General features: G+C 52.9%; 44 protein-coding genes, 6 tRNA genes, 3 rRNA genes, 1 other RNA gene and 1 riboswitch (2 of these 55 only partly in view). Of the genes, 19 read left to right on the plus strand and 35 right to left on the minus strand.

The features are described 5' to 3' along the window. A protein-coding gene (locus tag LF929_RS19565; RefSeq protein ID WP_226093696.1) for a cytochrome b/b6 domain-containing protein crosses the window boundary here: on the plus strand, positions 1-14 show its 3' end. 589 nt of this gene lie to the left of the window's left edge; 14 of the gene's 603 nt are visible here — the last part of the coding sequence; its start codon lies off the left edge, out of view; the stop codon is at positions 12-14. Further along, the gene (locus LF929_RS19570) at positions 7-774 is read left to right on the plus strand and encodes a molybdopterin-dependent oxidoreductase (RefSeq protein WP_012882970.1); all 768 of its coding nucleotides are present in this window, start codon (positions 7-9) and stop codon (positions 772-774) included. Before LF929_RS19565 ends, LF929_RS19570 begins: the two co-directional genes overlap by 8 nt. 11 nt (positions 775-785) lie before the next feature. Here LF929_RS19570 and LF929_RS19575 read toward each other — a convergent pair whose 3' ends face one another. Further along, positions 786-2,222, minus strand: a complete 1,437-nt coding sequence (locus tag LF929_RS19575) for a PLP-dependent aminotransferase family protein (protein ID WP_038906749.1) — start codon at positions 2,220-2,222, stop codon at positions 786-788. A 174-nt stretch (positions 2,223-2,396) separates the two neighbouring features. On the opposite strand from LF929_RS19575, the gene LF929_RS19580 reads away from it, so the two are divergent. Beyond that, positions 2,397-2,555, plus strand: coding sequence for a DUF1127 domain-containing protein (locus LF929_RS19580; protein WP_080649042.1), 159 nt, complete (start codon positions 2,397-2,399; stop codon positions 2,553-2,555). Between the two features lie 236 nt (positions 2,556-2,791). After that, the gene (locus tag LF929_RS19585) at positions 2,792-2,974 is read left to right on the plus strand and encodes a DUF1127 domain-containing protein (protein WP_071602825.1); all 183 of its coding nucleotides are present in this window, start codon (positions 2,792-2,794) and stop codon (positions 2,972-2,974) included. 267 nt (positions 2,975-3,241) lie between these two features. Here the strand turns inward: LF929_RS19585 and LF929_RS19590 are convergent, their stop codons facing one another. From LF929_RS19590 to LF929_RS19670, 17 genes are all read right to left on the minus strand, one after another. Beyond that, positions 3,242-4,348 carry a DUF1176 domain-containing protein gene (locus tag LF929_RS19590; protein ID WP_368678952.1) on the minus strand — a complete coding sequence of 369 codons (1,107 nt, stop codon included), beginning with the start codon at positions 4,346-4,348 and terminating at the stop codon, positions 3,242-3,244. A 120-nt stretch (positions 4,349-4,468) separates the two neighbouring features. Beyond that, entirely contained in the window at positions 4,469-5,593 is a 1,125-nt protein-coding gene (locus LF929_RS19595) for a DUF1176 domain-containing protein (RefSeq protein WP_038906748.1), read from the minus strand. A 122-nt stretch (positions 5,594-5,715) separates the two neighbouring features. Next, a complete protein-coding gene (locus tag LF929_RS19600; RefSeq protein ID WP_038906747.1) occupies positions 5,716-6,813 on the minus strand; it encodes a DUF1176 domain-containing protein in 1,098 nt (365 codons plus the stop codon). Positions 6,814-7,288: 475 nt separating this feature from the next. Then, on the minus strand, positions 7,289-11,512 hold the full coding sequence (gene rpoC, locus LF929_RS19605; protein ID WP_038903029.1) for a DNA-directed RNA polymerase subunit beta': 4,224 nt from the start codon (positions 11,510-11,512) through the stop codon (positions 7,289-7,291). A gap of 107 nt (positions 11,513-11,619) precedes the next feature. After that, entirely contained in the window at positions 11,620-15,648 is a 4,029-nt protein-coding gene (rpoB, locus tag LF929_RS19610) for a DNA-directed RNA polymerase subunit beta (protein ID WP_038903028.1), read from the minus strand. A gap of 324 nt (positions 15,649-15,972) precedes the next feature. Beyond that, positions 15,973-16,341, minus strand: a complete 369-nt coding sequence (gene rplL / locus LF929_RS19615) for a 50S ribosomal protein L7/L12 (protein ID WP_016943873.1) — start codon at positions 16,339-16,341, stop codon at positions 15,973-15,975. 66 nt (positions 16,342-16,407) lie between these two features. Next, a complete protein-coding gene (gene rplJ / locus LF929_RS19620; protein ID WP_012882962.1) occupies positions 16,408-16,905 on the minus strand; it encodes a 50S ribosomal protein L10 in 498 nt (165 codons plus the stop codon). 315 nt (positions 16,906-17,220) lie between these two features. Beyond that, positions 17,221-17,925: a 50S ribosomal protein L1 gene (gene rplA, locus LF929_RS19625; protein ID WP_016943874.1), complete on the minus strand. Its 705-nt coding sequence runs from the start codon at positions 17,923-17,925 to the stop codon at positions 17,221-17,223. A gap of 3 nt (positions 17,926-17,928) precedes the next feature. After that, positions 17,929-18,357, minus strand: a complete 429-nt coding sequence (rplK, locus tag LF929_RS19630) for a 50S ribosomal protein L11 (RefSeq protein ID WP_016943875.1) — start codon at positions 18,355-18,357, stop codon at positions 17,929-17,931. Positions 18,358-18,505: 148 nt separating this feature from the next. Beyond that, a complete protein-coding gene (nusG, locus tag LF929_RS19635; RefSeq protein ID WP_012882959.1) occupies positions 18,506-19,051 on the minus strand; it encodes a transcription termination/antitermination protein NusG in 546 nt (181 codons plus the stop codon). Between the two features lies 1 nt (position 19,052). Continuing rightward, entirely contained in the window at positions 19,053-19,436 is a 384-nt protein-coding gene (gene secE, locus LF929_RS19640; RefSeq protein WP_013315920.1) for a preprotein translocase subunit SecE, read from the minus strand. 233 nt (positions 19,437-19,669) lie between these two features. Beyond that, positions 19,670-20,854 (minus strand): elongation factor Tu, encoded by a 1,185-nt coding sequence (gene tuf / locus LF929_RS19645; RefSeq protein ID WP_012882957.1) that lies wholly within the window; start codon positions 20,852-20,854, stop codon positions 19,670-19,672. A gap of 106 nt (positions 20,855-20,960) precedes the next feature. Next, a tRNA-Thr gene (locus tag LF929_RS19650) sits at positions 20,961-21,036 on the minus strand. A 9-nt stretch (positions 21,037-21,045) separates the two neighbouring features. Further along, a tRNA-Gly gene (locus LF929_RS19655) sits at positions 21,046-21,120 on the minus strand. A 134-nt stretch (positions 21,121-21,254) separates the two neighbouring features. Further along, positions 21,255-21,379: non-coding RNA, RtT sRNA (locus LF929_RS19660), on the minus strand. Between the two features lie 41 nt (positions 21,380-21,420). After that, positions 21,421-21,505, minus strand: a tRNA-Tyr gene (locus LF929_RS19665). Between the two features lie 17 nt (positions 21,506-21,522). Further along, positions 21,523-21,598 (minus strand) — tRNA-Thr (locus LF929_RS19670). Positions 21,599-22,212: 614 nt separating this feature from the next. Between LF929_RS19670 and coaA the strand changes: the two genes are divergently transcribed. Continuing rightward, on the plus strand, positions 22,213-23,163 hold the full coding sequence (gene coaA / locus LF929_RS19675) for a type I pantothenate kinase (RefSeq protein ID WP_038906745.1): 951 nt from the start codon (positions 22,213-22,215) through the stop codon (positions 23,161-23,163). Between the two features lie 29 nt (positions 23,164-23,192). Here coaA and birA read toward each other — a convergent pair whose 3' ends face one another. The 9 genes from birA to btuB form a co-directional block, all read right to left on the minus strand. After that, the gene (gene birA / locus LF929_RS19680) at positions 23,193-24,152 is read right to left on the minus strand and encodes a bifunctional biotin--[acetyl-CoA-carboxylase] ligase/biotin operon repressor BirA (protein ID WP_226093678.1); all 960 of its coding nucleotides are present in this window, start codon (positions 24,150-24,152) and stop codon (positions 23,193-23,195) included. Continuing rightward, positions 24,149-25,186, minus strand: a complete 1,038-nt coding sequence (gene murB / locus LF929_RS19685; protein WP_226093677.1) for a UDP-N-acetylmuramate dehydrogenase — start codon at positions 25,184-25,186, stop codon at positions 24,149-24,151. Before murB ends, birA begins: the two co-directional genes overlap by 4 nt. Before the next feature lie 188 nt (positions 25,187-25,374). Next, positions 25,375-25,490, minus strand: a 5S ribosomal RNA gene (rrf, locus tag LF929_RS19690). Between the two features lie 131 nt (positions 25,491-25,621). Continuing rightward, a 23S ribosomal RNA gene (locus tag LF929_RS19695) occupies positions 25,622-28,528 on the minus strand. Positions 28,529-28,695: 167 nt separating this feature from the next. Continuing rightward, positions 28,696-28,771: transfer RNA gene (locus LF929_RS19700), tRNA-Ala, on the minus strand. A gap of 117 nt (positions 28,772-28,888) precedes the next feature. Beyond that, positions 28,889-28,965, minus strand: a tRNA-Ile gene (locus LF929_RS19705). A gap of 69 nt (positions 28,966-29,034) precedes the next feature. After that, a 16S ribosomal RNA gene (locus tag LF929_RS19710) occupies positions 29,035-30,576 on the minus strand. The 16S, 23S and 5S rRNA genes sit together here with 2 tRNA genes alongside, the layout of an rRNA operon. Positions 30,577-30,922: 346 nt before the next feature. Next, the gene (murI, locus tag LF929_RS19715; protein ID WP_038905957.1) at positions 30,923-31,795 is read right to left on the minus strand and encodes a glutamate racemase; all 873 of its coding nucleotides are present in this window, start codon (positions 31,793-31,795) and stop codon (positions 30,923-30,925) included. Continuing rightward, on the minus strand, positions 31,740-33,626 hold the full coding sequence (gene btuB / locus LF929_RS19720; RefSeq protein ID WP_210175825.1) for a TonB-dependent vitamin B12 receptor BtuB: 1,887 nt from the start codon (positions 33,624-33,626) through the stop codon (positions 31,740-31,742). The genes murI and btuB overlap by 56 nt, the downstream gene beginning before the upstream one ends. A gap of 70 nt (positions 33,627-33,696) precedes the next feature. Further along, positions 33,697-33,895, minus strand: a riboswitch (cobalamin riboswitch). A 151-nt stretch (positions 33,896-34,046) separates the two neighbouring features. Here btuB and trmA point away from each other — a divergent pair. Next, complete coding sequence (trmA, locus tag LF929_RS19725) at positions 34,047-35,150, plus strand: tRNA (uridine(54)-C5)-methyltransferase TrmA (protein ID WP_210175824.1); 1,104 nt, start codon at positions 34,047-34,049, stop codon at positions 35,148-35,150. A 39-nt stretch (positions 35,151-35,189) separates the two neighbouring features. Here the strand turns inward: trmA and LF929_RS19730 are convergent, their stop codons facing one another. Both LF929_RS19730 and fabR read right to left on the minus strand, forming a co-directional pair. Continuing rightward, the gene (locus LF929_RS19730) at positions 35,190-35,564 is read right to left on the minus strand and encodes a YijD family membrane protein (protein WP_019846450.1); all 375 of its coding nucleotides are present in this window, start codon (positions 35,562-35,564) and stop codon (positions 35,190-35,192) included. A gap of 21 nt (positions 35,565-35,585) precedes the next feature. After that, positions 35,586-36,218: an HTH-type transcriptional repressor FabR gene (fabR, locus tag LF929_RS19735; RefSeq protein WP_016942852.1), complete on the minus strand. Its 633-nt coding sequence runs from the start codon at positions 36,216-36,218 to the stop codon at positions 35,586-35,588. Positions 36,219-36,423: 205 nt separating this feature from the next. Between fabR and sthA the strand changes: the two genes are divergently transcribed. Beyond that, a complete protein-coding gene (sthA, locus tag LF929_RS19740) occupies positions 36,424-37,824 on the plus strand; it encodes a Si-specific NAD(P)(+) transhydrogenase (protein WP_152490428.1) in 1,401 nt (466 codons plus the stop codon). A gap of 49 nt (positions 37,825-37,873) precedes the next feature. On the opposite strand, the gene oxyR is transcribed toward sthA, so the two are convergent. Then, a complete protein-coding gene (gene oxyR, locus LF929_RS19745; RefSeq protein ID WP_019846448.1) occupies positions 37,874-38,791 on the minus strand; it encodes a DNA-binding transcriptional regulator OxyR in 918 nt (305 codons plus the stop codon). 162 nt (positions 38,792-38,953) lie between these two features. Between oxyR and LF929_RS19750 the strand changes: the two genes are divergently transcribed. Continuing rightward, a complete protein-coding gene (locus tag LF929_RS19750) occupies positions 38,954-39,685 on the plus strand; it encodes a glutathione peroxidase (RefSeq protein ID WP_038905959.1) in 732 nt (243 codons plus the stop codon). A 150-nt stretch (positions 39,686-39,835) separates the two neighbouring features. Here the strand turns inward: LF929_RS19750 and metF are convergent, their stop codons facing one another. The 3 genes from metF to metB form a co-directional block, all read right to left on the minus strand. Then, positions 39,836-40,732, minus strand: coding sequence for a methylenetetrahydrofolate reductase (gene metF, locus LF929_RS19755; RefSeq protein ID WP_016942849.1), 897 nt, complete (start codon positions 40,730-40,732; stop codon positions 39,836-39,838). Positions 40,733-41,097: 365 nt separating this feature from the next. Continuing rightward, positions 41,098-43,533: a bifunctional aspartate kinase/homoserine dehydrogenase II gene (locus tag LF929_RS19760; protein WP_038905961.1), complete on the minus strand. Its 2,436-nt coding sequence runs from the start codon at positions 43,531-43,533 to the stop codon at positions 41,098-41,100. A 2-nt stretch (positions 43,534-43,535) separates the two neighbouring features. Continuing rightward, a complete protein-coding gene (gene metB / locus LF929_RS19765) occupies positions 43,536-44,696 on the minus strand; it encodes a cystathionine gamma-synthase (protein ID WP_038905962.1) in 1,161 nt (386 codons plus the stop codon). Between the two features lie 193 nt (positions 44,697-44,889). Here metB and metJ point away from each other — a divergent pair, with 193 nt between their 5' ends. Then, positions 44,890-45,207, plus strand: coding sequence for a met regulon transcriptional regulator MetJ (gene metJ / locus LF929_RS19770; protein WP_012767902.1), 318 nt, complete (start codon positions 44,890-44,892; stop codon positions 45,205-45,207). Positions 45,208-45,321: 114 nt separating this feature from the next. On the opposite strand, the gene rpmE is transcribed toward metJ, so the two are convergent. Then, a complete protein-coding gene (gene rpmE, locus LF929_RS19775; protein WP_016942846.1) occupies positions 45,322-45,537 on the minus strand; it encodes a 50S ribosomal protein L31 in 216 nt (71 codons plus the stop codon). Positions 45,538-45,787: 250 nt separating this feature from the next. On the opposite strand from rpmE, the gene priA reads away from it, so the two are divergent. The 7 genes from priA to rraA all read left to right on the plus strand — a co-directional run bounded on the left by priA (position 45,788) and on the right by rraA (position 54,102). After that, on the plus strand, positions 45,788-48,010 hold the full coding sequence (gene priA / locus LF929_RS19780) for a primosomal protein N' (RefSeq protein ID WP_210177676.1): 2,223 nt from the start codon (positions 45,788-45,790) through the stop codon (positions 48,008-48,010). Positions 48,011-48,314: 304 nt separating this feature from the next. Further along, on the plus strand, positions 48,315-49,385 hold the full coding sequence (gene cytR, locus LF929_RS19785; RefSeq protein ID WP_038905964.1) for a DNA-binding transcriptional regulator CytR: 1,071 nt from the start codon (positions 48,315-48,317) through the stop codon (positions 49,383-49,385). A gap of 51 nt (positions 49,386-49,436) precedes the next feature. Beyond that, positions 49,437-50,405 carry a cell division protein FtsN gene (ftsN, locus tag LF929_RS19790; RefSeq protein WP_226093622.1) on the plus strand — a complete coding sequence of 323 codons (969 nt, stop codon included), beginning with the start codon at positions 49,437-49,439 and terminating at the stop codon, positions 50,403-50,405. Between the two features lie 85 nt (positions 50,406-50,490). Beyond that, on the plus strand, positions 50,491-51,021 hold the full coding sequence (hslV, locus tag LF929_RS19795) for an ATP-dependent protease subunit HslV (protein WP_012767897.1): 531 nt from the start codon (positions 50,491-50,493) through the stop codon (positions 51,019-51,021). A 9-nt stretch (positions 51,022-51,030) separates the two neighbouring features. Further along, entirely contained in the window at positions 51,031-52,362 is a 1,332-nt protein-coding gene (gene hslU, locus LF929_RS19800; RefSeq protein WP_038905966.1) for an HslU--HslV peptidase ATPase subunit, read from the plus strand. A gap of 172 nt (positions 52,363-52,534) precedes the next feature. Beyond that, on the plus strand, positions 52,535-53,452 hold the full coding sequence (locus tag LF929_RS19805) for a 1,4-dihydroxy-2-naphthoate polyprenyltransferase (protein ID WP_226093621.1): 918 nt from the start codon (positions 52,535-52,537) through the stop codon (positions 53,450-53,452). A 164-nt stretch (positions 53,453-53,616) separates the two neighbouring features. After that, on the plus strand, positions 53,617-54,102 hold the full coding sequence (rraA, locus tag LF929_RS19810) for a ribonuclease E activity regulator RraA (RefSeq protein ID WP_012886540.1): 486 nt from the start codon (positions 53,617-53,619) through the stop codon (positions 54,100-54,102). A 64-nt stretch (positions 54,103-54,166) separates the two neighbouring features. On the opposite strand, the gene zapB is transcribed toward rraA, so the two are convergent. Beyond that, positions 54,167-54,409, minus strand: a complete 243-nt coding sequence (zapB, locus tag LF929_RS19815; protein WP_226093620.1) for a cell division protein ZapB — start codon at positions 54,407-54,409, stop codon at positions 54,167-54,169. Between the two features lie 602 nt (positions 54,410-55,011). On the opposite strand from zapB, the gene LF929_RS19820 reads away from it, so the two are divergent. The 3 genes from LF929_RS19820 to glpX all read left to right on the plus strand — a co-directional run. Then, positions 55,012-55,863, plus strand: coding sequence for an MIP/aquaporin family protein (locus tag LF929_RS19820; RefSeq protein WP_038905968.1), 852 nt, complete (start codon positions 55,012-55,014; stop codon positions 55,861-55,863). 27 nt (positions 55,864-55,890) lie between these two features. Beyond that, the gene (gene glpK / locus LF929_RS19825) at positions 55,891-57,402 is read left to right on the plus strand and encodes a glycerol kinase GlpK (protein WP_038905970.1); all 1,512 of its coding nucleotides are present in this window, start codon (positions 55,891-55,893) and stop codon (positions 57,400-57,402) included. A gap of 144 nt (positions 57,403-57,546) precedes the next feature. Continuing rightward, a protein-coding gene (gene glpX / locus LF929_RS19830) for a class II fructose-bisphosphatase (RefSeq protein WP_016942836.1) crosses the window boundary here: on the plus strand, positions 57,547-57,671 show its 5' end (the start). The gene runs 886 nt beyond the window's last position; 125 of the gene's 1,011 nt are visible here — the first part of the coding sequence; the start codon lies at positions 57,547-57,549; the stop codon falls past the right edge of the window.

Genomic DNA, 57,671 nt, shown 5'->3' on the forward strand with positions numbered 1-57,671 from the left:
GCAAACATGAGTGACAAACCACAGCGCCGCGCTACGCTGATGCTGGAGCCGAGCCAGAAAAAGCAGTTGGTCAATCTCGAACGCCGCCTGATGCTGCGCTCCGGGCTGACGCTCGGCGCAGTCGCGATGCTGACTGGCTGTAATATGCAAGATGGTGACAACATCGATAAAGTCCTGTGGGCGATGTCGCGCTGGAACGATCGGGTACAAGCCTGGTTATTCAGTGGGCAGCGTCTGGCTCCCAGCTACCGACCCGATCAGGTCACCCAGCCGTTTCCCTTCAACGCGTTCTACCCGGAATACAACGTGCCGGATATCGATCTCGACAGCTATCGCCTTGAGGTCAGCGGTAAGGTCGAAAAAAAGGGCGTCTGGACGCTGGAACAATTGCGCCAGCTACCGCAGGAAACGCAGATTACGCGACTTATCTGTATTGAAGGCTGGAGCGCCATCGGCCAGTGGCGTGGCATCCCACTACGTCTGTTTCTGCAACATATCGGGGCTGATCTGAACGCCCGTTACGTCGGCTTTAAATGCGCTGACCGCTACTATTCCAGCATCGATATGGCCACAGCCCTGCACCCGCAAACCATTCTGGCGCTGGAATTCGGCGATCAGACACTGCCGCCAGATTACGGCTACCCACTACGTTTACGCGTTCCCACTAAACTGGGCTTCAAAAACGCCAAACACATCGCCGCACTATTCGTCAGCGATACCAACCCCGGCGGCTACTGGGAAGATCAGGGGTATAACTGGTTTAGCGGCATTTGAATCACAGCCCACTACACCGTCGCCTCGCCTTCGCCCTTGACCAGCGTCTGTTCGACCGCCGCTCCGATCGTCGCTATCGTCTGCTCTATGTGGGGTGTCATCGGCATCGCGAAGCTCAAGCGTAAGCCATGACGGTATTTACCGGATGCGGAAAACAACGCACCGCCAGCAACATGGATCTTGTCTTTGCGCAGAGCCTGACTGAGCTGTACGCCATCAAATGACTCGGGCATTTCCACCCATAAGACGAAGCCGCCCTGTGGCCGACTGACGCAAATGGTATCGGGGAAATAGCGACGCACCCAGCAGGTGAACCGCTCCAGATTACGCTGGTAAATACCGCGCATACGCCTTATATGCGGCTGATAATGCCCCTGCCGGATAAACTCCGCTACCGCCAGTTGTGTACAAACCGCAGAAGAACCGGTGCTGGTGTATTTCATATGCAAAGCCCGGTCGAGATAGCGCCCCGGTGCCAGCCAACCCACACGTAATCCCGGCGCCAGCGTCTTGGAAAAAGAACTGCACAGCAATACCCGCCCCTCAGTATCCATCGACTTCAGCGTTGCCGGACGTGGGTATTCGTAAGCCAACTCGCCATACACATCATCCTCGATAATGGCGATATCGTAGCGCTGCGCCAGTGTCAGCAACGCGCGTTTGCGGTGTAACGGCATGATGAATCCAAGCGGATTATTGCAATGCGGTACCGTGATCACGGCCTTGATTGGCCACTGGTCCAACGCCAGCTCCAGCGCTTCCAGATTGATACCAGACGTGAAATCGGTTGGGATCTCAATCACCTTGATATCCAACCCGCACAAGATCTGCAAAATGCCATGAAACACCGGGGATTCCACGGCGATGATATCCCCCGGATGCGCCAGTGCCCTCACCGCCACCGCCAGCGCCTCAGTGCATCCTGTGGTCACCACAATATCGTCAGCTGATAGCTGACAACCACTATCCACCATGAGTCGGGCGATTTGCTCCCGCAGCACCGGTACCCCGGCCAGATTATCGTAGGTAAAGGAGGAGACCAGTTGTTTCTGCCCGATACGTTGCAATTGCTTCCACAGCGGTTTGAGTGTGCTCTGGGTAAGATCGGGTACGCTACTGCCTAAAGAGATTGTCTCCGGGTCCAGTCTGGCGTTAACCAGTTCCAGTACCGCGCCCCATTTTTTTACCTCAACCGGACGCTGCACCGGTTTACTCATCGCCGGTATCGGCGGCTGGGTTTTCCCGGCACGAACGAAATACCCGGAACGGGGCAGCGGTACAATTAACTGCTGTTGCTCCAGCAGATAATAAGCCTGCTGCACGGTACTGATGCTGACGCCATGCTCCTGGCTCAGCGCCCGGACGGATGGCAAGCGCTCGCCACTCTGATACAGCCCTTGCTCAATGCGCTGTGTCAGTAACGTCGCCAAAAGTTGATATCGCGTCATCGCCCGTTCCCCTTATTCATACCGTACCCACCATCGCCATACAGACAATCATCAAAACCGCCATTCAGATCGTCTTTGACGCCATCTGTATTAAAAACAAACCCGAGCTCTGTCTATAAAACCATACAGATGCACTTGCCATAATGATGTTCCCATCGCTTACGGAGAACAACCATGACACAGCATCTGACGCCTCGCTCTCTATTGCAGCGCCTGTATCGCCTGATACAAAGCCAGTACCAGCGACACCAAACCCGCAAAATACTCAATGCGCTGGATGATCGTCGCCTGCGGGATATCGGCCTGACACGACACGATATTCGCCATCTCTAGTGCCAGTAGTCTGCGAGTCAAACGCCAATACGCCTCTTCATCAAATACGCTATCTGTATCTGTCTTCTTTAAACCACGAAGTGGAAAAGAGGAACAGGTACAGATCGCCATAAAAAAGGTCATTCAGATCACGTAATCGCGCTTCTGTATCTTCAGAATAGTCATTTCCTGCATCTGTATCCTAATACTCCCCAGCGGCACACTGATTTCCGACACAGCTCATCGGAGATTGCTCTATGGCACAGCCACCACGCCGCCCACATACCCGTCTCAGCCTGCATGTTCTTCTTCACCATACCCGCCAGCGCTGGCACGCCTGGCGGCAGCGGCGACGAGCAAGAAAAGCACTGCGCCGTTTAGATAACAATCAACTGGAAGACATCGGGCTAACTCGCCGGGATGTAGACAATTTTTGGTAGCCAAAAATAAACGATAGTGAATGGAGCAACGCAGCAATAAGGCAGACGATGCGAGACAACGCGCAGAAAAAGGTAATGGATACAAAGAGAGAACGATAGCTTGCGTACCACCACGCACATCACCAGACAGCCCGTCGCCAGGCCAGGCGGATGGTTGCTACAGTGCACGGGCTGATACAGCCGGAACCGGAGTCAACCACCGGTTCCGCCGCCTCCAGGCCAGCGAGGGGGAGAGAAAACCACGCTGGCTGTCAACATCGTGTCGGGCTACTCGGTTGGGTAGCCCGGCATCGCCCACACGGACGGCCAGTCTTTTCTCCTGGCACAAACACTGGAAAAACTGTAGCTCACCAATTGGAAAGCCTTGCCGTCAAACGCCCACGAGGCACCTTCGCCAGACCCGCATATGCTGCTTACCAACACGGTATGAGACAACAAACCGGTTTGCGGCTCATACTTAACACCCATCGGCCCTTCTTCCATTTCAACCAGTGCTGCATTGCTGATACTCAAGGCCAACAGTTTCACCGGTTTTGCCGCCTGTGGATTATTACGAGGGGTGATAAAAAGATCGCTGGCACCCTGATAGGCACCAGGGGAACATTTTCGCATAACCAACGCCAGCTTACCGCTCAGTGGAAACGCCTCCAGCTTTTCAGAAGACTTTTCACCTTCATCTGGCTCGCACAACACGCTCTGGTGTGCCTTACTGACCGCCGCAGCCAGTACATCCCCATTACTAAGCGGTTCAGGTTGATGATAGGTAATATCAACCCGCTGCCCGGTAGGCACTGGCGGAACCTGCGAAACATCTCCTTCGCCGATGTTTAACAATGCGCTGCGGTTCTTCAATCGGCCTTGCCGCTCATCCGCCAGTAGCAGCGCCGCACTCAGGCCATTTAGCGACACCACATCTCCATCCTCAACTTCCCGAGTAGCAGGCTGTTCAACCAACGCCAATTGCTGCGCGTTTCTCGCCGCCTGAATAAACCGTTGAATTACCTCTAACCTGGTGGTGTAACGATAGAACTTGCCATCGCCATCAGATTCGTTATCAATCTGCCAGTCGGCGGCATCAAGCGGAAACGGCGTACCGTCCAGATAGACGGCCTGCTGATCGGGTTTTAACAGGATGGACAGGGAAATCTTTCCCGAAGCACCTGCATCACGCTTGAGGATCACATATTGATAACTGTATCTCTCAGCGTAATTATTGAGCTGACAGGTGTTCAGGTTATTACAGGTTACCTGCCAGTTTTTAAACTCTTTCTGTATGGGTGCCGGATATCCCAGAATTGTGGCTCCCGCCGCCAACGCACCACTGGACAGTAGCGCCAGCGCCCCCCCCAAAAACAGTTTCTTCGAAAATTGCATAGCCATATCCTTTCAAATCACGTCTCTGCTAGTCGCCAAACGTGATTATCCTTTAAGAGGTAGATAACAATAGGAAAAAAAGGCTACATAAAAAATAGCCCACAACAACATCGTGTCGGGCTACTCGGTTGGGTAGCCCGGCATCGCCCACACGGACGGCCAGTCTTTTCTCCTGGCACAGATATTGGAAAATCGATAGTCCACTAGCTGGAAAGTGCTGCCGTCAAACATCCATCTCGTACTTTCACCAAGATTACAGACCGTGTTCCCTTGAACTGTATGAGACAATATGCCGGTTTTCTCGTCATACTCAACATTCATAAGTGTCATAGCCGTGTCCGCCATGCTAACTAACGCTTTTTTGTCCCAGTCAAAAATGAGTAGCGCTAATAACCTTGCTGCCTGTGGGTGACGTTGTGAGATAATGAAGAGCTGATTACTGGTCTGGATTGACCCAGGAGGACATGTAAAGATCACTAACGCTAACTCGTGGGTTAATGCGATAGCTCTTGGATTTGCAGTTCTGTTTTTATCGCGTTGATCACAATCTGCATTTTCTAGTTTATCCTTCTGCGCCTCGCCGACCACAGCCGCCAATGCGACCGCATCACTCAGCGGTGATGGCTGATGATAGGTAATATCAACCTGCTGCCCGGTAGGCACTGGCGGGACCTGCGAAACCTCGCCTTCACCGACGTTCAGCAACGCACTGCGGTTCTTTAACCGGCCTTGCCGCTCATCCGCCAGTAGCAGCGCCGCACTCAGGCCATTTAGCGACACCACATCTCCATCCTCAACTTCCTGAGTAGCAGGCTGTTCAACCAACGCCAATTGCTGCGCGTTTCTCGCCGCCTGAATAAACCGCTGAATCACCTCCAGCCGGGTGGTGTAGCGATAAAACTTGCCATCGCTATCAGATTCGTTATCAATCTGCCAGTCGGCGGCATCAAGCGGAAACGGCGTACCGTCCAGATAGACGGCCTGCTGATCGGGTTTTAACAGGATGGACAGGGAAATCTTTCCCGAAGCACCTGCATCACGCTTTAGGATCACATATTGATAACTGTATCTCTCAGCGTAATTATTGAGCTGACAGGTGTTCAGGTTGTTACACGTCACTTGCCAATCTTTAAATTCTTTCTGTACCGGAACAGGATACCCTAGAATTTTAGCCTCTGCTGCGCATGCGCTGCCAGACAGCAACGACAGCACCACCCCCCAAAACAGGCTTTTCAAAAATTGCATATCCATATCCCTTCAAATCACGTCTCTGCTTACTCGCAAAACGTGATGATCCTTTAAGAGGTAGATAACGATAGGAAAAAAGGGGCTACATAAAAAATAGCCCACAATAACATCGTGTCGGGCTACTCGGTTGGGTAGCCCGGCATCGCCCACACGGACGGCCAGTCTCCCGGCTGCCCACCGTTACATTCAGGCTGATAGTTGTAAGCCACAAGCTGGAACGTTTTACCGTCAAACACCCACTGCGCGCTTTCACCGCAGTCGGCGATACCACGCCCTTTCGCTGAGTGATACAACATACCGCTTTCCGGGTCATAGTCCACTTCGGTAAACCAGCGAATTTTTTCTTCCCGGCTTTCCACCGTACGTATAGGCCGGGGCAACTCCAGCAACTGTGCTGCTTGCGGGTTATTGCGTGGCGTAACAAACAGCATGCTGGAGGACTGATAGGCCCCCATACCACAATTGAGCATCACCAGCGCCAGTTCGTTGGTCAGCGGTTCCGCCTCGCTGAGCTGGCGGGCCTCTTTACTGAGCCCACAGTCTTCCTCTTCCAGTAGCGTCTTTTTGGCGTTAATGACTGCATTTATCAACACCTTGGCATTAGCCAGTGGCGGAGGTTGGGTATAGGCTGGACTAATTTCCTGCCCTACCGGTATCGGGGGAACCAGCGAGACATCACCCGTACCGACCTGTAATAAGGCACTGCGATTATTCAAACGCCCTTGTCGTTCATCAGCCAGTAATAACGCCGCATTCAAACCGTTAAGCGAGATAGATTCTTCCTGATTATTACTCTGACTGCCGACATGTTCAGACAACGACAACCGCTTAGCGTTTTTAGCGGCCAGAACAAACTGCTGAATCACATCCAGTTGTTCGGTATGGACATAGTACGCGCCCTCTTCCTCATCAGTCTGCCAGGCAGGCTGCGTCAGCGGGAAACGGACGCCATCCAGATACAGGGCCTGACGCTTGTCAGCCAGATCGAAGTCCAATGAGATTTTGCCCTGAGCGCCAGCTTCACGCTTTAACGTCACGCGAAGATACGGGTCATTATTCCTGATATCGCAATCATTCAGGTTGTTGCACGTTATCTGCCAGTGCCGGAATACCTTCTGCACCGGGGTCGGATAACCGGAAGGCATCTCGCCTGCGCTAAATGCACTGCTGGACAACAAAACCAGAATGATGCCTGAAAGCGCTGTGTTAAATCGCATCGGACATTCCTTATGAAACTGCCATGCTGATGTTATAACGCAATTATGTCTTTTCCCCGCATCCAAAAAAACGCTGAAAGCGTTTTTTAACGTCGCCCGCGACGGCCCGTAGGGTGAGTTCCACCATCGGGTGGAACGAATCACAAAACGCTGAAAGCGTTTTTTAACGTCACCTGTGACGGCCCGTAGGGTGAGTTCCGCCATCAGGTGGAACGAATCATAAAACGCTGAAAGCGTTTTTTAACGTCGCCTGTGACGGCCCGTAGGGTGAGTTCCGCCGTCAGGTGGAACGAATCACACAACGCTGAAAGCGTTTTTTAACGTCACCTGTGACGGCCCGTAGGGTGAATGTCACATCAGGCTATTGTTAAACAATCACGGGCATGAATAAAAGCTTCCCGTGTGAAATAAGAATATAAAAAAAACCGCACCTTATCGCTAAGGTACGGTTTTTTATTATCGGGGGAAGTGACGATTATTCGTCGTCACTACCACCCAGACCAGCGTTCAGCAACTCAGCCAGGTTGGCAGAGGCTTCTTCAGCACTCACCTGCGGTGTAACCGGCTGCTCGCCTGCCTGACGGCGACGCATACGATCCTGATGGTATGCATAACCGGTACCGGCCGGGATCAGTCGACCCACGATGACGTTTTCTTTCAGGCCACGCAGTTCATCACGTTTACCCGCAACCGCCGCTTCCGTCAGTACGCGAGTCGTTTCCTGGAACGATGCCGCGGAGATGAAGGACTCGGTAGCCAGAGACGCCTTGGTGATACCCAGCAGGTCACGGCTATACGTTGCCGCAATCTTGCCGTCCGCTTCCAACTGACGATTGGCGATCTTGATGCGCGACATTTCCACCTGCTCGCCTTCCAGGAACTCAGAGCTACCCGGATTGACGATGGTGCCTTTACGCAGCATCTGACGAACGATAACTTCGATGTGTTTATCGTTAATCTTAACGCCCTGCAGTCGGTAAACTTCCTGCACTTCGTTGGTGATGTAACGGGTTACCGCATGTACGCCACGCAGACGCAGGATATCGTGCGGAGACTCAGGACCATCGGAGATCACGTCACCACGTTCCACACGTTCACCTTCGAACACGTTGAGCTGACGCCACTTCGGAATCATCTCTTCGTACGGCTCGCTGCCATCAACCGGCGTAATCACCAGACGACGTTTGCCTTTGGTTTCTTTACCGAAGGATACCACACCGCTGACTTCCGCCAGGATTGCAGGCTCTTTCGGACGACGTGCTTCAAACAAGTCAGCAACGCGCGGCAGACCACCGGTAATATCCTTGGTACCGCCGGATTCCTGCGGAATACGCGCCAGGGTATCACCCGCGCCGATCTGTGTACCATCTTCCAACTGGACAATCGCTTTACCCGGCAGGAAGTACTGTGCTGGCATGTCGGTGCCCGGAATCAGTACGTCATTACCGTTAGCGTCAACGATTCTCAGTGCCGGACGCAGATCTTTACCACCACCGGTACGTTCTGCACTGTCCAGAACCACGATAGAAGACAGACCGGTCAGTTCGTCGGTCTGACGAGTAATCGTCTGGCCGTCGATCATGTCGGTAAAGCGAATGCTACCGCCCACTTCGGTAATAACCGGCATGGTATGCGGATCCCAGTTCGCGACAGTTTCACCGCCCGCGACATCGTCACCGTTCCCTTTCGCCATGACCGCACCGTAAGGCACTTTATAGCTTTCTTTGGTACGGCCGAATTCGTCGATCAGCTTCAGTTCGGTGTTACGCGACGTAATCACCAACTTACCGGCGTTGTTCATAACGAACTTGGCGTTGCTCAGTTTCAGGCTACCTTTGTTTTTCACCTGAATGCTGGATTCGGCTGCCGCACGCGATGCCGCACCACCGATGTGGAAGGTACGCATCGTCAGCTGGGTACCCGGTTCACCGATGGACTGTGCCGCGATAACCCCGATAGCCTCACCCTTGTTGATGATATGACCACGTGCCAGGTCGCGACCATAACACTTAGCACACACACCGAAGTCGGTTTCACAACCTACAACAGAGCGTACTTTCAACGCATCAACAGAGTTTTCTTCCAGCAGGTCACACCATTTCTCGTTCAGCAGCGTATTGCGCGGAACCAGAATGTCTGCGGTGCCCGGTTTCAGCACGTCTTCTGCCGTCACACGGCCCAGTACGCGCTCACGCAGCGGCTCTTTCACGTCGCCGCCTTCGATAACCGGCGTCATCATGATGCCTTCGTGGGTACCGCAATCATCCTCGGTCACCACCAGGTCCTGAGCTACGTCAACCAGACGACGCGTCAGGTAACCGGAGTTCGCCGTTTTCAGTGCGGTATCCGCCAGACCTTTACGTGCACCGTGCGTGGAGATGAAGTACTGGAGTACGTTCAGACCTTCACGGAAGTTCGCGGTGATTGGCGTTTCGATGATGGAGCCATCCGGCTTCGCCATCAGACCACGCATCCCCGCCAGCTGACGAATCTGTGCCGCAGAACCACGCGCACCGGAGTCGGCCATCATAAAGATGCTGTTGAAAGACACCTGTTTCTCTTCTTCGCCGTTACGGTTGATAACGGTTTCAGTAGAGAGGTTTTCCATCATCGCTTTGGCCACGCGCTCGTTCGCCGCAGCCCAAATGTCGATAACTTTGTTGTAGCGTTCGCCTGCGGTAACCAGACCGGACTGGAACTGCTCCTGAATCTCGGCAACTTCGGCTTCCGCTTCGCTGATGATTTCCACTTTCTTCGCTGGGATCACCATATCGTCGATACCAACGGAAGAACCGGAACGCGCCGCGTAGGCAAAACCGGTGTACATGATCTGGTCAGCGAAAATAACCGTCGGCTTCAGACCCAACACTCGGTAGCAGGTGTTCAGCATCTTGGAGATTGCTTTCTTACCCAACGCCTGGTTGACGATGGAATAAGGCAGACCTTTCGGCACGATCATCCACAGAATCGCACGACCTACGGTGGTGTCGATCAGGCTGGTTTTCTGCGTCCACTCGCCCTGTGCATTCTTCTGATGCTCAGTAATACGCACTTTTACACGCGCATGCAGCGAAGCCAGACCTGCACGATAAATGCGTTCTGCTTCTTTCGGGCCGGTCAGCACCATGCCTTCGCCTTTGGCGTTAACACAGTCACGGGTCATGTAGTACAGACCCAATACCACGTCCTGAGACGGAACGATGATCGGCTCGCCGTTCGCTGGCGACAGAATGTTGTTGGTGGACATCATCAGCGCACGCGCTTCGAGCTGGGCTTCCAGCGTCAGCGGTACGTGAACAGCCATCTGGTCACCGTCGAAGTCGGCGTTATAGGCCGCACACACCAATGGGTGCAACTGAATCGCTTTACCTTCGATCAGAACCGGTTCGAACGCCTGAATACCCAAACGGTGCAGAGTTGGCGCACGGTTCAGCAGTACCGGGTGTTCGCGGATAACTTCATCCAGGATATCCCAGACTACCGCTTCTTCGCGTTCTACCATCTTCTTGGCAGCTTTGATGGTGGTAGCAAGACCACGCAGTTCCAGCTTGCCGTAGATGAACGGTTTGAACAGTTCCAACGCCATTTTCTTCGGCAGACCGCACTGATGCAGACGCAGGTACGGACCTACGGTGATAACAGAACGACCGGAGTAGTCCACACGCTTACCGAGCAGGTTCTGACGGAAACGACCCTGCTTACCTTTGATCATATCGGCCAAAGATTTCAGCGGACGTTTGTTAGAACCGGTGATGGCACGACCGCGGCGGCCGTTATCCAGCAGCGCATCCACCGCTTCCTGCAACATACGTTTTTCGTTACGTACGATGATGTCGGGAGCAGCCAGATCCAACAGACGTTTCAAACGGTTGTTACGGTTGATCACGCGGCGATACAGATCGTTCAGATCGGAAGTCGCGAAACGACCGCCATCCAGCGGTACCAGCGGACGCAGATCCGGCGGCAGTACCGGCAGCACAGTCAGGATCATCCACTCCGGCTTGTTGCCAGACTGTACGAACGCTTCCAGCAGCTTGATGCGTTTGGTCAGTTTCTTACGTTTGGTCTCGGAGTTGGTTTCGTTCAGCTCTTCACGCAGCTGTTCGCATTCCTGCTCCAGATCCATGTTTTTCAGCAGAGCCTGGATAGCCTCGGCACCCATCTTGGCGTCGAACTCGTCACCAAACTCTTCCAGCGCATCCAGATACTGTTCTTCGGTCAGGATCTGACGGCGTTCCAGATTGGTCATCCCGCCTTCGATCACCACGTAAGATTCGAAGTAAAGGACACGTTCGATATCACGCAGCGGCATATCCAGCAGCAGACCGATACGGGACGGCAGCGATTTCAAAAACCAGATGTGAGCGGTCGGAGACGCCAGCTCGATGTGGCCCATGCGCTCACGACGCACTTTAGTCTGGGTCACTTCAACGCCGCACTTCTCACAAATCACGCCACGGTGTTTCAGGCGCTTGTACTTACCGCACAGGCACTCATAGTCTTTTACCGGCCCAAAGATACGGGCGCAGAACAGACCGTCACGTTCTGGTTTGAACGTACGGTAGTTAATGGTTTCTGGCTTTTTTACTTCACCAAAAGACCAGGAACGGATCATGTCTGGCGAGGCCAGAGCAATTTTGATCGCATCAAACTCTTCGGTTTTAGTTTGCGCTTTCAGAAACTTTAATAAGTCTTTCACGGATTGGCTCCTGTCGGAGTTAGACCTGTCAGGCACCTAAACCTTGTTGTTAACAACATGGTTCAGGTGCCCCTGTAACGAATGCTCGCAGCGCTATCGGGCTGGGATTACTCTTCTTCCAGCTCGATGTTGATACCCAGGGAGCGGATTTCTTTCAACAATACGTTGAAGGACTCCGGCATACCCGGTTCCATCCGGTGATCGCCATCCACGATGTTTTTGTACATCTTGGTACGGCCGTTCACGTCATCGGATTTCACCGTCAGCATTTCCTGCAGGGTATAGGCTGCGCCGTAAGCTTCCAGCGCCCACACTTCCATCTCACCGAAGCGCTGACCACCGAACTGCGCCTTACCACCCAACGGCTGCTGGGTAACCAGGCTGTAAGAGCCGGTTGAACGGGCATGCATCTTGTCATCAACCAAGTGGTTCAGTTTCAGCATATACATGTAGCCCACGGTAACCGGACGCTCAAACTGCTCGCCAGTACGGCCGTCGAACAACGTAATCTGACCGGAAGTCGGCAGATCACCGAGTTTCAGCAACTCTTTGATCTCGTTTTCCTTGGCACCGTCGAACACCGGCGTGGCGATCGGCATACCTTTCTTCAGATTCTCCGCCAGACGCAGAACCTCTTCATCGCTGAAGGTGTTCAGGTCGACTTTCTGGCGTACATCGTTGCCCAGGTCATAAGCGCGCTGGATGAACTCACGCAGTTTGGCCACTTCCTGATGCTGCTTGAGCATGGCGTTGATCTTGTCACCGATGCCTTTCGCTGCCATACCCAGGTGGGTTTCCAGAATCTGACCGATGTTCATACGTGATGGTACGCCCAGCGGGTTCAGTACGATGTCGACCGGCGTGCCGTTCTCGTCGTAAGGCATATCTTCGATCGGGTTGATCTTGGAGATAACACCCTTGTTACCGTGACGACCTGCCATCTTGTCACCCGGCTGGATCTGACGTTTAACCGCCAGATACACCTTAACGATCTTCAGCACGCCCGGTGCCAGATCATCACCCTGGGTGATTTTGCGACGTTTGGCTTCGAGTTTCTTCTCGAATTCGTGTTTCAGCTCGTCGTACTGCTCAGCCAACTGCTCCAGCTGATTCTGCTTCTCTTCGTCGGTCAGACCCAGTTCCAGCCAACGCTCGCGCGGCAGCTTGTCCAGTTTGTCGGCTTCAACGCCACCGGCAACCAGCACATCATGGATACGGGCAAACAGACCGGCTTCCAGAATCTGCAGTTCTTCAGTCAGGTCTTTCTTGGCCTGCTTGAGCTGCATTTCTTCGATTTCCAGCGCACGTTTGTCTTTTTCCACGCCATCGCGGGTAAAGACTTGTACGTCGATAACCGTACCGGAAACACCGTTCGGCACACGCAGAGAAGAGTCTTTCACGTCAGACGCCTTCTCACCGAAGATCGCGCGCAGCAGTTTCTCTTCCGGCGTCAGCTGCGTTTCGCCTTTCGGCGTCACTTTACCGACCAGGATATCGCCGCCGGTAACTTCCGCACCGATGTAAACGATACCGGATTCATCCAGCTTGGAGAGTGCCGCTTCACCCACGTTCGGGATATCAGCCGTGATCTCTTCTGGCCCCAGCTTGGTGTCACGGGACACACACGCCAGTTCCTGAATGTGGATAGTGGTAAAACGGTCTTCCTGTACTACACGCTCGGAAACGAGGATGGAGTCTTCGAAGTTGTAACCGTTCCACGGCATGAACGCGACGCGCATGTTCTGACCCAGCGCCAGTTCACCGAGGTCGGTAGACGGGCCATCAGCCAACACGTCGCCGCGCTCAACCGGCTCACCCAGTGACACACATGGCATCTGGTTGATACAGGTGTTCTGGTTGGAACGGGTGTATTTGGTCAGGTTGTAGATATCGATACCTGCTTCGCCCGGATACATCTCTTCTTCGTTAACTTTGATAACGATACGAGAAGCATCGACGTACTGCACGGTACCACCGCGTTTAGCAACCGCAGTTACACCGGAGTCAACGGCAACAGCACGTTCCATACCGGTACCAACCAGCGGCTTATCAGCACGCAGGGTCGGAACCGCCTGACGTTGCATGTTCGCACCCATCAGGGCGCGGTTGGCGTCATCGTGTTCCAGGAACGGGATCAGTGAAGCACCCACGGAGACCACCTGTTGGGTGGAAACGTCCATGTAGTCAACCTGATCACGGCTGAACAAGCTGGATTCGCCTTTGCTACGGCAGGTAACCAGTTCATCGATGAAGTGGCCTTCGTCATCCAGGTTGGTGTTCGCCTGAGCAATAACGTAGTTGCCTTCTTCGATCGCCGACAGGTAATGAATTTCGTCAGTGACCACGCCATCGCGTACACGGCGGTACGGGGTTTCCAGGAAACCATACTCGTTAGTCTGTGCATACACGGACAGCGAGTTGATAAGACCGATGTTCGGACCTTCCGGCGTTTCGATAGGACATACACGACCGTAGTGAGTCGGGTGTACGTCACGCACTTCGAAGCCAGCACGTTCACGGGTCAAACCGCCAGGGCCGAGAGCGGAGATACGGCGTTTATGCGTAATCTCAGACAACGGGTTGTTCTGGTCCATAAACTGAGACAGCTGGCTGGAACCGAAGAACTCTTTCACCGCCGCAGAAATCGGTTTGGCATTGATCATGTCCTGCGGCATCAGCGTATCCAGGTCACCCAAGGACAGACGCTCTTTCACTGCACGCTCAACACGCACCAGACCAACGCGGAATTGGTTTTCCGCCATCTCACCGACAGAACGGATACGACGGTTGCCCAGATGGTCGATATCGTCGACTTCGCCTTTACCGTTACGAATATCGATGAGCTTTTTCATCACATCGATAATGTCTTCTTTGCTCAGGATACCGGAACCTTCGATTTCCTCACGCAGCAAAGAACGGTTGAACTTCATGCGGCCAACCGCTGACAGATCGTAGCGATCTTCAGAGAAGAATAGATTTTCGAACAGCGTTTCGGCAGCTTCACGTGTCGGCGGCTCACCAGGACGCATCATGCGGTAGATCTCAACCAGCGCGCTCAGGCGATCGTTGGTTGGGTCAACACGCACGGTCTCGGACATGTACGGGCCGTGATCCAGATCGTTGGTGAACAGCGTTTCAATACGCTTGTGACCGGACTGACTCAGTTTAGCCAGCAGATCCAGCGACAGCTCCATGTTCGCCATAGCGATCACTTCACCGGTGCTTTCGTCCACATAGTCTTTCGCCAGCACTTTGCCTGCGATGTATTCAACCGGTACTTCGATACGTTCGATACCGTCTTTTTCCAACTGACGGATATGGCGCGCGGTGATACGGCGGCCTTTCTCAACGTAGACTTTACCGTCGGCTTCGATGTCGAACGAGGCGGTTTCGCCACGCAGACGTTCCGGCACCAGTTCCATCTGCAACTTGTTGTTGTGGATTTCATACACCACTTTATCGAAGAACAGGTCCAGAATTTCTTCGGTGGAGTAATTCAATGCGCGCAGAATGATGGTAGCCGGCAGTTTACGGCGACGGTCGATACGGACAAACAGGTTGTCTTTCGGGTCGAATTCAAAGTCCAGCCAGGAACCACGGTAAGGAATAATACGTGCGTTATACAGCACCTTACCGGAAGAATGGGTTTTACCCTTATCGCTGTCAAAGAAGACGCCAGGACTACGATGTAACTGAGAAACGATAACGCGCTCAGTACCATTGATAACAAAGGTACCGTTGTCGGTCATGAGCGGGATTTCGCCCATGTACACTTCTTGTTCTTTAATGTCTTTAACGGTGCCTTCTGGCGCTTCGCGCTCGTAGATCACCAGACGCAGTTTCACGCGTAGCGGCGCAGAGTAGGTAACGCCACGGATTTGACATTCCTGAACGTCAAAAACCGGCTCACCCAGACGGTAGCTGACATATTGCAGTTCAGAGCTGCCGCTGTAACTTGAGATAGGGAATACGGAACGGAATGCAGCTTCCAGACCATACTGACCTTCCGGATCTTGCTCGATGAACTTCTGGAACGAGTCAAGCTGGATAGAAAGGAGATATGGGATATCCAAAACTTGTGGACGTTTCCCAAAATCCTTACGAATACGTTTTTTCTCGGTATAGGAGTAAACCATAGGGTTCCTCAGCTCGCTGACAAGTCGACCCACTTTGTCCGCCCTGATAAGGACGGTTCATGCAACACCATTTATGTCGATCGGAATATGGAACACATTCCGCAATACCTGTTTCTATCACTCTTAAACCATTTCATTGCGCTTTACGCAGGACAGACTGCTCTGGCGCAGTATATTAAGTCGTCGATAGAAACAAGCATTGATGGGAAACCGGCAGTCAAACAGTGTGAAACGCTACCGGCACCCTACAGCGCAAAAAGGCTGGTGACCAAAAAGTCACCAGCCATCAGCCTGATGACTCAGGCTGCAACCGGAAGGGTTGGCTTATTTAACTTCAACTTCAGCGCCAGCTTCTTCCAGAGATTTTTTCAGAGCTTCAGCGTCATCTTTGCTCACGCCTTCTTTCAGGGCAGCCGGAGCAGATTCAACCAGGTCTTTCGCTTCTTTCAGACCCAGGCCAGTTGCGCCACGTACTGCTTTGATAACAGCAACTTTGTTAGCGCCAACAGCTTTCAGGATAACGTCGAACTCAGTTTTCTCTTCAGCAGCTTCAGCCGGGCCAGAAGCAGCTACAGCAACAGCGGCAGCAGCAGAAACGCCGAATTTTTCTTCCATTGCAGAGATCAGCTCAACAACGTCCATTACAGACATAGCGGCTACTGCTTCAATGATTTGATCTTTAGTGATAGACATAACAATTGTTCCTAACAATCAGAAAAAGTTTATACGTTAGCAAATGCGATAACAGGAAAAGCGCGATTACGCGGCTTCTTTCTGATCGCGAACAGCAGCCAGAGTGCGGACCAGTTTGCCTGCAGAGGCTTCTTTCATGGTCGCCATCAGGCGTGCAATTGCTTCTTCGTAAGTCGGCAGAGTAGCCAGACGGTCAATTTGAGCCGCCGGAATCAACTCACCTTCAAAGGCTGCCGCTTTGACCTCAAATTTTGCATTCGCTTTCGCGAACTCTTTGAACAGACGAGCAGCTGCGCCCGGGTGTTCCATCGAGTATGCAATCAGGGTCGGACCAACAAACGTGTCTTTCAGGCATTCGAATTGAGTGCCTTCAACGACGCGGCGCAGCAGGGTGTTACGAACAACACGCATGTATACGCCAGCTTCACGACCTGCTTTACGCAGTTCAGTCATTTTATCTACGGTAACGCCGCGGGAATCCGCAACTACCGCAGACAGCGCGCCTTTGGCAACTTCGCTGACTTCAGCAACAATCGCTTGTTTGTCTTGAAGATTTAATGCCATTAGCTTTTGCTCCTGGATTTAGCCGGAAAAAATTTCCGGAACTCACTTCACCCGCCACCAACTTAGTAGACAGGCGTTAAAACACGGTGAGCAGAATCCAGCAGGACTATTCTTTAAAAAAGAATAAAAATGTTCTTTAGGCTCTGTCACCGTCTACGCAGGAAAATTAAGTTTCTAACGAAACACCTGCGGTCTTGGACGGAGGCCTGGATAGGCCAGGCTCCAACCGAAAAAATCGTCTCTTGTTCATTTACAGAACAACGGGCGTAAGATTATAAAGAAATCCCTCGCCCGGGTAAAGAGGAACAAAAGCTATCAGTTAGCGACTGCGTTCAGACCGCTCTGATCGATGGCAACACCAGCACCCATGGTGGTGGAGATGCTAACTTTCTTGATGTACACGCCTTTAGCCTGAGCCGGTTTCGCTTTTTTCAGCGCAATCAGCAGAGATTCCAGGTTTTCTTTCAGTTTGTCCGCGTCGAAATCAACCTTACCGATGGTGGTGTGGATGATACCGTTCTTGTCGTTACGGTAACGAACCTGACCTGCTTTGGCGTTTTTCACTGCTTCAGCAACGTTCGGTGTTACGGTACCGACTTTCGGGTTCGGCATCAGGCCACGCGGCCCCAGGATCTGGCCCAGTTGACCAACAACGCGCATTGCATCTGGAGAAGCAATAACAACGTCGAAGTTCATCTCGCCTTTCTTGATCTGATCAGCCAGGTCGTCCATACCAACCAGGTCTGCGCCAGCAGCTTTTGCCGCTTCAGCGTTAGCACCCTGGGTAAATACGGCAACGCGAACAGTACGGCCAGTACCGTGCGGCAGTACAGTTGCACCACGAACGTTCTGGTCAGATTTACGTGCATCGATGCCCAGGTTTACGGCAACGTCAACACTTTCAACAAATTTAGCAGTGGCCAGCTCTTTGAGCAGGGCAACGGCTTCGTTGATGTCATACTGTTTGGTTACATCAACTTTTTCACGGATCACGCGCATGCGCTTGGTCAGCTTAGCCATTTCTTAGTCCTCCACTACCAGGCCCATGGAACGAGCAGTACCTTCGATGGAACGCGCCATGGCTTCCACGCTGGCACCCGTCATGTCCGCTGCTTTAGTCTGGGCAATTTCCAGAACCTGAGCACGGGTCACTTTACCTACTTTGTCTTTGTTCGGCTTACCGGAACCAGACTTAATGCCAGCTGCTTTTTTCAGCAGTACAGATGCCGGCGGAGTTTTGGTAACGAAAGTGAAGGAACGGTCGGCGTAAACAGTGATAACAACCGGAATCGGCAGACCCTTTTCCAGGCTTTCTGTCTTGGCGTTGAATGCCTTACAGAATTCCATGATGTTAACACCCTGCTGACCCAGAGCCGGACCAACTGGCGGGCTCGGGTTAGCCATACCAGCTGCAACCTGCAGCTTGACATAGGCTTGTACTTTCTTGGCCATTTAACTTTCCTCTAATGGGTAATAGCGCTTCGTAAAGAAGCTCCCCGCGTTTTATAAACATGTTACACGTCTTAATGACGCATAAAACAAAGGCGCGAAATTGTAGGTCAATTTCGCGCCGGATACAAGTATCGAATTCAGGCAATAATTAGCCTTTTTCCACCTGGCTGAAATCCAGCTCAACAGGGGTTGCTCGACCAAAGATAGATACAGAAACCTTCAGGCGGCTCTTCTCGTAATCGACTTCTTCCACCACACCGTTGAAATCGGCAAACGGGCCATCGTTGACACGTACCATTTCGCCCGGCTCGAACAACGTCTTCGGCCGTGGTTTGTCGCCCACCTGTTGCAGACGATTCATGATAGCGTCGACTTCTTTATCGCTGATCGGTGCTGGGCGATCGGAGGTCCCCCCGATGAATCCCATGACACGAGGCACACTGCGGACTAAATGCCAGCTGGCATCGTCCATCACCATCTGCACCAGTACATAGCCCGGGAAGAATTTACGTTCGCTCTTACGACGCTGGCCACCACGAATCTCAACCACTTCCTCAGTCGGTACCATGACTTCGCCAAAGTGATCTTCCATGCTATGGAGTTTGATATGCTCACGCAAAGACTGCGCTACGCGACCTTCAAAGCCAGAAAACGCCTGAACGACGTACCAACGTTTCTTTGGAGCTTCAGACATCTTAGAACCTCAGGCCAGTAATGAACGATACCAGACGCACCAGAATGCCATCCAGTCCCCATAAAATCAGCGACATAACGGCAGTTACAGCAGCAACGATCAGAGTGGTATGCAACGTTTCCTGTCGGGTCGGCCAGATCACCTTGCGAACTTCGGTCCGGGCTTCACGTGCAAACAACACCGTTGCTTTGCCTTTTGTCGTCAGCAATGCCACGCCGCCTGCAGCAGCAATTAAAACAACGACAGCCAACGCACGCAAAGGCAAACTGAATTCACGGTAGTAATAGTTACCTACAATTGCCGCGATCAGTAATACTGCAACGACCAGCCATTTCAGCGCCTCAAGACCACGCCCGCTCTCCTGAGCTTCGGTATTCGCACTCATAAACCAACCTGTCACTAGATTCAGACAAATAATTTTGCCCTGCCGTAAGGGCAAACCAGACCGGATGCGTTCTAACCTCAAGCTATCCGGGACTCACACCGCTTACACAGAGCCCATCTCACCAATGATTATACTGCACAATCGCTGATGAGATAGGTTCTACGACGACAGCGTAGAAAAAGGGCATCAAATGATGCCCTTTTACCGCATGTTGCGTCAAATTTTATCAGCAATTAAGCGATAACTTTGGCAACCACGCCGGCGCCTACAGTACGACCACCTTCACGGATAGCGAAACGCAGACCGTCGTCCATCGCGATCGGAGCAATCAGGTTTACAACCATCTTGATGTTGTCGCCAGGCATAACCATTTCCACGCCTTCCGGCAGTTCGATGGTGCCAGTCACATCAGTAGTACGGAAGTAGAACTGCGGACGGTAGCCTTTGAAGAACGGCGTGTGACGGCCACCTTCGTCTTTGCTCAGGATGTACACTTCAGATTCGAACTGAGTGTGCGGCTTGATTGAGCCCGGTTTAGCCAGTACCTGACCACGCTCAACTTCATCACGTTTGGTACCACGCAGCAGAACACCTACGTTCTCGCCCGCACGGCCTTCGTCCAGCAGTTTACGGAACATTTCAACGCCGGTACAGGTGGTTTTCGTGGTGTCTTTGATACCCACGATTTCCACTTCTTCACCCACTTTGATGATGCCGCGCTCTACACGACCGGTCACTACAGTACCACGGCCAGAGATAGAGAATACGTCTTCGATCGGCAGCAGGAACGGCTTGTCAATCGCACGCTCAGGTTCCGGAATGTAGCTGTCCAGTGCTTCAGCCAGTTCGATGATTTTCGCTTCCCACTCGGCATCGCCTTCCAGCGCTTTCAGCGCAGAACCGCGGATTACCGGCGTGTCGTCGCCCGGGAAGTCGTACTGAGACAGCAGCTCACGCACTTCCATCTCAACCAGTTCCAGCAGCTCTTCGTCATCAACCATGTCACATTTGTTCAGGAACACGATGATGTACGGAACGCCTACCTGACGACCCAGCAGGATGTGCTCACGAGTCTGCGGCATCGGGCCGTCAGTCGCAGCAACTACCAGGATCGCGCCGTCCATCTGGGCAGCACCGGTGATCATGTTTTTCACGTAGTCGGCGTGTCCCGGGCAGTCAACGTGCGCGTAGTGACGAGTCGGGGTATCGTATTCAACGTGAGAGGTGTTGATGGTGATACCACGCGCTTTTTCTTCCGGCGCGTTGTCGATCTGGTCGAATGCACGAGCCTGGCCACCGTAGGTTTTTGCCAGAACGGTAGTGATGGCAGCGGTCAGCGTTGTTTTACCATGGTCAACGTGGCCGATAGTACCGACGTTAACGTGCGGTTTTGTACGTTCAAATTTTTCTTTAGACATCGATTGTCCCTCTAAGACACGGATAAATCGGTGGTATCACCACATCAACCAAGCAATTACTTGCTGAGCTTTTAACAGAAAGAAAATCAGGAGGAAAATAAAGAAGTGGTGCTGATAGGCAGATTCGAACTGCCGACCTCACCCTTACCAAGGGTGCGCTCTACCAACTGAGCTATATCAGCACATCTAATTGGAGCGGGCAGTGGGAATCGAACCCACATCATCAGCTTGGAAGGCTGAGGTAATAGCCATTATACGATGCCCGCATCCTGGAACTCGGCTACCTGATTTCTCTGTATAACATCAAAGCAAGGTACAATTTATATTGTTACCTTGCTTTTCTCGATTCGGTTTTCTTATCACTACCGCATCGATTGCATCCTGTTACCAGGATTGAATTTGGTGGTGGGGGAAGGATTATTCGTCGCTTCGCTTCTCACCCTTCGGGCCGCGCTACGCACGTTGTCTCGCGTTGCTCGACTCGAACCTTCTTGAAGGTTCTCACCTTCCCCAACGTGACTTATTTGGCTTATCACATTGGTTCAGTCGCTTTTACGACTTGAATTTGGTGGTGGGGGAAGGATTCGAACCTTCGAAGTCTGTGACGGCAGATTTACAGTCTGCTCCCTTTGGCCGCTCGGGAACCCCACCTGATTGTATGTACTTGATGGTGCCGGCTGCCGGAATCGAACTGGCGACCTACTGATTACAAGTCAGTTGCTCTACCTACTGAGCTAAGCCGGCATCAAGTGCTGCGCATTCTAGGCAGAGGGGCCGGTCTATGCAACAAAAAAATTGCCAAAAATGCGCTATCGCTTAGATTTTGCACAAAATCGAATACTGTTTCACATTACTGTCAGTTATTCGTGCAAATAAACATCAGGATACACACCGAAAGCCGCTTGAACAGGTGGTTTTCCGGACACTCGCTCAATGATATGCCGCTTGTTATTGTTGGCTCTTTGCGCATCGTAACTCATCCCCGAAAGCAACATTAATCCTCTTTAGGCACTCCGGAGTACGAGATTAGGTATTTAGTCACTTTTATACGCCTTACGCCTGCATCACGACTGCAGACCGATAGCCATTGCATGAGAATATCTTCCGGTCTTGCACCGTATAGCACATATGCTTCTATATTGTTCATCCTGATGCCTTTATCACAGGTATCAGGGCCGATGCAGATTTTTGCTTCTTTTCCTGACCCCCATGGTGGTAACCTGCCTGCTGGACGATAAATTATTATCAGGAAAGGACGCTGTGGCTGTTACCTGTCCAGCTTTCCGGTGTCTCAGTTTCATGCACTGAAACCTGGCTGTTTCCCTTCCTTACCGGTAGCGTCAAGCAGAAACACATTTATGACTAATAAAGCGCAATCTTTCGCCACGCCTTATCTTCAATTCAATCGCCAGCAGTGGGCCAACTTACGAGATTCGGTACCATTGACCCTGACTGAAGAAGAAATTATCAAACTTAAGGGCATTAACGAAGATCTGTCTTTAGATGAGGTTGCAGAGATTTATCTGCCGTTGTCTCGTCTGCTGAATTTCTACATCAGCTCCAACTTACGGCGCCAGGCAGTACTGGAACAGTTTCTGGGAACCAACGGGCAGAAAATTCCCTATATCATCGGTATTGCTGGCAGTGTTGCCGTAGGGAAAAGTACAACGGCGCGTGTGCTACAGGCATTACTCAGCCGCTGGCCAGAACATCGTAAAGTTGAGCTGATTACTACCGATGGCTTTCTTCATCCGAATAAAGTGTTGCAACAAAAGAATCTGATGAAGAAAAAGGGATTCCCTCAGTCGTACGACATGCATAGTCTGGTGAAATTCGTCTCTGAAATAAAATCGGGCGTTCCTTGGGTAACGGCACCAACATATTCACATTTGACCTACGATATTGTTCCTGACTGCAATAAAGTTATAGAGCAGCCAGATATTTTGATCCTTGAAGGACTAAACGTATTACAAAGCGGAATGGACTATCCTCACGATCCTCATCGTGTTTTTGTATCCGACTTTGTGGATTTCTCAATTTATGTCGATGCACCGGAAGACCTTCTGAAGAGTTGGTATATCAACCGTTTTCTGAGATTCAGGGAAGGAGCTTTTACTAATCCAGATTCTTACTTCCACAATTATGCAAAGCTGACAAAAGAAGAAGCCATTAACATCGCCTCACAGTTGTGGTTAGAGATTAATGGACTGAATTTAAAGCAAAATATATTACCAACGCGTGAACGAGCCAGCCTGATTATGACAAAAAGTGCTAATCATGCCGTCGAGTGTGTTCGTTTAAGAAAATAAAATAGAGGGGGATATTACCCCTCTATTATTTACCATCCACGCAAGGAAATTTCACCACCGATATAGGAACGAATTTCACCATCCTGCTCCAGTAGCAGAGCACCCTGGTTATCAATGCCCTTATCAACTCCAACTATTTCACGGTTGCCGACAATTAACTTCACTGTACGGTTATAAAAATTATCCAGTGAACTCCAGCGAGAAATAAAGGGGGCCAATCCTTGTTGTTCATAAACCGCCAATGCTGTACGCAGTTCTGTGATAAGTTTTACAGCAAGACTATTACGGTTAATATCGATCCCGGCCTCTTGTAAATTAATCCATTCTTGATTGATCACATTTGAACCCGATGAATTCATTCGCAGGTTAATGCCCGCACCAATTACCAGATGTGCTGCATCACCTGTTCGGCCATTTAACTCTACGAGGATGCCAGCCAGCTTCCTGTCATTCAGATACAGATCATTAGGCCATTTTACTCGTACCCCTTCAGCTCCCAACTGGTGCAGAACCTCGGCCATAACGATACCGATCACCAGACTGACACCAACTGCAGCGGCTGGTCCTTGTTCCAGGCGCCAATATAGAGATAAATAGAGGTTACTGCCAAAAGGAGAAAACCATTGCCGTCCACGCCGCCCTCGCCCAGCCTGCTGATACTCGGCAATGCACGCATCACCTGATGATATTGAGTCAAGGCGATCCAAAAGATATTGGTTGGTAGAATCAATAACAGGTAAAACAGCAATATTACCGTCGGGTATTTTTGAGCAGATCTCATCTGCATCAAGCAACTGAATCGCAGAGGAAAATGAGTAACCTTTCCCAGTTACCGTATATACATCCAGCCCCCACTCTCTAATGGTCTGGATATGTTTATTGATAGCGGCACGACTCATCCCCATCAGTTCACCGAGGTATTCTCCCGAGTAGAACTCCCCATCAGAAAGAATAGAGATTAGCTTTAACGGGACGGTATAATCTTTCATGACAATGCCCCCACCGCATCGACTTCACCTCGTGCAGCAATAAAACGCACTTCAGGCTCAAGCCACACATCAAATTTTGCGGCAACTTGATTCCTGACATAGCGTGCCAGCGCAATCAACTCATCACTGCTTGCACCACCTTTATTCACCAGCACAAGCGCTTGCTTATCATGCACAGCAGCCTGACCTATCTGATACCCTTTTAACCCACATTGATCGATCAACCAGCCTGCCGCTAGTTTTACATCACCCGTTGGTTGGGGGTAATGAGGTGCATTCAGATAATGTGTCAAAATATGCTCAGCAATTACTGAAGGAACAACCGGGTTTTTGAAGAAACTTCCAGCATTCCCCATTACTTTAGGGTCGGGCAATTTACTTCGCCTCATCTGACAGACAGCATCAAACACATCTCTTGACGTCACGGTCGTTGGATCAAGCCGGGTCAGATCACCATATTCCAGAATAGGCTTCCAATTCTTGGATAGACACAACCCTACAGCAATAATGGCAAACCCATCCTGATATTCATGTTTAAAAATACTATCGCGGTACCCAAATCGGCACTCCTGCGCATTAAGTCGGTTCACCTCACCGGTATTAAGATTCAGTACATCGACATAGGCACAGACATGTTTTAAATCCACCCCGTAAGCACCGATATTCTGAATAGGAGCAGACCCAACACATCCCGGAATTAAGGCTAGATTCTCTAAACCAGCAATCTGATGTGCTAACGTATATTCCACTAACTGATGCCAGTTCTCACCAGCCCCTACATGGAGCATCCATTCAGATTCGGTCTCATCGACCTCAATGCCCTTGAGCCGATTGATAAGGACGATACCGTGAAAATCCCCAAGGAAGAGTATATTGCTCCCTTCTCCCAATATCAGCGTTGGTAACCCATGCTGACGAGCGCGCTGCCACTCAGACAACAGTTCTGTTGTATTTTCGATAATGACAACGTCTGTCGCAAAAGCCGATAGGGAGAAAGAATTGAATGCTTGGAGAGATATGGCAGAACTCGTCATGGCGCTAAATACCCAGTAAACAGTTAGTCATAGTCTAACTGATCCTGAGTCATTATTGAGGGATGTTTTATTCGCAAATCGCGCCGAAAATGTTAGATACCGGAAGTGATTACCCGGAGGATCAACGCGGCCGCCGGGTTGCAGGCATAAAAAAACCCCCGGCGCTAACCGGGGGTTCTCTGTTTGATGCCTGGCAGTTCCCTACTCTCGCATGGGGAGACCCCACACTACCATCGGCGCTACGGCGTTTCACTTCTGAGTTCGGCATGGGGTCAGGTGGGACCACCGCGCTCTCGCCGCCAGGCAAATTCTTTTGACGTCTGTTCAACGTCCTGATTCTTCATGTCGCCGTGTATCGCTACACCACGCCATCCAATCCTCGAACAAGCTAAAATCTCGTCTCTGTCTCTCTCACCAAAACACCTTCGGTGTTGTAAGGTTAAGCCTCTCGGGTCATTAGTACTGGTTAGCTCAACGTATCGCTACGCTTACACACCCAGCCTATCAACGTCCTCGTCTCGAACGTCCCTTCAGGGGAATCTAGTTCCCAGGGAAGACTCATCTCGGGGCAAGTTTCCCGCTTAGATGCTTTCAGCGGTTATCTCTTCCGCACGTAGCTACCGGGCAGTGCCATTGGCATGACAACCCGAACACCAGCGGTGCGTTCACTCCGGTCCTCTCGTACTAGGAGCAACCCCCCTCAATCTTCCAACGCCCACGGCAGATAGGGACCGAACTGTCTCACGACGTTCTAAACCCAGCTCGCGTACCACTTTAAATGGCGAACAGCCATACCCTTGGGACCTACTTCAGCCCCAGGATGTGATGAGCCGACATCGAGGTGCCAAACACCGCCGTCGATATGAACTCTTGGGCGGTATCAGCCTGTTATCCCCGGAGTACCTTTTATCCGTTGAGCGATGGCCCTTCCATTCAGAACCACCGGATCACTAAGACCTGCTTTCGCACCTGCTCGAGCCGTCACTCTCGCAGTCAAGCTAGCTTATGCCTTTGCACTAACCTCCTGATGTCCGACCAGGATTAGCTAACCTTCGTGCTCCTCCGTTACTCTTTGGGAGGAGACCGCCCCAGTCAAACTACCCACCAGACACTGTCCCCAGCCCGGATTACGGGCCCAGGTTAGAACATCAAACATTAAAGGGTGGTATTTCAAGGTTGGCTCCATGCAGACTGGCGTCCACACTTCAAAGCCTCCCACCTATCCTACACATCAAGGCTCAAGGTTCAGTGTCAAGCTATAGTAAAGGTTCACGGGGTCTTTCCGTCTTGCCGCGGGTACACTGCATCTTCACAGCGAGTTCAATTTCACTGAGTCTCGGGTGGAGACAGCCTGGCCATCATTACGCCATTCGTGCAGGTCGGAACTTACCCGACAAGGAATTTCGCTACCTTAGGACCGTTATAGTTACGGCCGCCGTTTACCGGGGCTTCGATCAAGAGCTTCTCCTTACGGATAACCCCATCAATTAACCTTCCGGCACCGGGCAGGCGTCACACCGTATACGTCCACTTTCGTGTTTGCACAGTGCTGTGTTTTTATTAAACAGTTGCAGCCAGCTGGTATCTGCGACTCCCCTCAGCTCCATCCGCAAGGGACTTCACCAACAGGAGCGTGCCTTCTCCCGAAGTTACGGCACCATTTTGCCTAGTTCCTTCACCCGAGTTCTCTCAAGCGCCTGAGTATTCTCTACCTGACCACCTGTGTCGGTTTGGGGTACGATTCAATGTTACCTGATGCTTAGAGGCTTTTCCTGGAAGCCGGGCATCTGTCACTTCAGCACCGTAGTGCCTCGTCATCACGCCTCAGTGTTAACAGCAGACCGGATTTACCTGGTCCACCCACCTGCACGCTTAAACCGGGACAACCGTCGCCCGGATGACATAGCCTTCTCCGTCCCCCCTTCGCAGTAACACCAAGTACAGGAATATTAACCTGTTTCCCATCGACTACGCTTTTCAGCCTCGCCTTAGGGGTCGACTCACCCTGCCCCGATTAACGTTGGACAGGAACCCTTGGTCTTCCGGCGTGCGGGTTTTTCACCCGCATTATCGTTACTTATGTCAGCATTCGCACTTCTGATACCTCCAGCAGCCCTCACAGGCCACCTTCACAGGCTTACAGAACGCTCCCCTACCCAACAACACCTAAGTGTCGCTGCCGCAGCTTCGGTGCATGGTTTTAGCCCCGTTACATCTTCCGCGCAGGCCGACTCGACCAGTGAGCTATTACGCTTTCTTTAAATGATGGCTGCTTCTAAGCCAACATCCTGGCTGTCTGGGCCTTCCCACATCGTTTCCCACTTAACCATGACTTTGGGACCTTAGCTGGCGGTCTGGGTTGTTTCCCTCTTCACGACGGACGTTAGCACCCGCCGTGTGTCTCCCGTGATAACATTCTTCGGTATTCGCAGTTTGCATCGGGTTGGTAAGCCGGGATGGCCCCCTAGCCGAAACAGTGCTCTACCCCCGAAGATGAATTCACGAGGCGCTACCTAAATAGCTTTCGGGGAGAACCAGCTATCTCCCGGTTTGATTGGCCTTTCACCCCCAGCCACAAGTCATCCGCTAATTTTTCAACATTAGTCGGTTCGGTCCTCCAGTTAGTGTTACCCAACCTTCAACCTGCCCATGGCTAGATCACCGGGTTTCGGGTCTATACCCTGCAACTAGACGCCCAGTTAAGACTCGGTTTCCCTGCGGCTCCCCTATTCGGTTAACCTTGCTACAGAATATAAGTCGCTGACCCATTATACAAAAGGTACGCAGTCACACCCTAAAGGTGCTCCCACTGCTTGTACGTACACGGTTTCAGGTTCTATTTCACTCCCCTCGCCGGGGTTCTTTTCGCCTTTCCCTCACGGTACTGGTTCACTATCGGTCAGTCAGGAGTATTTAGCCTTGGAGGATGGTCCCCCCATGTTCAGACAGGATACCACGTGTCCCGCCCTACTCATCGAACTCACAACCTGTGCATCTTCGTGTACGGGACTGTCACCCTGTATCGTGCGCCTTTCCAGACGCTTCCACTGACACACAAGCCGATTCAGGTTCTGGGCTCCTCCCCGTTCGCTCGCCGCTACTGGGGGAATCTCGGTTGATTTCTTTTCCTCGGGGTACTGAGATGTTTCAGTTCCCCCGGTTCGCCTCATTAACCTATGGATTCAGTTAATGATAGTGTGACGAGTCACACTGGGTTTCCCCATTCGGGTATCGTCGGGTATAACGGTTCATATCACCTTGCCGACGCTTTTCGCAGATTAGCACGCCCTTCATCGCCTCTGACTGCCTAGGCATCCACCGTGTACGCTTAGTCGCTTAACCTCACAACCCGAAAGTGTCTCGGGATATGAGTATTTTGAGAGACTCGAACAACACATGAATTCTCACTCACATGCTGTCGTTTCAATTTTTCAGCTTGTTCCGGATTGTTAAAGAGCAGAATACTTCGCAGCATACTGTTGCCAGTACACTCTGAAGTCATTCGTAAATGGTGGAGCTATGCGGGATCGAACCGCAGACCTCCTGCGTGCAAAGCAGGCGCTCTCCCAGCTGAGCTATAGCCCCATAGATGCATCAACCTTTTCAACCCGCTTAGCCACAGAAACACTCCATACCCTGTCGTGCTCCGTGCAAAAGCACATCGCCAACGCAGTTCGTGAACGTTTCAAGGACAAGTAGAGTTGGTAGGCCTGAGTGGACTTGAACCACCGACCTCACCCTTATCAGGGGTGCGCTCTAACCACCTGAGCTACAAGCCTATAAGGTTTTACTGCTCATCTTCTTCATCAGACAATCTGTGTGGACACCACGCAGGCACTTCTACTCGGTAAGGAGGTGATCCAACCGCAGGTTCCCCTACGGTTACCTTGTTACGACTTCACCCCAGTCATGAATCACAAAGTGGTAAGCGCCCTCCCGAAGGTTAAGCTACCTACTTCTTTTGCAACCCACTCCCATGGTGTGACGGGCGGTGTGTACAAGGCCCGGGAACGTATTCACCGTAGCATTCTGATCTACGATTACTAGCGATTCCGACTTCATGGAGTCGAGTTGCAGACTCCAATCCGGACTACGACGTACTTTATGAGGTCCGCTTGCTCTCGCGAGGTCGCTTCTCTTTGTATACGCCATTGTAGCACGTGTGTAGCCCTACTCGTAAGGGCCATGATGACTTGACGTCATCCCCACCTTCCTCCGGTTTATCACCGGCAGTCTCCCTTGAGTTCCCACCCGAAGTGCTGGCAACAAAGGATAAGGGTTGCGCTCGTTGCGGGACTTAACCCAACATTTCACAACACGAGCTGACGACAGCCATGCAGCACCTGTCTCAGCGCTCCCGAAGGCACCCTCGTATCTCTACAAGGTTCGCTGGATGTCAAGAGTAGGTAAGGTTCTTCGCGTTGCATCGAATTAAACCACATGCTCCACCGCTTGTGCGGGCCCCCGTCAATTCATTTGAGTTTTAACCTTGCGGCCGTACTCCCCAGGCGGTCGATTTAACGCGTTAGCTCCGGAAGCCACGGTTCAAGACCACAACCTCCAAATCGACATCGTTTACAGCGTGGACTACCAGGGTATCTAATCCTGTTTGCTCCCCACGCTTTCGCACCTGAGCGTCAGTCTTCGTCCAGGGGGCCGCCTTCGCCACCGGTATTCCTCCAGATCTCTACGCATTTCACCGCTACACCTGGAATTCTACCCCCCTCTACGAGACTCTAGCCTGTCAGTTTTGAATGCAGTTCCCAGGTTAAGCCCGGGGATTTCACATCCAACTTAACAGACCGCCTGCGTGCGCTTTACGCCCAGTCATTCCGATTAACGCTTGCACCCTCCGTATTACCGCGGCTGCTGGCACGGAGTTAGCCGGTGCTTCTTCTGCGGGTAACGTCAATGAACAGACGTATTAAGTCTGCTCCCTTCCTCCCCGCTGAAAGTGCTTTACAACCCGAAGGCCTTCTTCACACACGCGGCATGGCTGCATCAGGCTTGCGCCCATTGTGCAATATTCCCCACTGCTGCCTCCCGTAGGAGTCTGGACCGTGTCTCAGTTCCAGTGTGGCTGGTCATCCTCTCAGACCAGCTAGGGATCGTCGCCTAGGTGAGCCTTTACCTCACCTACTAGCTAATCCCATCTGGGCACATCCGATGGCAAGAGGCCCTAAGGTCCCCCTCTTTGGTCTTGCGACGTTATGCGGTATTAGCTACCGTTTCCAGTAGTTATCCCCCTCCATCAGGCAGTTTCCCAGACATTACTCACCCGTCCGCCGCTCGTCACCCAAGGAGCAAGCTCCTTTGTGCTACCGCCCGACTTGCATGTGTTAGGCCTGCCGCCAGCGTTCAATCTGAGCCATGATCAAACTCTTCAATTTAAAGTTTGATGTGTTTTCCGAAGAAAACGGTGCTCAAAGAATTTACTGTTTATTCGTAATGAATTAACTGTTGTCACTCTTCAAGACTTTCACTAATTTTTTAGTGAAGTGTCCTGCGAGTGCCCACACAGATTGTCTGATTGATTGTTAAAGAGCAGCGCCACTTACCGTGGCCGCGGGTCGCATATATTATGCTTTCCCGACAAGAAGTCAAGCGATATGCGCCTGATTTCTTACTGAAACTGCGCTGGCGTTTCGCCGTTGCCGTGTCAGTGGAGGCGCATTATAGGGAGTTATTCCGGCCTGACAAGCACTAATTTCAAAAATAATCTCGACCGCTCAATATTCACTCACCCACTGTGTTTAATGGCAATTTTTCGAGTGAATGAAAGCCATAACGGCGTAAAACTGGCCAAAGCGCCGCCACTTTAGGCGTGATCGACAAACAATAAGCCAGGTTTTTCTCCGTTGAACATTTAGGGTTATCTAAATGCTCTATCAGCCATGCGGTTCTACGCGCAATTGCCGAGCCAGAGTCAACCAACCGTGTACCATCAGGTAGTACCTGCTGTAGCTCTTCGGTCAACAACGGGAAATGCGTGCACCCTAATACAACCGTATCCGGCGGCTCTGGCAATTTCAGCCACGGACGCAGAATTTTGCGCAGTGCATCCTCAGATACCGATTCACCTTGTAATTTCGCCTCGGCAAACTCAACCAACTCAGCAGAACCCAATAGCAGAATCTGGCAGTCATGGGCAAAACGTGAAATCAGTTCATGAGTATAAGAGCGCTGAACCGTCGCCCGGGTTGCCAATAGGCCTACCACACCGTTTCGGGTGAGTTTTGCCGCAGGTTTAACCGCAGGGACCACCCCAACGACCGGGAAATCAAAACGTGTGCGCAATGCGGGCAGTGAAATCGTGCTGGCAGTATTACAGGCAATAATCACCAGAGATAATGGATGCTGCTTCTCTACTGCTTCGACAATAGAGAGCACACGCTCGATAATGAATTGCTCAGGCTTTTCCCCATAGGGAAAAGCCTCATTATCGAATGCATAAATATAATGTAAGTCCGGCAGCAATTTGCGAACTTCATCATAAACAGACAAACCGCCCACCCCGGAATCAAACACCAGGACCGTCGGGCGGTTGGGTAAATCAGAAACTATAGCTTCCGGTGAGATAGTATTCTCGCCCTGCAGTTCGGTAGCCATATACCGTCTCATAATTCTTATCAAACAGGTTGGCTATTCTAGCACGAACTGTCAGATGTGAGGTGACAGGATATGATGCAGCGATATCCCACAAACTCACCCCAGCCAGCTTCACTCTCTCTGCCGGCGTGGTATTGAAGTTCTGGTCATAACGTTCACCCAGATAGTGATAAGTTACCGTCCAGTCCAGATCGTTGAATTGCCAGTCCAAATCATATTTAAATTGCTGTCTGGCGCGTCGGGTCAATATTTGATTGGTATCGAGATCACGCGGATCCAAATAATCGTACGACAATTTGTGTGACACAAACCCGGTATCAAATGATGCTGTCGCTTCAACGCCCTGTAGGCGGGCACGACCTACATTCACATTCGCGAAAGTTGGCGCACTGCCGCTCTGGATTAAATTATCCACATCATTACGATATGCTGACACATGCCAGTTCACCGGCCCCGTCAAGCCTTCAATACCGCCTTCCCACTGCTTGCTTTCTTCTGGCTTAAGGCTCGCATTTCCAGAGAATGACCCGTAAAGCTGGCCGATGGTTGGTGCTTTGTAGCCCGTTCCATAAGATGCCAGCAAACGATAACCATTAACGAATTCCCATGCGGCACTGCTTTGCCAGGTGGTATGTTGACCAAACTGGGAACTGTCATCGCTGCGCAGTGCCCCTTCAAGGGTGACCGGGCCGAATGCCTGTAACGCGGTGGTATAAATACCGGTATTACGGAGCTCATAACCATTAGCGATAAAGTTTGTGCCAGGTTCAGTGGTTTGTTTCTGCCAGTCAACGCCCGCACCGACATTGCCCTTTCCTACCTGAACACTGTTGCTCCACTGAACGTTGTACTGTTGGATATCATCCAGAGTGGCAGAAATATCAGAAATACCAAAACGCGGGTCATAGTTATAGTCTTTGCTATGGCTATAACTGGTAATCAGTTGAGATGACCAAATATCCTTGTGGTAACGAAGTCCGCCATCCCAGGATTGGCTATAGAGCTGCCGGGTATCAGGAAAGGCCTCCGACCGATTGAGACTGGCTGTCCCATCGTACGCCGTCCGGTTATCAAAGCCGTATCCACGAACAAACCCGCTGACATTCTCACTGAACTGATGTTCGACATTTCCGTATACCGTTTTGCTCATGAAACCATCGCGATCAGGCTGGGCGGGGTCTCCAAACGAATCGGGCAGGTTGGCGACAACATCAAACCCTCTGGTATAGGTGTAATTCCCGGCAAAGGTTGCCAGTGTATTCGCGCCCAATTGCTGTTGGGTGGAGGCGTCATAAGACTGATAACCATTGGAGCCGATCCCCGTGGACAGGGTTGTGCCTTTTTTCTCTCGGGTCGTAATGATATTCACCACGCCGCCAATCGCATCCGAGCCATAAACGGCTGAGCGCGGCCCACGGATATATTCCACTTTCTGAACCAGGGAAATCGGGATTTGGCTGATATCAGAAGAACCGCTGACACCAGCCTGATTCAGCCGTACACCATCAATCAATACCAATACATGGCTTGATGACGCACCACGGATAAATAACCCACTCAGTTGCCCTAAGCCACCGCTCTGGTAGAGATCCACCCCCGGCAACCGTCGCATAACGTCGGTCAGGCTTTTTGACTGCCAACGGTCAATATCATCACGCGTCACTACCGTCGTGGGGGCCAACACGGTGGAAATAGGTTGGGGGAAACGATTGGCGGTCACCACCATTGCATCACTATTGCTGTCTTGTTGTGTGTTGTCGCTACCCTGCGCCCATCCGGAAAAAGCCGTGGCTACCGTCGCCGCCAGCATCGTTATTTTTTTATTAAGCATGTTAAGAAGCATCCAAACTGAATTGGCAGGATGCCGCATCCTCACGATCGATAGCACGCGATGACCATGAAATAGTGCGACGTACTCCGGCAGGTCTTCGGGCTTGGGTGCAGCCATTAACTGGCGCGGCAACGATGACTTCCCATCCGTCAGGACAGTGTCTATACCTATTATCGTTGCCCATTCCCCTTACCGCTGCGCGTCAGCTCCAGATTCACACTGGATTCCCTTTTCACTTGCGAGGCAAGACCGGATGCTCATGCTACGATCGAGGCGGGTAGATGTCTAGACTTCCATTTTTAGATAAGCGAATCCGTACAGCAAGACTGGACATCCCCTCTGGATTCCCTACAATCGCGCCCTGACTGCTATCTGTCACGTAGCAACATTATTCCAGCCGCTTTTTCAGATGAGACCATCATGACGCCAGAGATTCTGCCCATCGACCAATATGACGCCCAGCTTGAAGAAAAAACCGGGCGTCTTGGTGCCATGATGGCACCATTCGATGCGCCGACACCGGTTGTATTCCGTTCGCCGGTCAGCCACTACCGGATGCGAGCAGAATTTCGGATCTGGCATGATGGCGATGATCTCTACCACATTATGTTTGATCAGCAGACCAAACAACGGATCAGGGTCGATCAGTTTCCGGCTGCCAGCGAGCTGATTAACCGCCTGATGCCAGTGCTGCTTAACGCACTACGCGCCGAACCGGTGCTACGGCGCAAACTATTCCAGATTGACTATCTCTCCACGCTAAGTGGCGAGATAGCCGTATCCTTGCTGTACCACAAAGCACTGGATGCCGAGTGGCAACAACAAGCTCGTCTCTTGTGCGATGGACTACGCGCACAGGGTTTTGCTCTACAGTTGATTGGTCGCGCAACGAAAACCAAAATTTGTCTGGACCGGGATTACGTGGATGAATGTCTGCCGGTCGCAGGCCGACAGATGATTTATCGTCAGGTGGAAAACAGCTTCACCCAGCCTAACGCCATGATGAATATTCAAATGCTGGAATGGGCGTTATCCGTCACGCAAGGCGCGACAGGCGATTTGTTAGAGTTGTATTGTGGCAACGGCAATTTCTCACTGGCGCTGGCACGCAATTTCGAACGGGTGCTGGCAACGGAGATAGCCAAACCGTCAGTCGCGGCAGCGCAATATAATATTGCCGCTAACCAGATTGATAACGTGCAGATTATTCGCATGGCGGCAGAAGAATTCACCCAGGCCATGACGGGGGTGCGACAGTTCAACCGTCTGCAAGGCATTGACCTGACGAGCTATCGTTGTGAAACGATTTTTGTCGACCCACCACGCAGCGGTCTGGATAACGAGACTGTGAAACTGGTACAGGCATACCCACGCATTCTCTACATTTCCTGCAACCCGGAAACCCTGTGTGCCAATCTGGAAACACTGAGTCAAACGCACCAGATAAGCCAGTTGGCGCTGTTTGACCAGTTCCCTTATACCCATCACATGGAATGTGGCGTGTTATTGGAAAAACGCCAGTAACACGACCTGTAGTAGGCAAAACTCAGCAGGTAAAGCGACTTAAGGCGTATTGATGTCATTACTGTCGGGCTTGCGAGCCCGCAGTTTGACGACCAGCCACAGCGCCAGTACGACGCAAAGGATAGACGGCACAAAATTGGAACCTATCTGCGGGTACTCGGCTCGTACAATCGCACTATAAAGCAACAAACCGAACAGGAAACAGCTCGCCGCCAGAAGTGGCGTGCCTTTTGGCATAGCATGATGCATATAACGCTGATGCAGGCAGTAAACCGACAGCACCAGCGCTATCAACGGAAAAATGGAAAACGGCACGATAGAACTGAACACGGCGATAAAGGAACCGTTCGCGGACAAACCAGCGACCACCGCCAGCACCAACGTACTTTTCTCTGAATTTATCTGCTCTGTCATGACATGTCCTCTGATTATCCCTCAGGGTAGGTAAACACCTTTACCCTGCTCTTTGCGATACCAGTAATAGGCGCCTTTGGCAATCATGCGCAACTGCAATACTAACCGCTCTTCCAGTTGACGCCGTTGTTCAAGATCCACATCCAGCGCTTCGGCACCCGCGCTGAATACGATAGTCACCATCGCTTCTGACTGTGCTTCGGCGAAGCTACGTGGAATATGATTTTCGACTTCAAGATAGTCGGCCAGTTCAGCGATAAAATGTTGAATTTCGCGTGCCACGGCAGCACGGAACGCGGCTGACGTACCGGAGCGTTCCCGCAGGAGCAGCCGGAACGCATTGGGATTGTCGCCAATGAACTCCATAAATGTGGAAACAGACGTTCTGATCACGCTGCCGCCGCTTCTGACAATGCGTTGACGAGCCTGCCGCATCAGTTGACGTAGCATCAGCCCGCTTTCATCCACCATGGTCAACCCCAATTCATCAACATCGCGAAAATGGCGATAAAACGACGTCGGGGCAATACCTGCTTCACGAGCAACCTCGCGCAAACTCAGGCTGGCAAAACTGCGTTCAGCGCTTAACTGGCTAAAGGCAGCCTCAATCAGGGAACGGCGAGTTCGTTCTTTTTGTTGTGCTCTGACACCCATTATCCTGCCTGCAGTCATCGGCTCTCCTTACGTCAAGGACAGCACTATAACAACTTTACTTACTACATACTGCGCCAAAGTTTGTCATAGTAAAAATGTGATCCTGGGTTTCCATACAAATATCAGGGATGATTGGGTTATCATTCCGACGATGTTACAATAGCGTTAGTAACTTGTATAAAAACAGGTGGTTCCTACCATGTCCATACAACAGCAATACGATTACGATGCCATCGTGATTGGTTCAGGTCCGGGTGGTGAGGGGGCGGCCATGGGGCTCGCCAAACAAGGGGCGAAAGTTGCCGTGATAGAACGGCATTACAACGTCGGTGGTGGCTGTACCCATTGGGGCACCATCCCGTCTAAATCCCTGCGACATGCCGTCAGCCGTATCATCGAATTCAATCAAAACCCTCTGTATAGCGACAACGCCCGCGTCATCAGTTCCTCATTCTCCGACATCTTGCGCCATGCTGACAGCGTCATTGGCCAGCAAACCCGTATGCGTCAGGGCTTCTACGAGCGCAATCACTGCGAAATATTTTCCGGCGAAGCCAGGTTTATCGATGCGCATACCATCGCGGTGTATTATCCAGATGACACTCACGACACGCTGAGCGCCGCGAATATCATTATCGCCACCGGTTCACGGCCTTATCATCCCGCCGGTGTGGACTTCGATCATCCCCACATCTACGACAGCGATTCCATTCTCGATCTGGATTATGAACCCAAGCATGTAATCATCTATGGTGCAGGGGTCATCGGCTGTGAATACGCATCGATATTCCGGGGATTAAACGTCAAAGTTGACCTGGTCAATACCCGTGACCGTCTGCTGGCATTTCTCGATCAGGAGATGTCCGATGCCCTGTCCTACCATTTCTGGAATAGCGGCATCGTCATTCGTCATAACGAGGAATTCGAGCGTATTGAAGGGCTGGATGATGGCGTCATCATTCACCTGAAATCCGGCAAAAAAATGAAAGCAGACTGCCTGCTTTATGCCAACGGGCGTACCGGCAATACCGAAAACCTGGGGCTGGACACTATCGGGCTGGAAACCGACAGTCGTGGTCAGTTGAAGGTCAACAGTATGTACCAGACGGCTCAGGCTCATATCTACGCCGTGGGTGACGTGATTGGTTACCCCAGTCTGGCATCCGCCGCCTATGATCAGGGCCGCATCGCGGCGCAAGCCATCACCAAAGGCGAGGCTATCGCTCATCTGATCGAGGACATTCCTACCGGTATTTATACCATTCCAGAGATCAGCTCCGTCGGTAAAACCGAGCAGGAACTGACGGCGATGAAAGTGCCGTATGAAGTGGGTCGCGCGCAGTTCAAACACCTGGCGCGGGCACAAATTGTGGGCATGAATGTCGGCAGTCTGAAAATTCTGTTCCACCGCGATACCAAGCAGATTCTCGGCATCCACTGCTTTGGCGAGCGGGCGGCCGAAATTATTCACATCGGTCAGGCGATTATGGAACAGAAGGGGGAAGGCAACACGATCGAGTACTTCGTGAATACTACCTTTAACTACCCGACGATGGCGGAAGCCTATCGGGTCGCAGCGTTAAACGGCTTAAACCGGTTATTTTGATAACCGGTTTTTACTCAGGCCGGAAACGCTGAGCCAGACCACTGGCTGATTAGGCCGACTGTTGCGCCAGTTGCTCCATGTGGAGTTGCATGTGCTCACGTACCGACTCAGCCAGTTGTTCATAACGGCCGCGCAGCGGCGAGCCCGGACGGTACACCAGCGCGATGGTGCGTTTGGGCTCCGGCTTGTAGCAAGGCAGGTAGCATACGCCATCGCGTATCCGTTCCTGCGGCACCGCCAGCGAGGGCAGTAACGTAATACCGCTGCCCGCCGCTACCATGTTACGCAGTGTCTCCAGACTGGTTGCCCGGAAATGGGTGTCTTCATCCGCTCCAGCCTGAAAACAGAAACCCATCGCCTGATCGCGCAGGCAATGCCCGTCTTCCAGCATCAGCAGTTTCTCACCCGACAAATCTGACATCGCCACTCGCTCACGATTCGCCCAAGGGTGATCCTGATAAATCGCCAGCTTCATCGGCTCATCAAACAACGGCACTTCGATGAAGGCTTCCGACTCTTTGACCATCGCCAAAATGGCGCAATCCAGCTTGCCGCTGTCGAGCTGTGCCAGCAATTGGTGTGTCTGAGCTTCATGCAAATACATTTCCAGCTTCGGGAAAGTACGGTGCAACATGGGGATAATCTGGGGCAACAGATAGGGGCCGACAGTCGGGATCAAGCCGATATGCAGCGGGCCGGACATGGTTTCCCCCTGCTGGCTGGCCATTTCTTTTAGCACCTTCACTTCACGCAGCACGGTTCTGGCTTGTTCCACCAGCAACAACCCCGCCTGAGTAAACAGCACCTTGCGACTGGTTCTCTCCAGCAACATCACCCCCAGTTCGTCTTCCAACTTACGAATCTGGCCACTGAGTGTGGGCTGGCTGACATGGCAGGAATCTGCTGCGCGTCGAAAATGGCGGTGCTCCGCCAGCGCCACCAGATACTCTAAATCCCGAATATTCATGTCCTGATTCCCCTAAACATGATAGTCCCTAGCGATAGATAGGATAGCAATGAACGATTAGTCCTATCAACATTTAATAGTGAATAATATCCCTCACGAACCGAGTCCTGCTCAGCAATGGATTCAGCCAGACAGAACTTTTCGACCAGTAGAGACGACAATATGTTTGTAAGCCAAGAAGGCAAAAAAATTCCGTCAGTCACTTTCCATACTCGTCAGGGAGATCAATGGGTTGATGTGACTAGCGAAGAACTCTTTAACAATAAGACCGTCGTCGTTTTCTCTTTACCAGGGGCGTTTACCCCCACCTGCTCTTCCAGTCATTTGCCACGCTATAACGAGTTGGCTGAAGTATTCAAGCAGTTTGGCGTTGACGCCATTCTGTGCGTATCCGTGAACGACACGTTTGTCATGAACGCCTGGAAAGCGGATCAAAACGCAGAAAATATTACCTTTATTCCCGATGGTAATGGCGAATTTACCCGCGCCATGTCCATGCTGGTCGAAAAAGCGGAACTGGGCTTTGGCCCCCGCTCCTGGCGCTACTCCATGCTGGTTCGTCATGGCGTGGTAGAGAAAATGTTTGTTGAACCCAACAAGCCGGGCGACCCGTTTGAAGTTTCCGACGCCGACACCATGCTGAAGTACCTCGCTCCACACTATAAGGTTCAGGAGTCTGTTTCACTGTTCACCAAGCCAGGTTGTCCGTTCTGCGCCAAGGCCAAGCAGTTATTGCAGGATCGCGGTCTTCAATATGAAGAAATCATGTTGGGTAAAGATGCGACCACAGTAAGCCTGCGGGCCGTGACCGGGCGCAGTACCGTACCCCAGGTGTTTATCGGCGGTCGTCATATCGGCGGCAGCGAAGAACTTGAAACCTTCCTGACGATATAAGTTTTACCTGACGATATAAGTTTTATAAGCCAACGAAACTTTGGCGGGCTTCGGCCCGCCCTTTTTTTTATTCGATGTGCTTAGCACCCAAAACACAAACGCCCGTCTGGTGCTCTCCAGACGGGCGTTTGTTCATGCTCAGCAAAAATGTCAGGCAGACGCTATCGGGCGTACACCCAACGTATGACAAATGGCGTAACTCAATTCGGCACGGTTCAGGGTGTAGAAATGGAAGTCCTTCACCCCTTCACGGCTGAGGATTTTCACCATATCCATCGCAATGGAAGCCCCCACCATCTTGCGGGTTTCCGGGTCGTTATCCAGCCCTTCAAACATCGCCGTCATCCAGTTTGGTACCCGTACATTGGTCATGGTGGCGAAACGCTGCAACTGCTTGAAGTTCGACACAGGCAAAATACCGGGGACGATTTCCACATCAATACCCGTCGTCACGCAACGGTCACGAAAACGAAGATAACTTTCCACATCAAAGAAGAACTGCGTGATGGCGCGGCTGGCACCGGCATCAATCTTCCGTTTTAGGTTGATCAGGTCTGCCTGTGCGCTTTTCGCTTCCGGGTGTACTTCAGGATAAGCCGCGACCGAAATATCAAAATCACCGACTTCTTTAAGCAGAGTCACCAGATCAGCGGCATACATATCCGGTTTTCCACCCCCCAACGGTAAATCGCCGCGCAGGGCAACAATGTGGCGGATACCGCTTTGCCAGTAATCCTGGGCGATGGCTTTCAGCTCGTCACGGGAGGCGTCGATACAGGTCAGGTGTGGCGCAGCTTCCAGACCGGTACGTTCCTTGATACCTTTGATAATGCTGTGGGTGCGGTCACGCTCACCGGAATTGGCACCGTAAGTAACCGACACGAATTTAGGTTTCAGACTGCTGAGGCGGTCAATCGAGTTCCACAGCGTTTCTTCCATCTCGCTGGTACGCGGTGGGAAAAACTCAAAGGAAACGTTAATCCGGCCCTGTAATTCCGCCAGATTCTGGTTCAGCGCTTCCTGATGGTTCGCGTGGAAAAAGCTCATATCCTTACCTCGATTAGCCATTATCATCGTTATTTTCTATAAACGTCTATACGTTTAGACGTCCATATAGAAAATGACCGAATCCGATTAAAGAGTCAACGCTTTTCAACGTGATGAATGCTGATGTTTACTCACGCAACATGAAGAAAATTCATGACTACACACGGCAAGTCAGGCGGTCTTTACGACAGGCCGAACACGCCTACAAACACGTATAAAATATAAGGAATTCGTTTTCAGTATTGGCAACAATCGCTCGCTTTGCCACTGCGCAGACCAATAGCATAAAAAAAGCCTGCGGTTGCAGGCTTCTCGGTTTATTGGATAAGGCTATCGGGCATCGCAGATGGGTCGAACCCGACCGGTCACAGCAGTTGTGCCAAACGATTGAGATCCGACTGAATGGCCCCTGCGGTCACATCGCGGCCAGCGCCCGGGCCACGGATCACCAGTGGGTTGTCACGATACCAGCGACTTTCGATGGCAAATACGTTATCACATGGCAACAACGCCGCCAGCGGATGATCCGCCCGCACCGCTTCCACGCCGACACGTGCCTTACCGTTACTATCAAAACGGGCGACATAGCGCAGCACCAGCCCCATCTCATTAGCGGCTTCCAGCCGCTGCAGCATCTGCTGATTCAGCGGTTCGCCATCTTCAAAGAACTGATCTACGGAGCCATTCTCACACCCGGCAGGCACCAGTGATTCCACCCGCACCTGATTAGGCTCTATCTCATAACCGGCTTCGCGCGCCAGAATCACCAGCTTGCGCATCACATCCTGCCCGGAAAGATCAACGCGCGGATCCGGCTCGGTCAACCCCTGCTGCCAGGCTTGCTCCACCAGTTCGGTGAACGGTACCGTGCCGTCAAACTGTAGGAATAGCCATGACAGCGTGCCGGAGAAAATACCGCTGATAGCCAGAATGCTGTCACCGCTTTCACGCAGATCACGCACCGCATAGTTCACCGGCAACCCAGCGCCAACCGTCGCGTTATACAACCAGTGACGCCCGGTTTTCGCGAAGGCATCACGAATCTGACGATAATTATCACCGCCGGATGCGCCCGCCAGTTTATTGGCGCTAATCACATGGAAACCGTAGCTGGCAAAATCCAGATAAAGGTCAGCAACCGACTGGCTTGCGGTGACATCCAACACCACCAGATCATCATACGGGTGAGCGCGCATCCACAGGAACAATTCGTCATCATCACGTTCCTGTGCTTCATCGCCAAAGAAAGCCAGTACGCGGCTGGCGTCCAGCCCCTCGTAATTCAGCAGGCTGCGGGAACTGTCCACCACCCCCGCCAGGGTGAATTCAAAACCAGTACGCGCCGAAATCAGACTTTGTTCACGGGCGAACAGCTCCAGCCAACGAGAACCGATGTTGCCTTTGCCAAACAATACCAGACCGATGCGCTTTTCCGCTCGAAACAGCGAGTGATGCAGACCGCGAACCAGATGCTCGGTCGGCCCGACACGCAGTACCGCCACCAGACTGATATCATCTTCCGCCTGCCAGACGAACTCGATCGGCTGGTCACGCAGTTGCTGGTAGAAACGGTGGCTGTGCAGCGGGTTACGACACACACCAGCACCCACCAACGCGACCAACGCCAACCCTTCGCGCAGGTGTAGCGATACCGGCAACGCCGCCTGTTCCAGCACTTGCCAGGCACTGCCCACCACTTCCGAGGTGTAGCACAATTGCAGCAGATTACGGTCCTGATGTACGCCCAGCGCCAGCGGCCGAATTTGTGCTTTCTGCAACAGTTGCTCGACGTCTTTGTACATACGGACAAAGTCGTGATCCGCCGGTACGCCAATCTCAATCAGGCACACATCATCATGGCTGGTGACAATCTTGGCACCAGTGCCAGAAGCCAGCACCCGCTCAATACGGGTCGACCCCTGCTCTGGCTGGTAGCTGCAGCGCAATTGCAGGTCGATATCACTACCGGAAACCGGCTGCAAGGTACGGGCATGCAGTACCGGTGCGGCCAGACGAGCCAGCTCGCTGGCTTCATCCAACCGCAGCAGCGGCAGTAAACACGCATCTTTGACTTTGCGTGGGTCAGCGCTGTACACACCGGCCACGTCGCTCCAGATAGTCACGCGCTCAACACCCGCCAGCGCGCCAATTTGTGTGGCGGAATAGTCACTGCCGTTACGCCCCAGCAGCACGGTTTCACCGGCCTCGTTGCTACTGATAAACCCGGTGATGACCAGCCGTTGCCCGGCATGCTGGGTCAGTAATTGCTGCAACAATGGCCAGGAACGACCTTCATCGACCTGCGGCTGTGCCGCTCGTTCGGTACGCAGGAAGGTTCGTGCATCCAGCCAGTCCGCAGACAGGTTTTTCTGATTCAGCACCGCCGCCATCAGCCGAGCCGACCAGATTTCACCGTGACCCACCACTTCGGCATAGGTAGCATCGGTCATTTTGCCATCCAGCAACGCCGCCAGGCGCTCCAGATCGCGAATGAATTCATTAATCAGCGGTGCCGCCGTTTCAGCTGGCAGCAAACCGGAAATCAGTTCACTTTGATAACGGCGCAGCGACTGCTGTACCTGATGGGCGGAAATCCGGTCCGACTGGCTGAGGGTCAACCAGCTAATTAACTGGTTGGTGGTACTGCCTGCCGCCGAGACCACCATCAAGTCGCCAGCCTGACTGTAATTCGCCATGATGCCAGCAACACGCTGATAACATTTCACATCTGCCAGGCTGCTGCCGCCGAATTTATGCAGTTGCCGTCCTTTTACGGCCGCTGCTATCCCTAACGCACTCATTGTTACCTCTTGGCTGCTGCCTGAAATGCTCTGTCCAGAGAGGCGACCAGATCGTCACCATCTTCAATGCCGACAGAAATACGCAATAACGTTTCCGAGATACCGGCGGCAGCGCGCGCTTGCGGTGCCATACCTGCGTGAGTCATGGTAGCGGCATGAGAAATCAGACTCTCGACGCCACCCAGCGACTCCGCCAGCGTGAAGAGATCCAGCGCGGACAGAAAACGACGCAGGGTATCTTCATCGCCATCCAGCTCAAAACTCAGCATCGCGCCAAAACCGGACTGCTGCCGACAGGCAATCTCATGACCGGCATTCCCGGGCAAAGAAGGATGATACAACGCCTTGACCAGTGGCTGATGCCGCAAATACTCCACAATTTGCAATGCATTCTTCTGCGCCATCGCCATACGTGGGGACAGCGTACGCATACCGCGCAGCAACAGGTAGCTATCAAACGCCGCGCCGGTCACACCAATATTGTTAGCCCACCAGGCCAGTTCCGTCGCGACCTCAGGGTCGCGGGCAATCACCGCTCCGGCCACCACATCCGAATGACCGTTAAGGTATTTGGTGCAGGAATGCACCACCAAATCCGCACCCAGTTTAAGCGGATTTTGCAACGCCGGACTCAGGAAGGTGTTATCCACCACGCTCACCGCCCCAACATCACGCGATGCCTGACAGATAGCGGCGATATCCACGACGCGCAGAAGCGGATTGCTGGGGCTTTCAACCAGCACCAGTTTCGGTTTTTCCGCCAGTGCGGCATTAAGCTCAACCAGATTGCCCTGATCGACGAATTTCACGTTGAAAGCACCGCGTTTGCTCAGGCTATCAAACAAACGATAGCTGCCGCCGTAACAATCATGCGGCGCGACCAACAGATCGCCAGGCTTCAGGAATACCGTACAAACCAGCATGATAGCCGACATACCGCTGCTGGTCATGACCGCGCCCGCCCCGCCTTCCAGCTCCGCTAGCGCGCGCTGGACAACATCACGGGTCGGGTTGCCGCGCCGTGAATAGTCATGCGCTCTGGGCTCATTAAAACCGGTGAAGTTGTAAGTACTGGAGAGGTGAATCGGGGGAACAACGCAACCGAACTGCTCGTCATTGTTTAACCCACTGCGGACTGCGATAGTAGCCTGTTTACGCGTCATCGGTACTTTTCCTGACTGGAAGACGGAGGTGAAGAAGTTAAGTTAGAGAGTAAACCCGGATAATATAGACGTCAATACATCTGGACTTCTAAACTTCTTTGCGTATAGATTGAGCATCCCTGCAATAATCGTTAGAATTATGGTGTTTTGTGCCAGTGACTGTTTTTATCACGATCAATATTTAAGGTATCCCATGGCTGAGTGGAATGGCGAATATGTAAGCCCATACGCTGAACACGGCAAGAAAAGTGAGCAGGTTAAGAAGATCACCGTATCTATCCCTTTGAAGGTATTGAAGATACTGACAGACGAGCGTACCCGTCGTCAGGTCAACAACCTGCGTCACGCAACCAATAGCGAGTTACTGTGTGAAGCGTTCTTGCACGCTTTTACCGGCCAACCCTTACCCAATGATGACGATTTGCGTAAAGAGCGCGGCGATGAAATTCCTGAAGCCGCCAAAGCGATTATGCGTGAAATGGGGATTGACCCGGATACGTGGGAATACTGAGCAGGTAGTGAAGCAGACAGGAAAGCACCGCTGAAACAACAAAGGCACCCGAAGGTGCCTTTGTTTTGGCAGAATAACCGGTTAACCGATTGTCTGCCCCAGCGCAGAAGCCAATTATTTTTTGGTGCCTGGCATGCTGAAACGTTTGTTGAAACGCTCAACACGACCGCCGGTGTCAACCACACGCTGTTTACCGGTGAAGAACGGGTGGCAAGCACCACAGACGTCCAGGTTCAGGTCGTGAGCAACGGTAGAACGGGTTTTGATGACGTTACCGCAAGAGCAAGTTGCAGTAATTTCAACGTAATTCGGGTGAATACCTTCTTTCATGGGAAACCTCTGTTTAAGGCCGTGTCGCTATCCGGCCCTGTTCCGCCAGACACCACACGAAGTTGAGTGAAATAGTCTTTATACTACGAGGTATAAAGGCGGCGGATCATACAGAAATTAACCACCCGATGCAATTGGATCCGCGCAAACACACTGCCTTACCTCAACAAGGTACTGGCAAGATTGCACAACGTCGTCGCGCACAGTACCGTGACGGCAGACAAACCCTGATGCATAACCTAAGACCTTCATGACGCATTTGAACGCACACACCACGCCCGTTGTTCAGGTTGCTTTGCCGGTGCCACTGACACGCACATTTGATTACCGGCTGACGGCTGGCATCACGCCACCGGAGCCAGGCAGGCGGGTGAGCGTTCCTTTCGGCAACCGTAAGATGATCGGTATCGTGGTGGCGCTGGGTGCGGGCAGTGAACTGCCGCCGGAACAGCTCAAACCGCTACATGAGGTACTTGATGACGCCCCGCTATTCCCCGACAGCCTGTGGCGCATCTTGCTGTGGGCAGCAGAGTATTACCACTACCCGATTGGCGAAGTGTTATTCCATGCGTTGCCGATACTCCTGCGGCAAGGGAAACCGGCACATCGTGCCCCGCTCTGGCAGTGGTTTGCCACCGAGCAAGGCCGTGCCACGCCGCTGAATGCGCTAAAGCGCGCGCCCAAACAGCAGCAGGCGCTGGCCGCGCTGCTACAAGGACCGCTCTATCGCCATCAGGTGGCGGAAACCGCACTGACGGAAACAGCATTGCAGGCGTTGCGCGAAAAAGGGCTGAGCGAGCTGCGCGCGCAGCCAACACAAGTGCAGGACTGGCGGGAGCATTTCAGCCTGGCGGGCGAACGTCTGCGCCTGAATACGGAGCAAGCCACCGCTGTCGGAGCCATACGCAGCGAAGATGACCACTTCGCCGCCTGGTTACTGGCGGGGATCACCGGGTCAGGTAAAACCGAGGTTTACCTCAGCGTGCTGGAGAATATTCTGGCGCAGGGTAAGCAAGCTCTGGTGCTGGTGCCAGAAATCGGCCTGACACCACAAACCATCGCCCGTTTTCGCGATCGGTTTCATGCCCCAGTGGAAGCACTGCACTCCGGGCTAAATGACAGCGAGCGGTTGTCGGTGTGGTTACGGGCGAAACAGGGTGAATCCGCCATTGTGATTGGTACGCGTTCCGCGCTGTTTACCCCTTTTGCGCGACTGGGGCTCATCATCATCGACGAAGAGCACGACGGCTCTTATAAGCAACAGGAAGGCTGGCGTTACCACGCGCGCGATCTGGCGGTGTTTCGCGCCCGACAGGAAGATATCCCCATCGTGATGGGATCAGCCACTCCCGCGCTGGAAACGCTCTATAACGTACAGATTGGCAAGTACCGCCAGTTGCGGCTGAGCAAACGCGCGGGCAACGCCCGGCTGGCTCAGCAACACTTGCTGGATTTGAAAGGTTTACCGCTAACCAGCGGCTTGTCGCAACCGTTAATCCAGCGTGTTCAACATCATCTGGCACAGGATAATCAGGTTATTCTGTTTCTTAACCGCCGTGGCTTCGCGCCAGTGGTGATGTGCCATGAATGCGGCTGGATAGCCGAGTGCCAACGCTGCGACAGCTATTACACCTTGCACCAACACCAGCGCATGATGCGTTGCCACCACTGTGACAGCCAGCGTCCGGTGCCGCAGCAGTGCCCGCAGTGCGGCTCCACCCATCTGGTGCCGGTTGGTCTGGGTACCGAGCAGCTGGAACAGGCGCTACCCGCGTTGTTTCCCGATACGCCCATCACCCGCATCGATCGCGATACCACCAGCCGTAAAGGTGCGCTGGAGCAACAACTGGCTCAGGTCCGCCAGGGCGGTGCCCGCATTCTGATCGGCACCCAAATGTTGGCCAAAGGACACCATTTTCCTGACGTTACGCTGGTCGCGTTGCTGGATGTCGACGGTTCGCTGTTTTCCGCCGACTTTCGTGCCACCGAGCGCTTCGCCCAGCTCTACACGCAGGTATCCGGGCGGGCCGGGCGGGCCGGTAAGGCCGGTGAAGTCGTGCTACAGACCCATCACCCGGAGCACCCGCTGTTACAGACGCTGCTACATCAGGGCTACGATGCGTTCGCCAGCCAGACGCTACAAGAACGCCAGAGCGTGTTTCTACCGCCGTTTACCAGCCATGTCCTGTTCCGGGCCGATGACCATGACAATCAGCAGGCCAGCCTGTTCCTGCAGCAGTTACGCAATTTGCTGGAAGCCAGCCCGCTGCGCGACGACGCGTTGTGGCTGATGGGGCCAGTGCCTGCCTTACAGCCCAAGCGTGCCGGGCGTTTTCGCTGGCAATTACTGCTGCAACACCCATCGCGCGCCACGCTACAGCGCATCATCCGTCATTCTATGGTGTTGATCGATACCCTACCGCAAGCCCGCAAGGTGAAATGGGTCATGGATGTCGACCCGACAGACAGTTGAGCCGATTCTGCGCCGCAGGCCTGAGCCGTGCCAGTCGCCGTCATGGTTTTTGCGAACAATACCGAAAAACCGATAATCCAGACGGCGCAGGCGTAAATTATTCGATAAATCCTGGACGCAATCTGTTAAGAGTGATGGCGGAAGCAGTATGCTGATCAGGCAGTTGGCGCACCATCGATGCCATGCATGTCATAACCGCGCTTACCGCATGGCGGATCAGACATTCTGTAAAACGGCGGCCGACCTGTCATAACGGCCCCCCTGACTACGGCGCCAGTAAACGCTGACGCAAGGAGGAAATGCGTTGGAGCAGAAAAAATTCATCCCACCCGCAACCATGAAAGACGTGGCCGATAAGGCTGGTGTCTCCACCGCAACGGTGTCACGCGCCCTGACCAACCCGGAGAAAGTCTCGGCTGCGACCCGCAAGAAGGTGGAGCAGGCGGCGCTGGCAGTGGGGTACTCTGCACAAAACCTTGCTCGTAATCTCAAGCGGCATGAATCAAGAACGATTCTGGCGTTGGTGCCTGATATCTGCGACCCCTTCTTCAGCGAAATGCTGCGCGGCATTGAAGAAACCGCCGCGGAACGCGGTTATCTGGTCCTGATCGGCGATTGCGCGCACCAGCGCCAGACAGAAAAAACCTTTCTGGACCTGATTGCCACCCGTCAGATAGACGGCATCCTGTTATTGGGCTCGCAACTACCGTTTGATGCGGGAAGAGATGAACGCCGTCATCTTCCGCCGATGGTGATGGCAAACGAATTCGCCCCCGAGCTGGATATGCCCACGGTACACATTGATAACCTGACCGCCGCGTTTGAAGCCGTCAGTTATCTCCATCAGTTGGGGCATCAGCGCATTGCCTGTATTGCCGGCCCACAGCAGATTCCGCTCAGCGAGTATCGGCTGCAGGGTTATATTCAGGCGCTACGGCGCTGTGGACTGGTTATCGACAACCAGTACATCGTACACGGAGATTTTAGTTACGATACCGGCTCACGCGGCCTGACAACGCTGATGTCACACCCTACTCCCCCCAGCGCGATTTTTTGCCATAGCGACGTGATGGCGCTGGGTGCGTTAACCCAGGCGCGGAAAATGGGGCTGGACGTCCCACGAGACCTGTCGCTTATCGGGTTTGATGATATCTCCCAGGCCAGCCACTGCTTCCCGGCGCTGACTACCGTTTCTCAGCCCCGCTACGATATTGGTCGCGAAGCGACGCTGTTGCTGCTGACGCAGCTACAGCAACACAAGGTGGCTCGCGGGTCACGACTGATGTCCAGCCAGTTGATTATTCGCGACAGTACTGCCGCTCCACCGCTGCGTGTTACAGGCTTTAAGAATTCCGGTGCTGGTCAAACATTTTAGGGTTCAGTAACATGGCGACCTGTTACCTATTTTCTTAGCAACGAAACGATTGTGGCACAACGAGACTATGTCAGCCGGGGGCGTTCTGGAACGCGCCGGAAAAAAACATCCAGCCAGAAACGAGGAGGGTCCTCAGGCGCATCTAAAACCATGATAGCGCTGGCCGTTGCCGTGCTGGTCACGTTTGCCGGTGGACTCTATTTTATCGCCCACAATAAGCCGGATGAATCGCCCGTCCTGCCGCATCAGGGCACCAAAGGCAATGGGTTGCCGCCCAAACCGGAAGAGCGCTGGCGTTATATCAAAGAGCTGGAAAACCGTCAGATTGGCGTGGCTTCACCGACCGAGCCATCGGCAGGGGGAGAAATCCAGTCAACAGGCCAACTGACCAATGAACAGCGCCAACTGCTCGAACAGATGCAATCAGACATGAAACGCCAGCCGACAACGCTGACGGAAGTGCCTTACAACGATCAAAGCCAGATGCCCGCGCGTTCCCTTACCGCGCCCAGAACGCAAACCGTGATGCCCGGCGTATCGAGTACCAATACCAATGGCACGATACAACCGATGACGCCACGCACGACGACCGCCGCCCCGGTGACAACACCGCATCATGCGACGTCGAACGTCACCACGCCGACGCAAACAGCCCAGAAACCGGTGCAGACGGAACCCCGTACGGAATCCCGTAAAGAGGTGACGAAAACAGAACCGCCGACAGCGGCCAAAGAAACGGCTAAAACCGACAACACTAAACCGGACAGCAAATCTGAGAGCAAACCAGAGAAAGAGCAGCGCTGGATGGTGCAATGCGGCTCGTTCAAAACCACAGAACCCGCAGAGTCGGTACGCGCAGAGCTGGCGTTTGCCGGTGTAGAAAGTCGTATCACCAGCAGCGGAGGCTGGCACCGAATCATGCTCGGTCCGTACAACAGCCGCGCTGTCGCCGACAAAATGGCACAAAAGCTCAAAGGTATGGGGCAATCCAACTGCATCCCGTTAGCCAGCGGGGGTTGAAAACCCCACGCCCCTCCCCCATGTTTATCGTCAATACGCCCCGCGTCCGCGCGGGGGTCTTTTTCTCAGTAACGGGGATAAACTCGTGACAACAATTGTAAGTGTGCGTCGCAATGGTCAGGTGGTGATTGGCGGTGACGGGCAAGCCACCCTGGGCAACACCGTAATGAAAGGCAACGTACGCAAAGTACGTCGTTTGTATAACGATCGGGTTATTGCCGGGTTTGCTGGCGGCACCGCGGATGCCTTCACCCTGTTTGAACTGTTTGAGCGCAAGCTGGAACTGCATCAGGGCCATCTGGTTAAAGCGGCGGTGGAACTGGCTAAAGACTGGCGCACTGACCGTATGCTGCGTCGTCTGGAAGCACTGCTGGCCGTTGCCGACGAAAATGCGTCGCTTATCATCACCGGTAACGGCGATGTGATTCAGCCGGAAAACGACCTGATCGCCATCGGCTCCGGTGGCCCCTATGCGCAGGCAGCAGCACGCGCTTTACTGGAAAACACGGAATTAAGCGCCCGGGAAATTGTCGAAAAATCACTGGGTATTGCGGGTGATATCTGTATCTACACCAACCAGTTCCACACGATTGAAGAATTAGCCTCCAAGGCGTAAGGATCCACTATGTCTGAAATGACCCCGCGCGAAATAGTCAGCGAGCTTGATAGCTACATCATCGGACAGCACAAAGCAAAGCGCGCCGTCGCGATCGCCTTGCGTAACCGCTGGCGGCGCATGCAGTTGGAAGAGAGCCTGCGCCATGAAGTGACCCCGAAAAATATCCTGATGATCGGCCCAACCGGGGTGGGGAAAACGGAAATCGCCCGTCGCCTCGCCAAGCTGGCTAACGCCCCCTTTATCAAGGTAGAAGCGACTAAATTCACCGAAGTGGGTTATGTCGGCAAGGAAGTGGATTCCATCATCCGTGATCTGACCGACGTTGCCATTAAAATGGTGCGTCAGCAGTCAATAGAAAAAAACCGTTATCGTGCCGAAGAACTGGCCGAAGAGCGCATTCTGGACGTGCTGATCCCCCCGGCCAAGAACAACTGGGGCCAGCCGGAAGAGCACCATGAGCCGTCCGCGGCTCGTCAGGCATTCCGCAAGAAACTGCGCGAAGGGCTGCTTGACGACAAAGAAATCGAAATCGAGCTGGCTGCCGCACCGGTTGGCGTCGAAATCATGGCCCCTCCCGGCATGGAAGAGATGACCAATCAGTTGCAATCCATGTTCCAGAATCTGGCAGGGCAGAAACAAAAAAGCCGCAAGATCAAGATTCGTGAGGCCTTCAAACTGCTGGTGGAAGAAGAAGCCGCCAAGCTGGTTAACCCGGAAGAACTCAAGGAGCAGGCGATTGAAGCGGTGGAGCAACACGGCATCGTCTTCATCGATGAAATCGACAAGATTTGCAAACGGGGTGATACCTCCGGCCCGGACGTATCACGCGAAGGCGTCCAGCGCGACCTGCTGCCGCTGGTGGAAGGCTGTACGGTGTCCACAAAGCACGGCATGGTAAAAACTGACCATATCCTGTTCATCGCGTCCGGCGCGTTCCAGGTTGCCAGCCCATCGGACCTGATCCCCGAGTTGCAGGGCCGTCTGCCGATCCGTGTTGAGTTGCAGGCGCTGACCACCGAAGACTTCGAGCGTATCCTGACCGAACCCAGCGCCTCGCTGACACGCCAGTATCAGGCGCTGATGGAAACCGAAGGCGTTAACATCACCTTCCAGCCGGATGGTATCCGCCGTATCGCGGAAGCGGCCTGGCAGGTTAATGAGCGTACGGAAAACATCGGTGCTCGTCGTCTGCATACGGTATTGGAGCGTTTGATCGAGGATGTGTCCTATGGCGCCAGCGAAATGAACGGCCAAACCGTGACGATCGATGCAGATTATGTACGCAGTCACCTGGATGAGTTAGTAGCAGATGAAGATCTGAGCCGATTTATCTTATAATCCGTTCGCGGATCGCACTGATGACCAAACAGTGGGAGGCGTTGGCCTCCCACTGTTGTTTTTGATGCCGTCACCAGGTTGCATTATTCCTGCACTTAACGCGCCACGACCTGGCTGATAGCATGGCCCATAAACACCATGATCCCATTAATACCATGATCCAATTAACACCATGACCGAATTGACACATAGCAGCAAAACTCAAGCCTGGCTCGACAGCCTGCGTCCCAAGACGCTGCCGCTGGCTTTTGCCTCCATCGTTACCGGCACCGTCATCGCCTGCTGGCACAGCAATTTCAAACCCGGCGTCGCGCTATTGACGCTGATTACCGCCGGGCTGTTGCAGATTCTCTCCAATCTGGCCAACGACTATGGCGATGCAGTGAAAGGCAGCGACAAGGAAGACCGTATCGGCCCGCTACGCGGCATCCAGACCGGGGCTATCACGTTGGCGGAACTGCGCAAGGCGCTGCTCATCGCTGTGGTGCTAACTGCGGTTTCCGGTAGCGCGCTGGTAGCACTGGCCTGCGAAAAACCGGTGGATGTCGTGGTATTCCTGGCGCTCGGTCTGCTGGCGATTCTGGCCGCGATTACCTACACCGTCGGCAACCGGCCTTACGGTTACATCGGGCTGGGTGATATCTCGGTGTTGATTTTCTTTGGCTGGCTTAGCGTAGCCGGGTCGTACTACCTGCAAACCGGCCACTTCGACAGCAGCGTTATCCTGCCAGCAACCGCTTGTGGCCTGCTGGCCGTCGCAGTGCTTAATATCAACAATCTGCGCGATATCGACAGCGATCGGGAAAACGGCAAAAACACGCTGGCGGTACGGCTCGGTGCTTATAAAGCCCGCCGCTACCACATGATGTTACTGATGACGGCACCGGTTTGTCTGGCCCTCTTCGCGATGCTGTACCTGCATACGCTAGCGGGCTGGCTGTTTATTCTGGCGTTGCCATTACTGGTGAAACAAGGCCGCTATGTGATGCGCGAAACCACCGCGTTCAGCATGCGTCCGATGCTGGAAAAAACCGTGAAAGGCGCGTTACTCACCAATTTGTTGTTCGCGGTAGGCGTACTGCTTAGCTAAACCAGATTCAGTCAGGATGGAACGGGCAACACGTTTGTTCTGGTTGGCAAAATCACAACCGATTACTGATGCGGGTCAAAGCCGCTGTTGATGATTTTGCCAACAACAAACATAAAGGGATATACTCAGTCCCACACTCCCCAGCGGCAACAAACGTGACTCCTATGAAATACGATACTTCCGAACTGTGTGATATCTATCATGAAGAGGTCAATGTCGTTGAGCCTCTTTTCTCCAATTTTGGTGGACGTAGTTCATTCGGCGGCAAAATCGTCACAGTAAAATGCTTTGAAGATAACGGCCTGCTATTCGATGTACTGGAAGAAAACGGCAGTGGCCGCGTCTTGCTGATCGACGGCGGCGGTTCTGTACGCCGTGCGCTGGTTGACGCTGAACTGGCCCGTCTGGCTACGCAAAATGAATGGGAAGGTATCGTGGTCTATGGCGCGGTACGTCAGGTAGACGATTTATCGGAGCTGGATATCGGCATTCAGGCGATGGCGGCGACACCGGCTGGTGCAGCGAGCGAAGGCATCGGTGAAACGGATATTCGGGTGAATTTCGGTGGTGTGACGTTCTTCTCCGGCGATCACCTTTATGCTGACAACACCGGTATTATCCTGTCTGAAGATCCGCTGGATCTGGAATAACCGGCCAGGTTGCCAAGGGCGTCAACAGACGCCCTGTGTGCCGTTGTCTGTGTGACGTCGGCAGTTACTGAACGTCTTCCATTTTACCCAGCAGCGCACGCAGACGTTCCTGCCATACCAACTGTTCCTGCTTGAGTTGCTCGTTCTCGCTCATTAATACATCACGGTTACCCGCCATGCTCTCCACTTCCTGCGACAACGCATTGTTCTTCTCTTTCAGCTCTTCGATTTCCATCTGCAACAGCGTGATCGTGTCAATCGCCTGCTGAACTTTCGCTTCCAGCTTCTCAAACACTTCAAATGACATAACTTCTAACCCCTTTTGATCGCACGGCCTGAGCCGGTTAACGCAGATGTATCACAGATGTATCACGAACAGGTGTGCCACGCACGGTATCCCGCGAGCAGGTATGCACCGGCACGGGTTTCACAAACAGACATCTCATGCCGCCTTACGCACTCAGCCCGCACATTTGTTATGGCTACGCCGGACGTAAACGCCAGCCAAATTGTATGTAGCCGGATCAAGCGTGTCCAGCGCACTACCGGTAAAACAGCGACTCTGCCTGCTTTTTCGCTCACGCGCCATCAGTACAGACTGAAAATTGCCCGAAATATTGTTAAACCATATTAATGTTAATGAATTTAACACTCTGATTAACACCTATCCGCTGACCGGATGACAGTTTTGTGTCCGATTACGCGAATGCGCGCATTTTCTTGACGCATCACACACATTTTGATTTCGATATTTCTCGTTTTCGAACATTAACGATAAATTCACATCCGAAATACAAAAAGAGCCTGACCGCGAATCGCCAAAGATGAACGAGACAGGCCTGAAACGCGCAGACCCATAGAGGCATGCGTCAACCACCATGCTGTAGCCTACAAGCAGGAACAAGCATTATGAGTCAATCTGATATTTCTACCCTTAAAGGCCAGTGCGTTGCCGAGTTTCTCGGTACTGGCCTGCTGATCTTCTTTGGCGTTGGCTGTGTAGCGGCTCTGAAACTGGCAGGCGCCAGTCTGGGGCTATGGGAAATCAGTATTATCTGGGGGTTGGGCGTCGCGATGGCGATCTACCTGACCGCCGCGATTTCCGGTGCTCACCTCAACCCTGCGGTCACCATCGCTCTGTGGCTATTTGCCTGCTTCGATGGCCGCAAAGTCCTGCCTTATATCGTTTCACAGGTCGCTGGCGCGTTCTGTTCAGCGGCACTGGTGTATGGCCTCTACCACAACCTGTTCGATGACATCGAACAAACGCACAATATTGTGCGTGGTAGTGTGGAAAGCCTCGATCTGGCAGGTGTCTTCTCTACCTATCCGAACCCGCACATTTCAGTGATGCAGGCCTTCATGGTGGAAACCGTTATCACCGCTATTTTGATGTGTCTGATTCTGGCACTGACTGATGACGGCAATGGTATTCCGCGTGGCCCGCTGGCACCGCTGTTAATCGGGATTCTGATCGCGGTTATTGGTGCATCAATGGGCCCGTTGACCGGATTTGCCATGAACCCGGCGCGTGATGCCGGTCCGAAATTGTTTGCCTACTTCGCTGGCTGGGGCAAAATCGCGCTGACTGGCGGACGTGACATCCCTTATATACTGATACCGATTTTCGCCCCGATCGTCGGAGCCTGTCTGGGGGCATTTGGCTATCGCACCCTGATTGGCCGTAACTTGCCTTGTGATGTCTGCGCCATTGATAGCGACACCGACACGGCGGCTTCTGCCCAAACTCGTAAGGTCTGACCCTACTCCGCTAACAGGATTACGTTTATGAACCAGGAAAAAAAATACATCGTCGCACTCGACCAGGGCACAACCAGTTCACGAGCTGTTGTGCTGGATCATGACGCCAACATCGTCAGCGTATCCCAGCGGGAATTTACCCAGATTTACCCCAAAGCGGGCTGGGTAGAACACGACCCGATGGAAATTTGGGCGTCGCAAAGCTCCACGCTGGTGGAAGCGCTGGCAAAAGCGGGCATCAGTAGCGACGAAGTGGCCGGTATCGGTATTACCAACCAGCGTGAAACCGCCGTGGTGTGGGAAAAAGAGACCGGTAAACCGATTTATAACGCCATTGTGTGGCAGTGCCGCCGCTCCGCAGATATCTGCGAAAAGCTGAAAAAAGACGGCATGGAAGAGTACATCCGCGCCAACACCGGCCTGGTGGTTGACCCGTATTTCTCCGGCACCAAAGTGAAATGGATCCTCGACCATGTGGAAGGGTCGCGTGAACGTGCCCGTCGCGGCGAACTGCTGTTCGGCACCATCGATACCTGGCTTATCTGGAAAATGACCCAGGGTCGCGTCCACGTCACCGATTACACTAACGCCTCACGTACCATGCTGTTCAACATCCATTCTCTGGACTGGGACGAACGCATGCTGGACGTGCTGGATATTCCACGTGCCATGTTGCCGCAGGTTCGTCCTTCCTCTGAAGTGTACGGCCAGACCAATATTGGCGGTAAAGGCGGTACCCGTATTCCTATCGCCGGTATCGCCGGTGACCAGCAAGCCGCGTTGTACGGCCAACTGTGCGTACAGCCCGGTATGGCGAAAAACACCTACGGTACCGGCTGCTTCCTGTTGATGAATACCGGTAAAGAAGCGGTTCGCTCCAAACACGGCCTGTTGACCACCATTGCCTGCGGCCCACGCGGTGAAGTGAACTATGCGCTGGAAGGTGCGGTATTTATCGGTGGTGCCTCTATCCAGTGGCTGCGCGACGAGCTGAAACTGATTGGCGACGCGATGGACTCTGAATACTTCGCCACCAAAGTGAAAGACACCAATGGCGTCTATGTCGTACCGGCGTTTACCGGTCTGGGTGCCCCTTACTGGGACCCGTACGCCCGTGGCGCGATTTTCGGCCTGACCCGTGGTGCCAACGCTAATCACATTATCCGCGCTACGCTGGAATCCATCGCTTATCAGACCCGTGACGTGTTGGATGCCATGCAGGCTGATGCCGATACCCGCTTGCAGGCGCTGCGGGTAGATGGCGGTGCCGTCGCCAACAACTTCCTGATGCAGTTCCAGTCTGACATTTTGGGTACGCGCGTTGAGCGTCCGCAAGTGCGTGAGTCTACCGCGCTGGGTGCCGCCTTCCTGGCGGGTCTGGCTACCGGTTTCTGGAATGATCTGGACGAAGTGAAGAGCAAGGCCACCATTGAGCGTGAATTCCGCCCCAGCATCGAAACCGTGGAACGTAATTTCCGCTATCGTGGCTGGCAAAAAGCGGTGGAACGCGCCCGTGCGTGGGAAGATCACGACGAGTAAAATCACCACTATCCTTGATCGGGCGCGGCTATCGTGCCCTTTTTCTTTCCCTCCCCCTCACCCGCCCGCCAACACGCCTGTGTTACCATAACGCCCCGACTGACTCTTCTTTTATTCCTTATTCCCTGTGCAGGACGGGTATCCATGAAACGTGAATTAGCCATCGAATTCTCCCGCGTGACCGAAGCCGCTGCGCTGGCCGGCTACAAATGGCTGGGGCGCGGCGACAAAAACGCCGCTGATAACGCTGCCGTGCAGGCAATGCGCAT

Origin of the sequence: Dickeya oryzae, assembly GCF_020406815.2 — a bacterium.
Taxonomy (GTDB): domain Bacteria; phylum Pseudomonadota; class Gammaproteobacteria; order Enterobacterales; family Enterobacteriaceae; genus Dickeya; species Dickeya oryzae.

What these genes read in the sequence shown, in the direction of transcription:
- LF929_RS19570 (WP_012882970.1), top strand. Translation starts at nt 7, where the DNA reads ATGAGTGACAAACCACAGCGCCGCGCTACGCTGATGCTGGAGCCGAGC.
- LF929_RS19575 (WP_038906749.1), bottom strand. Translation starts at nt 2,222, where the DNA reads ATGACGCGATATCAACTTTTGGCGACGTTACTGACACAGCGCATTGAG.
- LF929_RS19580 (WP_080649042.1), top strand. Translation starts at nt 2,397, where the DNA reads ATGACACAGCATCTGACGCCTCGCTCTCTATTGCAGCGCCTGTATCGC.
- LF929_RS19585 (WP_071602825.1), top strand. Translation starts at nt 2,792, where the DNA reads ATGGCACAGCCACCACGCCGCCCACATACCCGTCTCAGCCTGCATGTT.
- LF929_RS19590 (WP_368678952.1), bottom strand. Translation starts at nt 4,348, where the DNA reads ATGCAATTTTCGAAGAAACTGTTTTTGGGGGGGGCGCTGGCGCTACTG.
- LF929_RS19595 (WP_038906748.1), bottom strand. Translation starts at nt 5,593, where the DNA reads ATGCAATTTTTGAAAAGCCTGTTTTGGGGGGTGGTGCTGTCGTTGCTG.
- LF929_RS19600 (WP_038906747.1), bottom strand. Translation starts at nt 6,813, where the DNA reads ATGCGATTTAACACAGCGCTTTCAGGCATCATTCTGGTTTTGTTGTCC.
- rpoB (WP_038903028.1), bottom strand. Translation starts at nt 15,648, where the DNA reads ATGGTTTACTCCTATACCGAGAAAAAACGTATTCGTAAGGATTTTGGG.
- rplL (WP_016943873.1), bottom strand. Translation starts at nt 16,341, where the DNA reads ATGTCTATCACTAAAGATCAAATCATTGAAGCAGTAGCCGCTATGTCT.
- rplJ (WP_012882962.1), bottom strand. Translation starts at nt 16,905, where the DNA reads ATGGCATTAAATCTTCAAGACAAACAAGCGATTGTTGCTGAAGTCAGC.
- rplA (WP_016943874.1), bottom strand. Translation starts at nt 17,925, where the DNA reads ATGGCTAAGCTGACCAAGCGCATGCGCGTGATCCGTGAAAAAGTTGAT.
- rplK (WP_016943875.1), bottom strand. Translation starts at nt 18,357, where the DNA reads ATGGCCAAGAAAGTACAAGCCTATGTCAAGCTGCAGGTTGCAGCTGGT.
- nusG (WP_012882959.1), bottom strand. Translation starts at nt 19,051, where the DNA reads ATGTCTGAAGCTCCAAAGAAACGTTGGTACGTCGTTCAGGCGTTTTCT.
- secE (WP_013315920.1), bottom strand. Translation starts at nt 19,436, where the DNA reads ATGAGTGCGAATACCGAAGCTCAGGAGAGCGGGCGTGGTCTTGAGGCG.
- tuf (WP_012882957.1), bottom strand. Translation starts at nt 20,854, where the DNA reads ATGTCTAAAGAAAAATTTGAACGTACAAAACCGCACGTTAACGTCGGT.
- coaA (WP_038906745.1), top strand. Translation starts at nt 22,213, where the DNA reads ATGACTAATAAAGCGCAATCTTTCGCCACGCCTTATCTTCAATTCAAT.
- birA (WP_226093678.1), bottom strand. Translation starts at nt 24,152, where the DNA reads ATGAAAGATTATACCGTCCCGTTAAAGCTAATCTCTATTCTTTCTGAT.
- murB (WP_226093677.1), bottom strand. Translation starts at nt 25,186, where the DNA reads ATGACGAGTTCTGCCATATCTCTCCAAGCATTCAATTCTTTCTCCCTA.
- murI (WP_038905957.1), bottom strand. Translation starts at nt 31,795, where the DNA reads ATGGCTACCGAACTGCAGGGCGAGAATACTATCTCACCGGAAGCTATA.
- btuB (WP_210175825.1), bottom strand. Translation starts at nt 33,626, where the DNA reads ATGCTTAATAAAAAAATAACGATGCTGGCGGCGACGGTAGCCACGGCT.
- trmA (WP_210175824.1), top strand. Translation starts at nt 34,047, where the DNA reads ATGACGCCAGAGATTCTGCCCATCGACCAATATGACGCCCAGCTTGAA.
- LF929_RS19730 (WP_019846450.1), bottom strand. Translation starts at nt 35,564, where the DNA reads ATGACAGAGCAGATAAATTCAGAGAAAAGTACGTTGGTGCTGGCGGTG.
- fabR (WP_016942852.1), bottom strand. Translation starts at nt 36,218, where the DNA reads ATGGGTGTCAGAGCACAACAAAAAGAACGAACTCGCCGTTCCCTGATT.
- oxyR (WP_019846448.1), bottom strand. Translation starts at nt 38,791, where the DNA reads ATGAATATTCGGGATTTAGAGTATCTGGTGGCGCTGGCGGAGCACCGC.
- LF929_RS19750 (WP_038905959.1), top strand. Translation starts at nt 38,954, where the DNA reads ATGTTTGTAAGCCAAGAAGGCAAAAAAATTCCGTCAGTCACTTTCCAT.
- metF (WP_016942849.1), bottom strand. Translation starts at nt 40,732, where the DNA reads ATGAGCTTTTTCCACGCGAACCATCAGGAAGCGCTGAACCAGAATCTG.
- LF929_RS19760 (WP_038905961.1), bottom strand. Translation starts at nt 43,533, where the DNA reads ATGAGTGCGTTAGGGATAGCAGCGGCCGTAAAAGGACGGCAACTGCAT.
- metB (WP_038905962.1), bottom strand. Translation starts at nt 44,696, where the DNA reads ATGACGCGTAAACAGGCTACTATCGCAGTCCGCAGTGGGTTAAACAAT.
- metJ (WP_012767902.1), top strand. Translation starts at nt 44,890, where the DNA reads ATGGCTGAGTGGAATGGCGAATATGTAAGCCCATACGCTGAACACGGC.
- rpmE (WP_016942846.1), bottom strand. Translation starts at nt 45,537, where the DNA reads ATGAAAGAAGGTATTCACCCGAATTACGTTGAAATTACTGCAACTTGC.
- priA (WP_210177676.1), top strand. Translation starts at nt 45,788, where the DNA reads ATGACGCATTTGAACGCACACACCACGCCCGTTGTTCAGGTTGCTTTG.
- hslU (WP_038905966.1), top strand. Translation starts at nt 51,031, where the DNA reads ATGTCTGAAATGACCCCGCGCGAAATAGTCAGCGAGCTTGATAGCTAC.
- LF929_RS19805 (WP_226093621.1), top strand. Translation starts at nt 52,535, where the DNA reads ATGACCGAATTGACACATAGCAGCAAAACTCAAGCCTGGCTCGACAGC.
- rraA (WP_012886540.1), top strand. Translation starts at nt 53,617, where the DNA reads ATGAAATACGATACTTCCGAACTGTGTGATATCTATCATGAAGAGGTC.
- zapB (WP_226093620.1), bottom strand. Translation starts at nt 54,409, where the DNA reads ATGTCATTTGAAGTGTTTGAGAAGCTGGAAGCGAAAGTTCAGCAGGCG.
- LF929_RS19820 (WP_038905968.1), top strand. Translation starts at nt 55,012, where the DNA reads ATGAGTCAATCTGATATTTCTACCCTTAAAGGCCAGTGCGTTGCCGAG.
- glpK (WP_038905970.1), top strand. Translation starts at nt 55,891, where the DNA reads ATGAACCAGGAAAAAAAATACATCGTCGCACTCGACCAGGGCACAACC.